Origin of the sequence: Tateyamaria omphalii, from assembly GCF_001969365.1 — a bacterium.
GTDB lineage: Bacteria > Pseudomonadota > Alphaproteobacteria > Rhodobacterales > Rhodobacteraceae > Tateyamaria > Tateyamaria omphalii_A.
Genome location: NZ_CP019312.1, coordinates 3600588 through 3657234, shown reverse-complemented (window position 1 = coordinate 3657234; position 56647 = coordinate 3600588). Strand labels below are relative to the sequence as shown.

Genomic DNA, 56647 nt, shown 5'->3' with positions numbered 1-56647 from the left:
GCACGTGCCACTGAACTCAGCGATCAGGTCCTGCAACATACCGAAGCGCTCAGCACCACCAACCGCCAGCTTGCCGCCACCGTGTCCGCCCTCGAAGAGGCCAAGCGCCAACTGACGGAAACCGAGGCGCGCACACGGTTGACGACCGAAATGATGCCCGCGCACATCGCCCATGTGGACGCCACGGGGCACTATACCTACTCCAACAGACGGCTCAGTACGGTCATCCCCAACCGCCCGTCAGAGATTGTGGGGGAACATATCTCCGATGCGCTTGGCCCCTTTGCCTATGGCCGCATCGCCTCCAACCTCGCCCGCGCCTATCAGGGAGAGGCGTCGGTGTTCGAGTTCACGGACGAGGCGAGCGCCAGACGCATCCGTGTGTCCTTTACCCCCGAGGCTTCGGGCGGCGTCTACATCCTGTCCATGGACATCACCGAAGAAACCCAGGCCCGTGTCGCCCTGCAACAAAATCGCCGCCGCACGCTTGCGGCACAGATGACATCGGGCATGGCGCACGACTTTTCAAACCTGCTGACCATTATCCTCGGCCTTCAGTCCAAACTGTCTCGTATGGACTCTCTCCCGCAGGGGGCCGCCGACTTGATCGACGGTACGGTCTCAGCCGCGCGGCGCGGCGGCGAGCTTCTGAACGCCATCGCGGACATGACCGCAGGCCGCGCGATGCGCCCCGCCGCAACGGACATCGAAACGCTACTGAGCGACGTAACGACCATGGCGCAATCGACCCTGCCGCCGGGCCTGTCGCTCTCCACCTACACCACGGTCACAGGCCCTCATATGCTGGATCCCGGCCTGGTCAAGGACAGCCTCCTGAACCTCATCCTCAACGCCCGCGACGCCTGCGGCACAACCGGCCAGATCACCCTGACCGCCCGCCCTGTCCACGACACATGGCTCGAATTCACGGTGACGGACACCGGCCCCGGCTTCTCGACCGAGGCGCTGGAACACGCATTCGACCCCTTCTTCACCACCAAGGGCTCCGAGGGGTCCGGCATGGGCCTGCCCATGGTTTACGACATGACCAAACGGGCGGGCGGCGACCTGAAACTCGGCAACGGAAACACGGGGGCGCAGGTGCGCCTCCGCCTGCCCCTGCGCCCTGCCCTGCAGCTTGCCGGTGCCCTCGTGCTGCTGGTCGAGGATGATCCCGACCTGCGTCAACACTACCGCGACATGCTCATGGGCATGGGCCACGCGGTGATCGAAGCCGCAGGCGTGGACGAGGCGGTCGCCCTGACCGCCGACCTGCCCGACATCGGCCTTGTCCTGTCGGACATCAACCTCGGCTCCGTCACGCGCACAGGCATCGACCTTGCAATCCAATTGAACGGCACCCTGCCCGTGATCCTGATGACATCGCTCCTGCCCAGCGACCCGACCTTCCTGACGGCCACACGCACCGCCCCTGTCTTGCGCAAACCGTTCGAAGTCGCAGACCTCGCCGCCCTCCTCCAGGCAGACGCCGCATGACCGGGGCTCTTGTCACCATCCTGGACGATGAACCGGCGATCCGCACAATCCTTGCGGATGCGCTGGAAGAGGCCGGGTTTCGCACCCTCTCCTTTTCCCGCGCCTCCGCCTTCGAGGCGGCGCTCAAAACCCACAAACCCGACGTGTGCCTCGTCGATCTCGGCCTCCCCGACACCGACGGCCTGACGCTTGTGCACAAACTCGCGCTGGAACAAGGGGCGGCCGTCATCATCATCTCGGGCCGCGCGCAGGTACAGGACCGGGTGACCGGGCTCGAGCTTGGCGCAGACGATTACATCATCAAGCCTTTCGACCCGGCCGAGGTCGTGGCCCGCATCCGCGTCCGCCTGCGCACGCCGAAAACCGCCACCCAGACCGGCCAGATCGCGCAGTTCAACGGCTGGACCGCGTCCTTCGACAGCTACACGCTCACCGACGATCAGGGCAGCGAAACCCCCTTCTCCCACGCCGAAGGCGAAGTGCTGCGCCTCTTCCTCGACGCGCCCAAGCGCCTGATTTCACGCGCACAAATGCAAGAAATGCTGGGCGGCGGTGCAGGGGACAGTTTCGACCGCGCCATGGATGTCCGCATCAGCCGCCTGCGCACCAAACTGCGCGAAGACCCCAAAAACCCCCGCCTAATCAAAACGATCTATGGTGCCGGATACATCTTTCTTGGCGATGTGCAGTGGACATGAGGATTCAACCCGTGGCAGAATCCGAACATGGTCGAAGCGCTCCTCTACCGATCTGACGACGCCCGGTTCTACCGGGTCGAAATCACGCTGAACCTCTTTGCCGAGGCATCAGTGGTGATCGAATGGGGGTTCAAGGGCGGAAAACCCTGCCGCCACATCACCTGCCACAGCGACCTCCGCGCCGCCTCCACTGCTGCCGACCGCTACCGGCAACGCGCGCTCAACCGGGGCTATGCCAGGGCCTGAAGCCCCGCAGCATGGGCCAGCACCCGCAGACCCGCCACCAGATCAGCCTCATCCGTGTCTTCCTCAAACGCATGGCTGATGCCGCCAATGGACGGTACAAAAAGCATCGCGACAGGCATGACCCGCGCCACATTCGTGGCATCATGCAGCGCGCCAGATGGCATGCGCCGCCACTTGCCCGGCGCCACAGCCTCCGCTCCGGCCTCCAGGCATGCCCGCAGATGGCCATCCATCGCCACAGGCTCCAACCCCAAAAGCGGCCCCTGTTCGACACCCAAATTCATCTCGGCCGCGACCTCGGCCAGGGTTTCCTCGATCACCGCTTCCATCCGCGCCAACCGGTCTGCGTCCCCATCACGCCATTGCATCGAAAACCGCACCTGTCCCGGCACGATGGACGACGCATTCGGCGCGACAGCGACATGTCCAATGGTCCAGACGGACGAGGGCGTCACCACATTCCGCAGCCGCTCATTCAATCGGCCGGAAAAGGCCACAAGCCCCTGAAACGCATCCCGGCGCAGCGCCATGGCCGTCGTCCCCGCGTGGTTCTGCTGCCCTGTCAGGGTGATCACCCGATCCCGAATGCCGACAATGTCCGTCACAACCCCGATCTGCGCGCCGGCAGTATCCAAAGTCGCCCCCTGCTCGATATGCAGTTCGACAAAAGCGGTAAACTGCGCGGGATCAACCGGCGCGCCAACCCGGTCCCCGACAACCCGCCGGGCCTCACCCAAAGCGACCCCATCATGGTCCACCAACGCATCCGCGTCGGCCAAGGACAGCCCACCGGTCCAGACGTTCGATCCGGTGGTCACGCCATAGCGCCCCTCTTCATCCTGAAAGGACACCACCGAAATCGCAGGCCCACCCGCCTCGACACTCGCCCGCGCCACTTCCAAGGCAGCGACAACGCCCAGCGCCCCATCCAGCCACCCGCCCTGCGGCTGACTGTCCGAATGCGACCCAAGCAGCAGCGACGGCCCCTCGGCAACGCCAAACAGGTTCCCCATCACATCAAAGCGCGGTTCCAACCCCGCCTCTGCCATACGCGATGCCAACCAGTCCCGCGCCGCCATATCCGCCTCGGAATAGGCGGGGCGCACGACACCCTTGCCCACCCCCGACGCACCAAAGGTGCGCAGGATATGCAAATCTGCCACGAACCGCTCAGAATTCAGCGCCACCGCACTCCCCTTCTTCTGGCCAGAAATACTTCGGGGGTTTGGGGGCAGAGCCCCCATTCACAAAAATGAATCGCGCGCGCCGCCAGGCGCACATCCGGATCACTCCGCCGCAACAGCCCCGGCCACGGCCTCAACGCGGACAGCCGAAAACTTGAACTCCGGAATCTTGCCATAGGGATCAACGGCCGGGTTCGTCAGAATGTTCGCCGCCGCCTCGACATAGGCAAAGGGCAGGAACACCATGTCGGGTGATACCGCACGATCTTCCCGCGCCATGATCTCGATGGACCCGCGCTTGGTCGTCAACCGCACCATATCGCCCGGCACGGCCCCCAGCTTGCGCAAGGTCGAAGGGTGCAAGGAACAATTCGCCTCCGGTTCCACCGCATCCAGAACGGTCGCACGGCGCGTCATCGACCCGGTATGCCAATGCTCGAGCTGCCGCCCCGTGGTCAGGATCATCGGGTACTCGGCATCCGGCACATCGTCCGGCGCAATCACCGACGCGGGCGTAAACCGCGCACGGCCCTCCGGGCGCGGAAACCCATCGCCAAACACAATCGCCTGCCCCGGATCCTCCGGGCTCAAGGACGGATAGGTGACAGCATTCTGCCCCTCCAGCCGCGCCCACGTGATGTTGTCGAGCGACTTCATGTTCAACTTCATCTCGGCAAACACATCCGCCGGGCTCTGATACTCCCAGCCCAGGCCCAGCCGCTTGGCCAGTTCCACCTCGATCCACCAATCTTCCTTGGCCTCGCCGGGCGGCGGCACCGCGGGGCGCCCCATCTGCACCTGACGGTTCGTGTTGGTCACGGTCCCCGTCTTCTCGGCAAAGGCCGAGGCAGGCAGGATCACATCGGCATAATTCGCCGTCTCGGTGATGAAAATGTCCTGCACCACCAGATGATCCAGCTTGGCAAGCGCATCGCGCGCATGCTCCACATCCGGGTCCGACATGGCCGGGTTCTCACCCAGAATATACATCGCCTTGATGTTCCCGGCATGCACGTCATCCATGATTTCAGTGACGGTCAGCCCCTTCTCGTTCGAGAAATCGCCAGACCCCCAGACATCGGTAAAGGCCGAGCGCACGCCATCATCCGTCACCGTCTGGTAGTCAGGCAGGAACATCGGAATCAGGCCGGCATCAGACGCGCCTTGCACATTGTTCTGGCCCCTGAGCGGATGCAGGCCAGCCCCTGGCCGCCCCACCTGCCCGGTCATCAGCGCAAGCGAAATCAGACAGCGCGAATTGTCGGTCCCATGAATGTGCTGGCTGACACCCATACCCCAGAAGATCATCGCCGACTTGGCCCCGGCAAAGGTGCGCGCCACATCGCGCAGCACCTCCGCCTCGATCCCACAGATCTCCGCCATCTTCTCGGGCGCAAAGCCTTCCAGATGCGCCTTCTCTGCGTCCCAATTCTCGGTATAGGCGTCGATATACTGCTGGTCGTACAGACCCTCTTCGACGATCACATGCATGATCGCGTTAAGCATGCTCACATCCGCGCCGGGCCGGAACTGCAACATGTGGCTGGCAAAACGTTTCAACGCCTGCCCTCGCGGGTCCATCACGATCAGCTTGCCACCGCGCTTGGTGAACTGCTTGAAATAGGTCGCCGCCACCGGGTGGTTCTCGATCGGGTTACACCCAATCGCAATCGCCACATCCGCATTCTCGATCTCGTTGAAGGTCGCCGTCACAGCACCCGACCCCACATTCTCCATCAGCGCCGCCACGGATGACGCATGACACAACCGCGTGCAGTGATCGACATTGTTGTGGCCAAAGCCCTGCCGGATCATCTTCTGAAACAGATAGGCTTCCTCGTTCGTACACTTCGCCGACCCAAAGCCAGCCACTTCACGCCCGCGCCCCTTCAGACCGTTGGCAGCAAAATCCAAAGCCTCCTCCCAGGACGCTTCCCGGAAATGCGTCGACCAATCGCCGGGGTCCACATTCAGCCCCTTCGCAGGCGCGTCCTCGCGCCGGATCAGCGGTTTGGTCAGACGGTGATCGTGATGGATGTAGTCAAAGCCAAAGCGCCCCTTCACACAGAGCCGCCCCTCGTTTGCGGGCCCATTGATGCCCTCGACATATTTGACGCGGCCATCCTTCACCTTCAGCGACACCTGACACCCAACACCGCAGAACGGACAAATGCTCTCGACCTCGCTGTCGTAGTCCTTGCTGTCCCCAACCTGCGCGTCGTCCACAACAGTCGACGGCATCAACGCCCCCGTCGGGCAGGCCTGCACACATTCACCGCAGGCCACACAGGTGCTCTCGCCCATCGGGTCGGCCATATCAAAGGTCGGATAGCTGTCATGCCCCCGCCCCGCCATGCCGATCACGTCATTGACCTGCACCTCGCGACAGGCGCGCACGCACAGCCCGCACTGAATGCAGGCATCGAGGTTCACCGACATCGCCACGTGGCTGTCATCCAGCAGCGGAATGCGCCCCTCTTCCAGCTTGGGAAACCGGCTCTCGGACACACCGTTCATCTCGGCCATGTCCCAAAGGTGGGCGGACTTGTCATGCGCCACGTCGCGCTCGGGCTGATCGGCCATCAGCATCTCGACGACCATCTTCCGTGCACTCTCTGCACGGGCAGAATTGGTGGTCACAACCATGCCGTCGCTGGGCTCGCGAATGCACGACGCGGCCAGCACCCGCTCGCCCTCGATCTCGACCATACAGGCGCGACAGTTCCCGTCAGGGCGATAGCCGGGCGCAGGCTTGTGACACAGATGCGGGATCACCAGACCGCGGCCATGGGCCACGTCCCAGATGGTCATGCCCGCCTCGGCCACAACCTCTTGCCCGTCCAGCGTGAACGTCACCTTGTCCGACATGCGCCAAATCTCCCTGTGCTCCATCCGATATAGGGGAGCATTGGGGGCCAGGTGACTCCCAATCCCGACACCGCACCCCGGTTTTGCGCCATAGAGGTTTCCGATCCGCAACCATTGCTCACCCCCGGCAACACGGATAGCCAAAGGGGATGCTTACACGCCCCACCGCCCACAGCCTGCGCATCACAGGCCAAACCCTGATCATGGGCGCCATCGGCGCAGGGATCGCGGAAGCCATCGGCGCCCCCATCGCCGTCCTCACCGGCCCGGCACTGTTCGTCAGCCTCGCCGCCCTCGCGGGGCTGCGCACCGGCATCGACGACACGGTGCGCAACCTCGTCTTCCTCCTGGTAGGGGTCAGCATCGGCAGTGGCGTAGACAGCAGCGCAACCCAGGCCATGCTGCGCTGGCCATTGGCTTTCGCGGCACTTGGCGTGATGCTCTGGGCCACGCTCTGGCTCTGCGGGCGGCTCCTGCACCATGGCTTCGGCCTCGACAAACGCAGCGCCTATCTCGCCGCCGCCCCCGGTCACCTCAGCTTTGTGGTGGGTCTTTCCACAGGCCTCAACCTCGACACAACGCGCATCGTGGTCATCCAGTCCGTCCGCCTGCTCGCCCTCACACTCACGGTCCCCGCCATCGCCCTCGCGTTCGGGTTCGAACTGACAGGCCAGATCCTGCCCCCCGGCCCGGCCATGGCCTGGACCCATCTGGGCCTTCTCCTGCTAGCAGGGCTCGCCCTCGGCTACGCCCTCGACAAGATCGGGCTGCCCGCCCCGCTCCTGATCGGCGGCATGGTCGCCTCCGCCCTCGGCCACACAACGGAAGTGACACCGGGGGTCATGCACCCTTGGCTCAGCTACGCAGGGCTGATGACGGTCGGCACCCTCATCGGCGCCCGGTTCAACGGGATCACACGCCAGGCCCTCGCCACCTCGCTTCTCGCTGGTCTCACCGTCACAACACTTACCGTCCTCATGGCCCTCGCCGCAGCGCTGCCCATCGCCTACACACTCGGCTTCGACCCCACCCACGTCCTCATCGCCTTCGCGCCGGGCGGCCTGGAAACCATGATCGCCATGGGCGTCGTCCTCGGCGCCAACCCAGGCTTTGTCGCCGCTGCCCACGTCTCCCGCCTCCTCTTCCTGACAGTCCTCCTCCCAGCCTTCGTCGGGCGCATCCGCAAACACTGACGCACCACAGTCCGCCTTCTCTGGTTCAAAAAAATCCCCGCCGGAGGCTCCCGCACTTTCCACACGCACGTCACCGGCCTAGAACAAGAGCAACAAACCAACAGGCACCCATGTCCCACATCACCCTCATCCGCCACGGCCAAGCCAACACGCATGCCAAGGACGAAGCCAGCTACGACCAGCTCTCCGACCTCGGCCACCAGCAATCGGCCTGGCTCGGCGCCCACATGCAGGCGACGCACCAACACCACACGCGGCTCTACACCGGCACGCTCAGGCGCCACCGCGAGACGGCCAACGGCATGGAAACCGGGATGAGGGCCACCGAAGATGCGCGCCTGAACGAACTTGAATACTTCACCATGGCCCAGGCGCTGGAGGACGAACATGGCATCCCGGTCCCCACCGCGCCATCGGAGTTCGTGCACCACTTCCCCAAGGTGCTTGCCCACTGGCAGGACGATAAGCTGAAAAACGTGCCCGAACGGTTCTCGGAGTTTGAGACACGGATCAAGGACGCACTGACCGAAATCGGCCAGGGCGACGGCCCCGCCCTCGTCGTGACCTCGGGCGGCCTCATCGCGATGACCATGCGGCTGCACCTGGGGCTCGAGGTCGGTGCGATGGCCAATGTCGCGCTTGCGATCATGAACACCTCGATGCACCGGCTGCACCCCATCGGTGGCACGTGGTCGCCGGTGATGTTCAACGCTGTGCCGCATCTCGAACACCCGGATCGGCACCACGCTCAGACCCATGTCTAAGGAACGCGCATGAAACTCTACTACGCCACCAGCACCATCTCGATCGCCGTCGCCATCGCGCTCGAGGAAGCGGGCCTGCCCTACGACACCCACCAACTCAACTTCGCCGCAGGCGACCAGCAATCCCCCGGCTACGCGAAAGTGAACCCCAAGGGCCGCGTCCCCGCACTCGAGGTGGACGGCACGATCCTCACCGAAACCGGCGCGCTCCTCGACTACATCGCCACCCAAGCGCCGCACCTCATGCCCACTGACCCGATCCAGGCGGCCAGGGCGCGCAGCGTCATGTACTACCTCGCCTCCACCATGCACGTGAACCACGCGCACAAGATGCGCGGCCACCGTTGGGCCGATCAGGACAGCAGCAAGCAGGACATGAAAGCCAAGGTGCCGGAAACCATGACCGCCTCCGCCCAGTATATTGAAACCGACTGCCTCACCGGTCCCTTCATCCTCGGCGACCAGATCACCATCGCCGACACCTACCTCTTCATGGTCTGCACATGGCTGCCCGGCGACGGTGTCGACCTCGCCCCCTTCCCCAAACTCCGCAGCTTCATGGACGCGATGGAGGCGCGCGACAGCGTCAAAACCATCCGCGCCAAGGGCATGCTCGGATGACACATCTGTGGGTCCGCGCCGAACAACGCCAGAACGAAGACCGCGTGGGCCTCACCCCCGAAGGGACCTCGAAACTGATCGCAAACGGGATCACGGTCACGGTCGAAGACAGCCGAACCCGCTGCATCCCCACCGACCGCTACGCGCAGGCAGGCGCCACCATCGCCCCCGAAAACACCTGGCCCACGGCACCAACAGACGCCATCATCTTCGGGCTCAAGGAACTGCCCGACGACGGCACGCCCCTGCCGCACAAGCACATCATGTTCGGCCACGCCTACAAGGGACAGCCAGCGGGCCAAGTCCTGCTCGACCGGTTCAAAGCGGGCGGTGGCGCGCTCTACGACCTCGAATATCTGGTGGACGAGACAGGCAAACGGGTCGCGGCCTTCGGCTACTGGGCCGGCTACGCAGGGGCGGCCGTCGCGCTCAAATGCTGGATCGCCCAGCAACAGGGCAGGATCGTGGGCCCGGTCACCGCCTACCCCAGCTCCAACCACCTGCTGGCAGAGTTGCAATCCGACCTGGTGGCGACCGGCACGCAGCGCCCGACGGCACTCATCATCGGTGCCCTCGGCCGCGTCGGCTCAGGCGCCGCAGACCTCTGCACCGTCATGGGCGTGCCCACCACTCGCTGGGACATGACGGAAACCGCCCATGGCGGCCCCTTCCCCGAAATCATGCAACACGACCTCTTCTTCAACTGCATCCTGGCGCGCCCCGGCACGCCGGTCTTTGTCCCCGCGGGGACACCACACCAAGCGCGCAAACTGACTGTCATCGGCGACATCGCCTGCGATCCCGACAGCGACTTTTCCCCGATCAAGGTCTACGACCGGACCACCACATGGGATGCGCCCGCGCTTCGCGTTCACGTCAACCCACCGCTCGATGTGACCGCAATCGACAACCTGCCCTCAATGCTGCCAGTGGAAAGCAGCGAAGACTACGCCGACCAACTCCTGCCCAGCCTGCTCATGCTGTCCGACCTGACATCAGGCGTCTGGGGCCGCGCCAAACAGACATTCGACGGCGCCATAGAGGCGATGCCGTCTGACTGAGAACACTCAAACCGCACTGGGACCGGAGGCCATCTGGCGCGCACGGCAAAGACAGTTACCGCAGCAGCGCATCCTCATCATCGCCCAGCGGCAGACCCAGCGCTTCCATCCCCGCCTCCAGATGGTCCGGGAAATGCGGCGTGCCCAGCAGGTAGTCAGCGCACGGGGTGGTCGCCTCTGCCTCTGCTGTGTGCAGCGCTTCCTCCCAATCATCCGGTTCGAACGCACCGCGCCCGATCCACATGATCGCGACCAGCTCGGCCTGTTCGTCCGTGTCCAGCCGGTCAATCAGACCGCGCAACTCGGCCTCGGCCCGCTCCAACTCGTGGCCCATCAACACCACTTGCGCAACAACGGCGCGCTCAATCTCAAGATCCATGGATCAACCCTCCTGACCTGACCTTGAAACACTCCGCACGCCGCGGCTTTGATCGGGATCAAATCGAGACGACGGGTATGCGCGGTATTCGGATCAAAAAAGAGGGGTCAGGGTCAGACTGTTGCAACTGGCGCTTACAACCAGTCAAAGGCAGCAACCCTCACGACCCAGACATGCGCAATGACCGATGCTTTGGTGACCCACGGCGATCACGCTCGCGCTGCGCTTAGGCAAAGATCCGGTAATACAGCCAGTCGGGCAGGAATTGCGACCCGCGGAACAACAGCGAAAAAAACGTTGGAAAGCTCTTTTTGAAATTGTCGGTCAGCATGAATTCGAACATCACCCGCGCCGCCTTGTCCGGCTCCATGATGAAGGGCATGTTGAAATCATTCTTGTCGGTCAATTGCGTCTTGATAAAGCCGGGGTTGGCCACCTGCACCCGCACGCCGGTGTCGCGCAAATCGGCGTGCATACACTCCGCCAACGACATCGTCGCGGCCTTCGACGCGGTATACCCGATCGACCCCGGCAGCCCCCGAAACCCAGTGAGCGAAGAGGTCAGGACAATGTGCCCCGCATCCCTTTCGACAAAGTGTGGCACCACCTGCCCCAGCACCCGCATGAAGCCGGTAAAATTGACATCGGCCATCGCCGTCGCTTGCTCGGCATTCCATTCCTTGGCGGAAAAAGGCCAATACACTCCGGCCAGTAGCACCAGACCGTCAATCTCTCCGACGGCCTCTGCTGCCGCTTTGACGCTCTCGTCATCCGCGATGTCGATGGTCTGATACGACGCCTTGCCGGGTAGGGCTTCAACCAGCTCTTGCAGCTTGTCCTCGCTGCGTGACGACACGATCACCTCGATCCCCGCGCGGCTCATGCAATGCGCAAGCGCACGGCCCAAACCGTCGCCTGCGCCCACCAGCCAATATCGTTTGCCGCTCAGGGAAATGTCCGTCATGCTGCTTCTTTAAACTCTTCATTTGCCGGGCGCATTGTTGCCACCAATTCGGCCACCTTGATCCCGTATTTGCGAAACTGCGACCGGTTCACGATGGTTCCATTCGGCGCCAGATACATCCAGTCGACCGTGTCCAGTACATGCCCGCCCGACGCTTCGGGCAAGCGAAACTTGTATTTCAATTGAACGGTATTGCCGCTCTGCTGGCCCGATCCATCGCCCACGACGTCATCAGCACGCGCGACGATTTTCCCATCGTTCCCGATCGTCAACCGCCAAGCCCGCGTCTGCTGCGATCCGTCATCATAGGTAAACACCTCGTCCATGACGCCAGTGTTGCCTTCCCATTTGCAATCGAACTCGCCCACAAAGCGCGACGAGACGCGCCCCGTCGGGCCAAAGATCACGCCTTCGCAAATGATCGGACCATTCAGATGCGTCCGCACATCAAATTGCGGTCCGTTTCCTTGGGCGTATTCCTCCGGGCTCTGCGCCAGAAAGTCAGCATAGCGCGACTTGGTCCAGCCAATGAACAAAACGAACGCAGCCCCCAAGAGGGTAAAAATCAAGCCGTCCATATCACGTCTCCTTCAAATCTGTGGTGGCAAGCAGCGCGATGGCCACGACCTTGAGGCCACAAGGCACAGCTGCATAAAGCAGCGTGAGAAGCGCGAGCGCTTCGGGCGGATGGGTGGCGGCACCGCTGTCAAACCCGGCCCGTTCAAGCGCGGGCAGAAGGGTGACAGCAGCAAAAGCCAAGGTGAATTTCGAAACAAAGGACCACAGCCCGAACCCCTCGGCGGCCGAGGGGCTGATGCGGGCCATGCGGGTCGCAAACACGGCCGGAAGCACGGTCAGATCGGCACCCAACGTGGCGCCCGACAAGACACAGATGATGGCGAACGCCAACCAGTCGCCCGGCCCCAGCGTAACTGCCCAGCCAAAGGCCAGAATGGCCAGAACCATGGCACTCAGCAGCACCGGTTTTGGGCCGTAGCGTTCTGCCAAACGCCCCCAGACGGGGGCGGCCAGCGCGGCGCTCAGAAAGAACAACAGCAGCAAGGGCCCTTCGAACCCCGGTGCCTCCAGCCTGCTCTCGACAAAGAACAAAAACAGGGTAGAGCTGACGGCGACAGGTGCCGCATTCACCAAGGCGATCAAAAGCAGCTTCCGCGCCAGCGCATCGCCCAGAACGGCCTTGAACCCCACCGACGGGGGCAAGCCATCACTGACCCATTCGCCGCGCATCATCACGACGGCGGCCAGCGCCAGCACCAAAAACCCGACGGCGAACCCGGCAAAGGGGGCGCCCATGAAACCGCCCAACATCACCGGGGCGATGGCCGCCACGCACACACCCAACAGCGCCCCGGTTTCCCGCCAGCGCGCCAGCATCAGGTGCCCCTGCCCCGGCAGCCGGTCTGCCTTGACCACCCCTTGAGCATAGAAGTTGATCGTGAGGAAACTGAACGCCGAAAACACACCCGTCAGCATCAGCGCAAACCAGATCAGCGGCGGCAAAAGCGGCGGCACGGCAAACAGGCCCAGCATCGACAGCGCCATGACGCTGCACCCGATCAGCACGGCCAGACCGCGCCGCGACCGCAACGCCTCGGACAAGCGACCAAACAGCGGGTCTTGCACCACGTCCAGCAGACGCAGACCAAACAGAACAGCGCCAAGGGCCGCAAGCGACACGCCATATTCATCGACGTAAAACTTGGGCGCATGGATATAAATCGGCAGCCCGGCCGCGCTCAGCAACGCGGCAAAAACCGCGTAGGCTGGCAAACGTTGGGGTGCCGCGTTGCTCACCGCGAGACCTCTTCCGACGGGGGCACGGGGCGGGCACGATAGATCGCGCGCTTCCACCACAGCTTCACCGCTTGCCAATGGATCAGGGCCAGAACCCGGCGCGATCCAAAGGGGCGGCGCAGGGCGGCGCTCACAATCGCACGATTGGTAAGAGCACAGCGACGTCCTGTGAGCGTGGCAATCAGCCCGCCCTCACCACCTCGGGAATAGTCGATCCACACGCCGATCCGGTCGTCCCGGATATCGAAGCGAAATTCATACCCACCTTCAATAGGTTGGAACGGGGATACGTGGAAAATCTTGGTCGCACGCAGCCGATCCGCGGGCGCGATGGGCCTCATGTCGGGGTGGTTCACGAGATAACTGTGGCGATCGCCAAACGTGTTCGTCACCTCGGCGATCACCGCAATCATCTGATCGTCATCGCGGCGGCACAGCCAAAAGCTGACCGGATTGAACACATGGCCCAGCACCTTGGGTTGGGCCAACAGCTCAATCCGCACGACACCGCTGATCTGGTGCGCCTGAAGCACATCACGCACCCACGCAGCGCCACGCCCGGCCTTGGGCGCCCCGCCATGATCAGTGTCGTCCAGCGCCATCACGCCGCGCGCGTTCCGCCCGAACAGGCGCGGCAGGCGCAGCTCGGCCTCCGCATCCAGCAGCATGTAATCCACGGTGTAGCGGAACGCATTATCAATGCCGCCCTTACGCCCGTGAAAGGTGACCCCCGCGATATGATCGACGGTTGCCGTCATTCCGCCGCGACCTGCATCTGCGGCGCGCGCAGCAACGCGCGGGCCACGTCAAGGCCCGAGGACAGCCCGTCCTCGTGGAACCCATGGCGCATCCAGGCGCCGCAATACCACGTGTTGTTGGATCCGTTCATGGCGCGCACCTTGTCCTGTGCGGCCAGCGCGGCAAGGTCATAGACCGGGTGGCGCAGCACCGTCTGGTCGTAGATCATTTCCTCACGGATCGTCCGCTTGGTGTTTAGGGTGACAAAGTGCATGTCATCCATCGGGATCGGCTGCAGCGAGTTGATCCAGTAGGTCAGGTCGATCCGGTCCGACTGCACGCCTTTGTCCTCGGTATAAACCCAGCTGGACCAGACCTGGCGATGCGCCGGCATGATGGCGGCATCGCGGTGCAGGACGACATCGTTGGGCTGGTACTTGACCGCACCCAATGCCGCCGTTTCATCGCCCGTTGGATCGGCCAGCAGCGACAGGCTGTCATCGGAATGGGTGGCAAAGATGACCTCGTCGAACGTCTCCCATTCACCGCCCCACGCCTTGACCTGCGCCCCCCCGGCGGAGCGACGCACCGACTGCACAGGGGCGCCCAGCCGGATATCAACGCCGTTGCCCAGCATCGCCGCCTCGATCCGACGGACATATTCCACCGACCCGCCGTTCACGGTGTACCATTGGTGCTGGCCGGTGTGGTTCAGCAGCGCATGGTTCTCGAAAAACTGGATCAGGGCGTGCGCCGGGAAATCCATGATCTTTTCGGTGGGCGTCGACCAGATCGCACCGCTGAGGGGCAACAGATAGTAGTCGCGAAACCAATCACCAGTGCCCATCACATCCAGAAATTGCGCAATAGTGCGGATGCGATCTTCGTTCGCGACGCGCAGGGCGTGCTTGTTGAAACGCATCACGTCGCGGACCATGCCAAGAAACTTGGGGTTCAACGCATTGCGCCGCTGGGCGAACAGCGCATCAAGGCTGGCCAGGCCGTATTCCAACCGCCCCCCGTCAATGGACGCTCCAAAGCTCATGTTGGACTTGACGACGGGCACATCCAACTCGGCAAACAAATGGGCCATGTTGGGATAGTTGGCGTAGTTAAAGACCAGGAAACCGGTATCCACGGGCTGGTCACCGCGTTTGCCGGCCATGATGGTCCGGGCGTGCCCACCCAGGCGGGGCTCGGCCTCGAACAAGGTGACACGGTGATCAGACGACAACGCATGGGCCGCGCCCATTCCGGAAATCCCGCCACCGATCACGGCGATGCGCTTCAAGGCGGTCGTAGCAGTTTCAAAAGGCATAAGTGGTGATGTCCCGTCGGTCTCAAGGTTTGCTTTAGTTTACGCAGGGATGGCGCAACCGGATGTACAAAAACCAGACATTTATTTTTGATCCGAAACGCATTGTGTCGCGTAGACTGGATATGTTTGCGGGTTTAGACACGGCTGAAACAGATGCGCTGCCAACCGCCGGGGTCTTTCCGGTGGGGGCGACAGGACCGGCACTCATGCAAGACAGCGACGGAAAGCGGATGTTGTGGGTCGACCACATGATCCGGATCCGCGACGACCAGGACCAGGCGGCCTTCGCCGACTTGTTTGACCATTTTGCCCCACGGGTCAAAGGGTTCCTGATGAAATCCGGCGCAGATGCGTCGCTGGCAGAGGAATGCGCACAGGAGGTCATGGCGACCTGCTGGCACAAGGCGCATATGTTTGACCCCGCGCGGGCATCGGTGGCGACCTGGATCTTCACCATCGCGCGGAACAGGAAGATTGACGTGCTGCGCAAGCAGCGCCGCCCCGAACCCGAAGATCTGGGGTGGGGGCCCGAAGACGAACCTGATCAGGCCGATGTGATGGCCCTGCAACAGGAAAGCGAACAGTTGGGCCGGGCCATTTCCGAATTGCCCCCAGCCCAGCGGGAACTGATACAAAAGGCATATTTCGGGGATCTGTCCCACAGCGAAATTGCCGACCAAACCGGTCTGCCCCTCGGCACGATCAAATCAAGGATCAGGCTGGCGCTGGAACGACTGCGCCACGCGATGAAGTGATGGATATGGAACAGAAGATTAAGCATCACCTGACGGACGAGGTTCTCATGGCCTACGCAGCCGGGACGCTGCCAGAGGCATTTAATCTCATGGTCGCGACCCATGTGTCGCTCTGCGATGAATGTCGCGCTGCGGTCGAAAGCTATGACACGTTGGGGGGCGAGGTGCTGGACCAGACGCCCGGCAACGACGTGTCGCTGACACCCGGCAGCTTTGCCGCCACGATGGCACTGATAGCGGGCGGGGCGCCCGACACGATCCGTACAACACGGGGACGCGACACCGTGCTACCGCAACCGCTGCTCGAATACGTGGGCGGTGGGTTGGACAACGTCAAATGGCGGTCGGTCGGTATGGGCGTGAAACAAGCGATCCTGCCCACGTCCAAGGATGCGTCAGCCCGCTTGCTTTACATCCCCGCAGGCATGGCGATGCCGGATCACGGCCACCACGGCACCGAGATGACCATGGTGCTGCAAGGCGCGTTCCAGGACGACGACGATTACTTTGCGCGCGGCGATGTCGAGGTGGCCAATAGCGACCTGCACCATACGCCCGTGGCGGACATTCACGAAGACTGCATCTGCCTGGCAGTCACCGACGCGCCTTTGCGGTTCGAAGGGTTGTTGCCGAAAATCGCGCAGCGGTTCGCGCGGATCTGATCACACGAGGCGGAGGACACCTCCGCCTCCGAATGACCCTTCTGTCATGCAAATCTAGGCGGGGTCGCTTTCCGCATATCCACGCATCAGGCCCCATGCCGATATCGGTTTTTGGCGGCCTGGCAATACAAGCGTCGGAAAATGCTGCCAATCGCTCTGGCGGACATCAAGCGCCTGCATGACATCTTCCGACACCAGCAAGGATACGCCCTCAACCTTCGTCGCAGCCTCCAGCCGGGCGGCAACGTTCACGGTGTCGCCCAACACGGTGTACTCCAGGCGCCCTTCGCCGCCGACCACCCCGGCGAACACCTCTCCCACATGAATACCAACGCCCAGGCGGACGTCCGATATCCGGTCGAGCACTTCGCGGGCAAAAACCACGGCGCAGCTGGCCGCATCAAGATGTCGATCATCAAAGACCACCATGGCGCCATCGCCCACGAACTTGTCGACAATCCCACCTGTTTCATCCGCCGCCTTCGAGATACTCGCCCGATAGCGTTCCAGGAATGCAGACAGATCAGCAGGCGATAGGGTTTCGGCCCGCGCGGTAAATCCACGGATGTCAACAAACACGACGGCCATACGCTGCTGTTGGCCCTCCCGCATCGCCTCGAGCCCGCGGGCCGCCAATTGATCATCCAACTCGGCGGGCAAGAACCGGGTCAACTGACCGCGCGCTTCAGCCTCGTCAATGGATCGGCGCAAGAGCGCACGGATGCGCATGGACGCGGCGACCAGAACCAGCGACGCCAGCGCAATCATCACCAGCCGAACGATATTGGGGGGCATCCCGAACAGAAATATCAACCCCTGCCGCGCCTCAGCCTCGCTCGCGAGAAAGGGGATCGTCAGGATCGCCGCAAAGCCCGCGATCAGTACAACCGCCATCGACGCAAGCAAGGCCGGATTGAACCGCAGCGCCCCGCACGCCAGAACAACCGGGATCAGCCAGATCGTGGGGAAGGCCGCAATAAACTCACCCGACAGACCCATATTCGACAGGCTCAGCCACGACCCAAGCAAGATAAACACACAGTCGATCAGCGCCGAAGGCCATGCCATCCAAGCGCGAAACCGGCCCGCGCGGATGACCAGAAGAATGGTGATGCCCAGCGCGAAATAGCTGATCATCGTCATCGCGGCATAGATCAGCTGCGATTCCAGCACATCGGACTCGGGCAGGCCCGTGAACCATACGGTTGTGAACAGAACCAGCGCCAAAGTAGACGAAATGACCAGGCGCAGAATGGCAATGAACCATTCGGCCTGCGCCTCGGCTTCGAAAAAGATACGCTGTGCCTGCGGGGTCATTCCGCCGCCGCGGGGCGATTGTTCAGCGGCAAAGCGTCCTGATCCTGCAACTCTTCAAAATCGAAATTGTCGAGCTTGCCCGCCCGCTTGCCCGCGCGTTCAGCGGCGGTCGTGATCCCTTCGACGTCGCGCCGGGCCTGATCGAAATGGGTCTCCAATTTACCTGCCCGCTCGACCACCAATTCAACATCGCGGTGCAGATTGCGCAGCATCTTGCGGATCTCACCCGCCTGCTCGCGCATCCGCGCATCCTTCAAAATCGCGCGCATCGTGTTCAGCGTCGCCATGCAGGTGGTGGGCGACACGATCCACACCCGCTTGTCAAACCCTTCGCGCACAAGGTCGGGGAAGTTGGCGTGCAACTCGGCATAGACCGCCTCGGACGGCAAGAACATCAGGGCGCCGTCGGCGGTCTCCCCCTCGATGATGTATTTCTCGGAAATATCAGAGATGTGCTTTTTCACCGCCGTCTTCATCATGGCGACAGCCTGCTTCAGCTCATGATCCGTCTCGGCCCGGCGCAGCGCCTCATAGGCTTCCAGCGGAAACTTGGAATCGATCACAATCGGCCCCGGCGGATTGGGCAGATGCACCATGCAATCGGCGCGCTTGCCATTCGACAGCGTCGGCTGCCAGGCATAGCTGTCGCTGGGCAGCGCCTTGCCCACGATGTCGCGCAGCTGGATTTCCCCGAACGCACCGCGCGTCTGCTTGTTCGACAGGATGTCCTGCAGTTTCAGCACATCGCCCGACAGATTGGTGATGTTGTCCTGTGCCTTGTCGATGGCGGCGAGGCGTTCCTGAAGCTGCGTCAGGCTGGTGGTCGTCTGCTTGGACGAGCCATGCAGCGTCTCCTTCATCCGCTCCTGCATCTCGGTCAGGGCGCGGTTCTGGCGCATCGCATTGTCGGCCAGCCGGTCCTGCATCTGCTGCTGGACCGCAGACAGGCGCATCTCGACCGTCTGCACCAGTTGCGCCTGACCATTCGTCGCCGTATCCGACACCGTTTGGATCGAGGCGCGCAAACCCTCCTGCCCCTGGGCCAGCCCCTGAACGTGCTGACCAAGATACCCCAATTGCTGCGCCAAAGGCTCCGCCGCCCGCGCCGACCGGCCTGCCGCGCGCAGGGCGAGGATCAGCAGGATCACGATCAGGCACAGGACCGCAGCCCCGGTCAGGGCCGCCATCACCAGCGGGTCGCTGGTGTCGAGTGTCGTTTCACCAATCTGGATCATGTGCGTCCGAACAGCCGCTCAATATCGGCCAGCTTCAACTCTACATAGGTGGGGCGCCCGTGGTTGCACTGCCCGGAATGGGGCGTCGCCTCCATCTCGCGCAGCAGCGCGTTCATCTCTTCCGCGCGCATCCACCGACCGGAACGGATGGAACCGTGACAGGCGACGCGAGACAGGATCGCCTCGACCTGAGCCTGCACCGATTGGCTGGACCCAAGGTCGGCCAACTCATCAAGGATGTCGTGGATCATCGCCTTGGCGTCCACTTCGCCCAGGATGGCAGGGGTTTCACGCACCGCAATGGCGTCCCCGCCAAAGGCCTCGATCCCGAGGCCAAAGCGGGCAAGATCATCGGCAATCTCCAGAAGCCGCGCGCAGTCGCCGGAAGACAGGCTGACAATCTCGGGGATCAGCAGCGCCTGCGCCGCGACACCGTTGTCGGCCATCTGGCGTTTCAGCTTTTCATAGACCAGACGTTCATGCGCTGCGTGCTGGTCCACGATGACCATACCCGTTGCGGTCTGGGCGACGATGTAATTCTCGTGCACCTGCCCGCGCGCCACCCCAAGCGGCAGGTCTACCCGGGCCTCTTCGCCTTCGCTCATCGGCTGGGGTGCTTCGACCACCTGCGCGCTGAAGTCCTGCGCCATCTCGGCAAAACCGGTGTCGACAGACGCCCGCGGCCCAAGGCTGGGCCGGTCCATCTGGTAGACACGCGGCGCGGTCGGCGCGGCCCGCATCGCACCCAGCGTCGCCCCCGCAACGGTGGTCGATGCGCGGTGCCCTGCCTCTGCCAGCGCATGACGCAGGCCCGACACGATCAGCCCCCGCGCGACACCGGGATCACGGAACCGGACTTCGGATTTTGCCGGGTGCACGTTCACATCCACACGCTGCGGATCGCAATCCACGAACAGCGCAGCCGCCGGGTGCCGGTCCCGGCTAAGGAAATCGAAATAGGCAGCACGCAGCGCCCCGGTCAGCAATTTATCCTTCACCGGACGGCCATTCACGTAAAGGAACTGCGCCACCGCGGCACCCCGCGAATAGGTGGGCAAGGCAGCAAAGCCTGTCAGATGCAGCCCATCACGCTCGGCATCAATGGCGATGGCATTGTCGGTGAACTCGGCACCCAGCACGTCGCGCAAACGGCCCTTGAGCGCGGCCACCACGTCGCCACCCTGCGCCTCGGCCTTGAACACAGTGCGCGGGTCATTCGACACGTCGCGCAACTCGAAGCGGACAAAAGGTTCAGCCATGGCCAGCCGCTTGACCACATCCGTGATCGCCTGCGCTTCCGCCCGGTCGGTGCGCAGGAATTTCAAGCGCGCAGGGGTAGCGTAGAACAAATCCCGCAACGTGATGACCGTGCCACTGTTCAAAGCGGCCGGCTTAACGGCGCCAACCGCGCCACCCGCCACGCTGATCTCAGCGGCAGGCTCACCCGGCACACGGCTGGTGATGGTCAGCCGCCCTACCGCACCCAGGCTCGGCAACGCCTCGCCCCGAAAACCAAAGGTGTGGATGTTAAGCAGGTCGCTGCCGTCAATCTTGGACGTCGCATGGCGGGACAGGGCCAGCGGCAGGTCCTCCGCCGCGATCCCGCATCCGTCGTCCGTCACGCGGATCAGGGTCTTGCCCCCGTCGGCCACGTCAACGGAAATGCGCTTGGCCCCCGCATCTATCGCGTTTTCAAGCAGCTCTTTCACGGCAGAGGCCGGGCGCTCCACCACCTCTCCTGCCGCGATGCGATTGATTGCAGCGTCGTCCAACTGCCGGATAACAGGACGTATGTTGGGGGCGTAGGAGTTCATGCCACAAGACTTAGCATGAGCTGGCGCGATTCGACCATGCCGGTTTTGGCGGAGGACACCTCCGCCTTACGAGCCCGTCGCCGCCTTGTACCAGGCCACAATGGCCGCGCGCTCATCGTCCTCCATGTAGCTCAGGTTGGCCGGGGGCATCGCATGGGACACACCCGATTGCAGATACACGGCGCGGGCATGACGGGTCAGGTCCGCCTCCGTTTCCAGCGCGACACCCTTGGGGGCCCAGTGCAATCCGGGCCAGACCGGTTCGGCCGCATGACACATGGAACAGCGGCCCAACACGATATCATGCACGTCCGCGAACCCCGCCGCCTCGGCAAAACGGGTCACCACGAAGGCCTCGCGCTGCGCACCCGGCGCAACGGACAACCATGCGATCAGAATGAACAGGATCACGGTCACGCCCCACGTCCAGTGCGGGTTGCCCTTACGTGCGTGATGCGTGTTGAACCAATGCCGGATCGTCACGCCCATCAGGAAGACAAGGCTCGCGATCACCCAGTTCCACTCGCTGGCAAAGGCCAGCGGGTAGTGGTTGCTGAGCATCAGGAAGATGACCGGCAGCGTCAGGTAGTTGTTGTGGGTCGACCGCTGCTTGGCGATCTTGCCGTAGATCGCGTCCGGCGTGCGGCCCGCCATCAGGTCAGCCACGACAACCTTCTGGTTCGGAATGATGATGAAGAACACGTTGCCCGACATGATCGTGGCGGTGAACGCCCCCAGATGCAGCAGCGCCGCGCGCCCCGTAAACACCTGGGCATAAAACCACGACATCGCGATGAGCACCGCAAAAAGCGCCATCATCAAAACCGTCTGATCCGCGTTCACGAACACCTTGCACAGCGTGTTGTAAATCACCCACCCCAGCCCAAGCGACACCAGCGACAGCCCAACGGCCTGCCATGTCGCAAGATCCATCACGTTCGGATCAATCAGATAGAACTCGGCCCCGAGGTAATAGACCAGCACCAGCAGGATGAACCCACTGATCCAGGTCCAGTAGCTTTGCCATTTGTGCCAGATCAACCCGTCCGGCATGCCTGCAGGCGCCACCAGATACTTCTGGATATGGTAGAAGCCACCGCCATGGACCTGCCATTCCTCACCGTCTGCACCGCTTTTCAGGTCGCGGTCGCGGTGCAGGCCCAGATCCAGCGCGATGAAGTAGAACGACGACCCGATCCACGCGATGGCCGTGATCACGTGCAGCCAGCGCACCGCGAATTCCAGCCACGCACCCATGGCGGCGAAGTCATACATGAGGTCGGATCCCTTGCGTTCTGCGGTGCAGAATAGCAGCCTGCGCGCCAAGGGGAAGCGGGGATGAAGGAGGCCAGCCCCCTCGCGCTGGCGCGCTCACCCCCGTGGTATTTTCAGTCAGAAGAAGACCTAGTCATAGCGCAGTTCTGCCGCCTTGCCCTTGAACACCCAATAGGCCAGCGCCGTGTACCCCCCGATCATCGGGATGACAAATATGGCCCCGACCAGGATGATCATCAGGCTTTCGGGCGCACTTGCCGCCTCGTAGATCGTCAACTGCTCCGGCACCACATAGGGGTAGAAGGAATAGGCCAGACCGCCAAAGGCCAGGATGTAAAGCGCAATGGCGTAAGAAAACGGCGCGCGCGCGCCTGCATCAGTCGGGTTCGGCAAGCGCTGCAGCGACCGCCACAGAAACAGGACCATCACGGCGGACAATATGGGCAGAGGCGCGAGGTAGAAGATCTCAGGCATCGTAAACCACTTGTCGAAGATACGCGGGCTCACCAACGGGGTGGCGAGCGACACGGCGCCCAGACCAAGGACCAGCCCCCAAATGCCCCCCTTCGCCCATGTGACAGCCTTGGCTTGCAGCTGCGTCTCTGTCTTCAGGATCAGCCAGCAGGCCCCGATCATCGAATAGGCGACGGTCAGGAAAACCGCCGTGATCGAGGCAAAGGCCCAGGTGCCCCATGTGCTTTCCAGCCCCATCACGTATTTGCCCAGCATAAAGCCCTGCGCCAGCGACGTCATGAGCGAGCCGGCAAAGAACAGCCAGTTCCACGTGGCCTTGTGCGGTGTCGGCGCCTTGACCCGAAACTCGAACGCGACACCGCGCAGGATCAGACCGATCAGCATGATCGCCACGGGTAGGTACAGTGCCGTCAGGATCGTGCCATGAGCCGTTGGGAAGGCGACCAGCAACAGGCCAATGGCCAGCACCAGCCACGTCTCGTTCGCGTCCCAGAACGGCCCGATGGAGGCAACCATCATGTCCTTCTCATCGTCCGTGGCGAAGGGGAACAGGACCCCCACGCCCAGGTCAAATCCATCAAGGACAACATAGACCAGGATCGACACGCCCATCAGCGCCGCGAAGGTGAAGGGCAGCCAAATGGCCGGATCGCCAAACAGGTTCATTCATGTCACTCCGCAGGGATTTCGCGCGCGATGGCTTGCCCCGACAATGGGGTGCGCGGGCGCGGCACGTCACCATCCACACCCTTGCGCGCAAGAAAGAACAGAACCCCCACATAAGCGGCCAACAGGAGGGCATAGATCGACAGATACGCAGCCAAGGTCGTCCCGACAAAGGGCGCCGGCACATCGGCCACGGCCATCTCGGTGGTCAGCACACCCTGCACCAGCCAGGGCTGGCGGCCAATCTCGGTGGTGTACCAACCCGCCAGCGTGGCCACCCAGCCCGAAAAGGCCATCGGCACCATCGCGTAATACATGAAGGTCGGTATGCCTTCGGGCCCCCGCTTTTTCCGCAGCATGAGGAACGCCGCCGCCCAGCTTAGGAACAGCATGGCAAACCCTGTGCCCACCATGATCCGGAACGACCAGAACACGGGCGCCACGGGCGGGTGCATGACTGTACCGTCCTCGGCCACAAAATCATTCAGACCGGGCACGACACCATCAGCTTTATGCTTGAGGATGATGGAGGCCATGTTGGGAATACCCACCTCCATCCGGTTCTCGCGCGCCTCTTCGTCGGGAATGGCGAACAGCAAGAGGGGCACGTTCGACTGCGTCTCCCAGTTGCCCTCCATCGCGGCAACCTTCTGCGGCTGGTACTCCAGCGTGTTCAGCCCGTGCATGTCACCCATGAAAATCTGCACCGGGATCAGCAGCGCACCCATGTAAACACCGGTCTTCAGGGTCACGCGCACACCATTGCTGCGGTCCCCCAAAAGCCAGCGGAACGCGCTCAGACCGGCCAGCAGGAACGCGACGGTCAGGCCGGATGCCAGCATCATATGGGTAAAGCGGTAAGGCATCGACGGGTTAAAGATGATCTCGAACCAGTTGGTGGCAAAGGCCACGCCTTCGCGCATCTCGAACCCCTGCGGCGTGTGCATCCAGCTGTTCAGCACGATAATCCAGAACGCCGACATGCTCGTGCCGAATGCCACAAGGAACGTTGCCAAAGTATGCAACCACCCCGGCACGCGGGAAAAACCGAACAGCATGATGCCCAGGAACACAGCCTCAAGAAAGAAGGCCGTCATCACCTCATAGGCCAGAAGCGGGCCCGCGATATTACCCACCGTCTCCATGAAACCGGGCCAGTTGGTCCCGAACTGGAACGACATGGTGATGCCCGACACGACACCCATGGCAAAGGACAGCGCAAACACCTTCACCCAGAAGCGATAGGCTTCCATCCAGCGCACATTGCCGGTCGCGTTGTAGCGCAGCTTGAAAAACAGCAGGACCCAGCCCAAGGCGATGGTGATCGTCGGGAACAGAATGTGAAACGAGATATTCGCCCCGAATTGAATGCGGGACAGCATGAGGGTGTCCATAAAGACCTCCGCCCAAAAACGGTTACACGATATGATTTGAGTGGCATATAGAGAGCGCCCGCCGCAGGTCAGCAGGGGTGCGACAGGGTGCACATGCGCGTTTTGTCACAGAGTGTTGCCCAGGGTTCAGGGATGCCGATACATGGGCTTGGCGGTCCAAGGGACAGAATTGAGGGTCACTTTCGCTCAATGCGGACCGTGCTTTCCGTCACAACGGGCACGCCCATGTCAGGCTCAGGTTGCGCGCGCAGCCTGCGTGGCAAGACCGAAGAGTTCGGTCATCACGGGTCTTCGGTCCGTCGTCCGAACGGCCACTGCGGTCTGCAATATCAAGTCGACCGGCGCTTCGGTCCTCCGGGGCGCGTCAGCGACCAAAGGATGTTGGTAGTCCTGCGGCGTGACGGCTTGCCCGTATCCTGCGCGTGACAAGACAATCGCACCAAGGACCGTATCCGCCACACTCGTGAAGTTTTCCGAAGCGGCCACATCGTCCAGCTCTTCCGCCAACGCAGTCATCAGGACCGGCGCGTCCGCATTCGGATAACCGATAACCGACGCGTTCGCGCCTTCGGGGCAAAGCTGCAAACGCACGCCCGACGTCTCGTGAATGATCTTTTGCCTCAGGCCCGTGACATGGGTTGGCGGATGCAGAAACGCGATATCCATGGCGCGTGCCTCCAAACCGCGTTCCAGCTGGGCGCTTGAGGCTTCGGTCAATCGCAAGCGCAGTTTCGGATGACGCATACGAAATGCGGACAGCGCATCAACAAGCACGGTCTGGGCAGAAATCTGCGTAAATCCCACCCTGATGATGTGGCCCCGCCCTTCGGCCGCATCGCGCGCGGCGCGCTCCGCCGTTTCAGCCGACAAAAGCACGTCTTGCGCGGAATCAAACAGCGCGAGACCGACGGCCGTCGGCTCTACGCCCTTGCGATCCCGTTCAAAGAAACGCGCGCCCATCCGGGCTTCCATCCGTTTCAACCGGGACGTCAGTGACGGTTGGCTGACACCCAGGTGCTCTGCCGCCCGGCCAAAATGCCGGTGCGTGAAAATCGCGACGATGGCACGATAATCGGCCAGATCCAGTGCGGGCATTGATAACCCTTTTCTATCAAACTTATCATTCAATAGTCTGGATAATGCACAAAGTCACCCAACATCGAGCACAGGACCAACCCCATACGGATCAATGAAAGGGAATTCTGATGCGCAACTTCATCCCCGCCATCGCGTTGCTTGGCGCGACGACAGGCATGGCCCTGGCAGACACCGACACAACGATCGAAACCACGACGGCGTTTTTCCAAGCACTGGAGCAAGGCGATCTCGACGCCGTTGCGGCCCTGATGGCCGATGACGTTGTAAACACCTTGCCATACGCGGCAAGCGGCGCGACAACGCCCGACGCCTTCCGGATCTACAGCGGCAAGGCCGAGGTCATCGCCTATTTTGAAGGGGCGAGCCAATTCATCCCAACCGTGTCCTTCATCGACGCCAAGGTCACGGTGTCTGGTGATGGAGAAACCGTCTTTGTCGAAAATCGGGGGGACATGATTCTCGCCGACGGTCGCCCCTACAGCAATCTATATGTCTGGCGGCTTGACTTCGAGGACGGTCAAATTGTCGAGATGACGGAGTATTTCAACCCTGTCACGGCGGCCATTGCGTTCAATCGACCGATTGGGCCGGAACAGACCAGCAACTGATCTGCTGCACCTTTCTCAACGGAAACAGCCAGAGCCTGGGATGATCAAACAGCTGACAAACCGGCGTCCAGGGCGCTCAAAACCTGCGCGATCTCATCCTCCGTGATGACCAGCGGCGGCGACATCATGATGTTGTTGCCGCCGATCCGCACCATCGCACCGGCTTCGTAAGTGGCCTTGTGGATCCGCTTGGCCGCCTCGGCATCCAGCGGTGTCTTGGCCGCACGGTCGCTGACCAGCTCGACCCCCGTCATCAACCCATGGCCACCCCGCACATCGCCCACGATGTCGTGCTTTTCCATCAGCGCAACGCATCCCTCATACAGCTGCGCACCACGCGGCCCGGCATTGGCCTTGGTGTCCAGGCGCAGCGTCTCCTCCAGACAGGCCGCCACCGCCGCCGCCCCCACGGGATGCGCGGAATAGGTATAGCCATGGAAGATTGCCCCATCGGCATCGGCCTGCTCAAACACCTCCGCCACGGCCTCGCTCATCAGCGCAGCACCGACCGGGAAATAGCCCGACGTGATCCCCTTCGCGCACGCCATCATGTCGGGCTGCACGCCCCAATGGCGCGAGCCGGACCAATCGCCGGTGCGTCCAAACCCGGTGATCACCTCATCGGCAATCATCAAAATCCCATGCCGTTCACAAATCTCGCGCATCAGCGGCATGAACGTCTCGTGCGGGACAATCACGCCGCCCGCGCCCTGAATGGGCTCCATGATAAAGGCGGCAATGCTGCCGGGCCCCTGAAACTGGATCTCATCCTCCATCGCGGCGGCAATGTGCTGCGCCAGCACCGCCGGATCGGTCTCGTGAAACGGGTTGCGATAGGGATAGGGCGACGGCAGATGAAAACAGCCGGGCATCAGCGGCTCATAGGCGACGCGGAACCGGTTGTTCCCGTTCACCGACGCCCCACCAAAATGCGTCCCATGATACCCTTTCTTCAACGACAGGAACTTGGTCCGCCCCGGCTCTCCCTTGATGCGGTGGTACTGCCGGGCCAGACGCAAACAGGTCTCAACCGAATCCGACCCGCCCGAGGTAAAGAACACCCGCGCCATGCCATCCGCGGCAAAGAACTCGCGCACGGCATAGGACGCCTCGATCGCCGTCGGGTTCGACGTCCCAAAGAACGCGGAATAATACGGCAGATCGTATAACTGCTTCGCAATCGCATCCTTCACCGCAGTGTTGGAATACCCAAGGTTCACACACCACAGGCCCCCCACGGCATCGACGGTCTTGTGCCCGTCAATATCCTCGATCACGGACCCCTCGGCGCCCGTGATGATGGTCGGCGCATGGGCCATCGCCTCGCCCGGGTGGCCCATCGGGTGCCACATGTGGCGGGCGTTGTTGGCGCGCAGGAAATTGTCGTCTTTCATCTCGGGCCTCCATCCGGGTTCCCCACCACAAGGGCATGAACCGCGCGCCCGCACAATGCACATCAAAAGCGTTTGCACATTTTTTCATCACACCGCACAGTCCGGGCGCAAAGAAAACGACGCGGCGGGGGGCCGCCCGTTCCGTCCCGGAACAGCACCCCCTAACGTCGCGCAGTCACCACCTGGGAGAAACCAATGCTCAAACGTACCCTCGCCGCCTTTGCCGCGACCGCCGCACTCGCGGGCGCCGCCATGGCCGAAACCGACGTGCCCTTTGCCCTCGACTGGAAATTCGAAGGGCCCGCCGCCCCCTATTTCGCCGCCATCGACAACGGCCATTTCGGGGCCGCCGATCTGAACGTGGAAATCTCCGCCGGCCAGGGCTCGCTCGACGCGATCCCAAAGGTCGCCTCGGGCGCGTTCCCCATGGGCTTTGCCGACATCAACAGCCTCGTGAAATTCCTCGACCAGAACCCCGGCGCGCCGGTCACGGCCGTCATGATGGTCTATGACAAACCGCCCTTCGCCGTGGTGGGCCGCAAATCACTGGGCGTGTCCGAGCCCAAGGACCTCGAAGGGCGCGTTCTGGGCGCCCCGCCCCCAGATGGCGCATGGGCCCAATTCCCGGCCTTCGCCACCGCCAACAGCCTCGACATGGACAAGATCACCGTCGAACCCGTGGGCTTCCCCACGCGCGAGCCGATGTTGGCCGAAGGCAACGTGGCCGCCGTCACCGGTTTCAGCTTTTCGTCCTTCCTCAACCTCGTGCGTCTGGGCGTGCCGGAGGAGGACATCTCGACCATCCTCATGGCCGACTATGGGCTTGAGCTTTATGGCAACGCCATCATCGTCAACACCGACTTCGCGAGCGCAAACCCCGAAATCGTGACCGGCTTCCTCACCGCCATCGCGGCAGGGTGGAAAGACGCCATCGCCGACCCCGAGGCCGCCATCGCCAGCCTGATCGACCGCAACCCGGCCGCCGACGCCGCCCTTGAACAGCGTCGCCTGCAATTGGCCATCGACGCGAATGTGCTGACGGATGCGGTGGAAGCAAACGGCATGGGCGCAGTGGATGCCGACCGCATGGCAACGGCGCTAGAGCAACTGGCCGAAACCTACGCGTTCCAGAACGCGCCCGACGCCAGCCTCTACTTCACCGACGCATACCTGCCCGCCGCAGATGCGCGGAAACTGCAATAGCGTCACTAGCCGGGGTTGTTCTTAAGGAACATTCCCGGCAATAGTCCACGTTAGAAAGTCAAATGTGCGGTGAGTGAAATTGGAAGAAAATAGACTGGCTGATAGAGTTGCAGCAGACAATGCTGAGATAGAATTGCTAGCAGAACAATTAAACGAAAGCACAGGTTTGTCATGGTTGTGGGCATTTCTTTTTGGTCCAATCTACTTTGCGGTGCATGCTTTCTACGCCCGAGCGTTAATCGTACTTGTTCTCAATTTTTTAATTGTTGGATTTTTGATCGCGCCGTTTCTTGCATATCCGGCGTGGAAAAAAAAAGCGGAGGAGAAGGCCGAAAAAATGATATTGCTAGATCGAGTACGGAGCAAATAAACAAAACTGATATTGATGCCGGAACGCTGGGATGAGCAATCTCATCGACATCAAGGGCGTGCGCCACGCCTACAAGACCCCCTCCGGCCCGCTGCCCGTGCTCGACGGGCTGGAACTCTCCGTGCCCGAAGGCGGGTTCGCCGCCGTCGTCGGCCCCTCCGGCTGCGGCAAATCCACCCTCACACGCCTCGTCGCGGGCCTGATGAAACCGGATGAGGGCGAGGTCTGGCTGCACGGCCAAAAGGTCACCGGCCCCAAATCCACCGTCGGCATGGCCTTCCAGAACCCCGTCCTGCTGGAATGGCGGACCATCCTGCAAAACGTCATGCTCCCCCTCGAAATCGTCAAAACCGGGATGAGCCGCAAGGCGAGCGAAGACCGCGCGCGCCACCTTCTGAACCTCGTGGGCCTCGACGGGTTCGAAGACAAACGCCCCTCGGAACTGTCTGGCGGCATGCGCCAACGCGCCTCGCTCTGCCGGTCCATCGTACACAAGCCCGAAGTTCTGATCCTCGACGAACCCTTTGGTGCGCTCGACGCCTTCACCCGCGAAGACCTCTGGCAGACCATGCACAAGGTCAAGGCAGAGGAGCCGTTCACCGGTGTCCTGATCACCCACGACCTGCGCGAGAGCATCTTCCTCGCCGACCAGGTCATCGTCCTGTCGGGCCGCCCTGCGCGCACTCAATACGTCATGGACGTGCACCTGCGCGGCGAACGCGACATCGAAATGCTCTACACCGCCGAATCCGCCGACGCGCTCAACACCCTGCGCCAGCAAATCCGCATCGCCCAAGGGCGGGACGCCGCATGACCCTGCGCCAGATCACCGTCCCCCTCGCCGCACTCATCCTGTTCGGCCTCTTCTGGGAATGGCTCGTCTGGGTCAACGGCTGGCCCAATTACAAGATGGCCTCGCCCAGCGACATCTGGCCCGCCTTCTGGAAATTCCGTGGGCTCTTCTTTGAATACGGCTGGGACACCCTGTGGCGCACCGTCGTGGGTTTGCTGCTGTCCGTCGTCTTCGGCACCTTCCTCGGCATGATCATGGGCCTTTCGCGCACCATGCGCGATGCGCTCTACCCCCTGCTGGTGGGCTTCAACGCCATCCCCAAGGCAACCGTGGTGCCCATCATCGCGCTGATGTTCGTGGGCCAGCACGACATGAACACGATCCTGATCGCCTTCCTGATCTCCTTCTTTCCCATCGCGGTCTCCGTCTCCATCGGCCTGTCCACGCTGGAGCCCGAGTACCGCGACATCCTCGCCTCCCTCGGCGCGTCGAAATTCACCATCTTCTGGAAAATCGCCCTGCCCAAAACCCTGCCCGAGTTCTTCGGCGCCCTGAAGGTCGCCGTCACCCTCGCCTTCATCGGCACCAACCTGATGGAAATCGTCGAACCCCACGGCCGCGGCCTCGGCCATCTCTTCGACAGCGGCAAGATCAGCGCGGATTACCCGCTGATGTTCGCCGTCCTGATCGCCTTGGCACTGATGGGCATCGTGCTCTACTACGTGGTGGTGGCACTTGAAAAGGTCTTCGCCGGCTGGGCAGAACGCAACCCCACCTAACCGGGGCCCTGTCTTCTCTGGTTCAAGAAAATCCTCCCCGAAGGGCCGGTGCGCCACACGTCGCGCGGTAAAACGTTACGCGCGCACCGTCCAAACCGGATCAAGTCGCACCTCTTCAAGATTCGCGCCATCACCGATGCGGTCAATCACTGCAAACAGGCCGGGATCATGCAGCGGCGTCAGCACCCCATGCCATGTCCCCCGGTGCAGGTTGATCGCCTGGCCCGGTGCCGACACAAAGGCAAGGGGCTGGCCCGGCGTGCCACCGTCATCAGGTGCCACCGTCACCAGAAACCCATGCTCCGACATCGGCACAAAGCATTGCGACCCGTCCGGATGCCGCTCCAGCAGATCCAGCGTGTAGGGCAGGCTGCGCGGCTCGGCCTTGAACAGACTGACGCCCGCACGCCCGTCACCAAAGTCCAGCCGCGCCCGGTCGTGATAGCGCCCGCATAGCCCCGCATTGATCATCTTGTCCGGCGCGCCCGCGCAGTCCAGCACATCGCCGAACGGCGCAAACGCCTCCGCCGTCAGCGGCTGCGCTGTGATCTCAAAGCGGGACATGCCGGTTCACATCCTTGTAAAGCAGATAGCGAAACGGCCCGTCCCCCGTCGCGATACAGGCCTGCGGGCAGAAGGCGCGCAACCACATGAAATCGCCCGGCCCCACGCTCACCCAATCGCGGTTCAGCAGATACTCCGCCGTCCCCTCCAGCACATAAAGCCCGTGTTCCATCACATGCGTCTCGGCAAAGGGGATGCGCCCGCCGGGCTGAAAATTCACGATGTTCACATGGCAGTCATAGCGCAGGTCCAGCGGGTCCAGAAACCGCTGCGTCGCCCACAGGTTGCCGCAATCCGGCATCGGCGCGGCAGGCACATCCAGTTCGTGCGTCACCACCGCATCCGGCAGGCTCAGGCCCAGCCCCGGCACGAACTTCTTGCGCACCCAGTGCACACCGCAGGGCGCCTCCGACCGGTTCCACAACGTCCACCGCGCGCCCGGCGGGATATAGGCAAAGCTGCCCGCGCGCAGCTCGTGCAGATCAGCGCCCAAAGTCAGATGCGCCGTGCCATGGGCGACAAACAGCACTGCCTGCGCATCCACATCCGGCTCCGGATCGTTGCTGCCCCCCTCGGGGGTCAACTCGATGGCATATTGCGCAAAGGTTTCCGCAAACCCGCTCATGGGCCGGGCCAATATCCACGCCCGCGTCCCGTCCCAGCCGGGCAGGAACGAGGTCACGATATCCCGCTGCACAGACGCAGGAATGACGGCATAGCTTTCGGTGAACACCGCCGTGCTTTCGGGATGCTCGTTCTGGCTGGGCAACCCGCCGGGGGGAAAGGCGTAACTCATTCCATCGCCTCCAGCCGCAACCGCGCGATACGTTCCACCTGACGGCACGCCTCTGCCATCTCGGTCGCGCTGTCATGGCCGACGCGCCGCTCGAACGCGCGCAGGATGCCCGCCTTGTCGTGATCCTTCACCGCGATGATGAACGGAAATCCGTGCTTGGCCGTATAGTCCGCATTCAACCGCTCGAACGCCGCCCGCTCGTCATCGGTCAGCGCGTCCAATCCCGCGCTCGCCTGCTCTTCCGTACTCTCCACCGTCAACCGCCTGGCCGCCGCCAGCTTGCCCGCCAGATCCGGGTGCGCCCTCAAGACACCCAGCCGCGCCTCTTCGGAGGCCGCGCGAAACACCCGACACAAGGCGCTATGCAGGCCCAAAGCCGTATCATGCGCAGGCCCCAACTCCAGCGCCCACGCCCCTTCCGCAATCCACGGCGAATGCTCGAACACACCGCCAAACCGCTCCACAAACGCCTCACGGCCCAGCACATGCCAGCCGCGCGCCGCCACCGGCGGATGGGCCGCGGCCCAATGCGCCGCAATATCCTGCCGCCGCGCGCACCAAACGCCCTCGAACCCCTGCACATATTCCACAAACCGCTTCAACGCCTGCACCCGACCGGGCCGTCCGATCAACCGACAGTGCAGGCCCACCGACATCATCGCAGGGCGTCCCGCCGCCCCCTCGGCATAAAGCGCATCGAACGTGTCACGCAGATGTGCAAAGAACTGGTCGCCCGCATTGAACCCCTGCGGCGTGGCAAAGCGCATGTCGTTGCAATCAAGGGTATAGGGGATGATCAACTGGTCCCGGTCCCCGATGCGCGCCCAATAGGGCAGGTCGTCATCATAGGTGTCGCTGATCCAGTCCATCCCCCGCTCGGACGCAAGCCGCACGGTGTTCACGGAACACCGCCCCGTATACCACCCACGCGGCGCCTCCCCCGTCACCTCCCGGTGCAGGGCGATGGCCGCATCCATATCGGCCGCCTCATCCGCCGCCGCATGGTCCTTGTAATCAATCCATTTCAAACCGTGGGACGCGATCTCCCACCCGGCGCCCTGCATTGCCTCAACCTGCGCAGGCGACCGGGCGAGGGCCGTTGCCACGCCGTAAACCGTAACCGGGACATGCGCCTCGGTAAACAACCGGTGCAACCGCCAGAACCCGGCACGCGCCCCATAGTCGTAGATGCTTTCCATGTTCCAATGCCGCTGGCCGGGCCAGGGTGCTGCCCCGACAATCTCGGACAGAAACGCCTCTGACGCTGCATCGCCATGCAGCAGGCAATTCTCACCCCCCTCTTCATAATTCAACACGAAGGACAGGGCGATACGCGCCCCACCGGGCCAGGCCGCATCGGGCCGACAGGCCCCATGGCCATGAAAATCGCGCGGATACCGCGGTGGCAACTCGGCCATGGACTTCCCCAGACAATCAAGGTGAGATGCCGACAATCTGCGACCAAACAAGGCGATATGCAATGGCAGCCGGATACCTCACCACCCATGTCCTCGACACCGCACGCGGGGTGCCCGCACCGGGGATCAGGATCGCGCTCTACCGGGTCAGCGGCAACAGCCACAAAAAAATCGCCGAGGCCGAAACCAACGCCGATGGCCGCACCGACAGCCCGATCCTGCCCCAGGGCAAGATGAAACAAGGCCAATACGAGCTGATCTTCTTCTGCGGCGATTACATCGACCAGCACGGGCTCAACGGGGACGCGGTCAAATTCCTCGACCAGATCCCGATCCGCTTCGGCATCACGGATGCCGAGGCACATTACCACGTGCCCCTGCTCCTGTCGCCCTACGGCTACTCGACCTATCGCGGCAGTTGACGCCGTACGCCCCGGACTTACCTGCCCGGAATGACACAAATACGCCCACCCGTTGACCCGACCATGACCGCCACGGAGTTCGACCGCTGGTACTGGCCGGTCGACGCGCTCAAGGCGTTCTGCGAGGCTCTCGACATCCCCGCGACGGGCACCAAGGCGACCCTACGGGATCGTGTGGCCGCGGCCCTGTCTGGCGCGCCGCTCCCCAAGGCGCCGAAACGCAGCGGCACCAGCACGTTCAACTGGGCCAAGGCCGACCTGACCCCCGACACGGTTATCACCGACACCGTGTCCTTCGGCCCGAATGTCCGGGGGTACTTCAAATCACGTATCGGCCCCAAATTCTCCTGCCACGGCGACTTCATGGACTGGATGCGCAGCAATACGGGCGCCACGCTGGCCGACGCCGAACAGGCATGGCACATGCTCGAGGCGCGCAAGGACGACCCGACCTTCCGGCGCGAGATCGCGACCTGCAACAACTACCTGCAATACCTGCGCGACGCCCGCGATGCGCACCCGGACCTCACCTTGGAACAGGCCAAAGCCTGTTGGGACGCGAAAAAGATCCAACCCGCCCCGGGCGGCTACGTCCGTTTCGAAACCGTCGACCTCACAGCCCTCAGCCGCGAAAACAGCTAAAACGGCGGATGAGCCCGCGCGTTAACTTCTCACTCACCTTTGGCACCGGACGGTCCGTTAACCACTGCGTTTCCGCCAAATCGTGTGCCGCGCGGTGCACAGGGTGTGCACAGATCGTGTACGGGGTGTGCATCGGCCCAAAGCCAGTAAAACAAGGGGTTAACGCGGGGATCAGTGACGTTGCGGCAGACCAGCCCGTTAACCGTTGCGCGTACGGTGGGGTCCCGCCACCGCGGCGAGGGCCAAAATGATCCCCGACACCGTCGCGATCATCCCCGCCGCACTGACCGACGCAGACGCCCCGATCCACAACGGTCCATAGCCTGCCAGCACATATCCCAGCACCGCCGCCAGTGCCGCAAACAGCACCGACCACGCCACCTGATGGCCCAGCCGGTTGGTCATCATCCGCGCTGCCGCAGGCGGGCAGATGAACATCGCAATCACGATGATCGACCCCACCGCATCAAAGGCGGCAACAGCGGCAATCGCCGACATGATGACCAGCGCCAGACCCAGCGCCCCGGTGCGAATGCCCAGGCCGCGTGCGAACCCCTCGTCAAATGTGGACAGCGCCAAGGGGCGCCAAAACAGACATAAAAACAAAGCGATAACAACCAGTGCCAGCGCCATCCGCGGCAGCTCCACCGGCAATCCAGCCAGCGCAACAGGATCGAAAAGGGACGCCCAGCCGACCGCATCCAACCAGATCAGACTCTCCAGATTTCCATACAGCGCATGCTCCACATCCAGATGCACGTTCGACGTATCCGACTGCTCCAACAGCAGCACGCCCCCGGCAAACATGGCGGTAAAAATGACCCCCATCGCCGCCCCGGATTCAATGCGCCCCAGTCGCCGCACAGCCTCAATCGCGACCACGGCAATCACCGCCGCACCCGCCGCGCCCAGCAGCATGGGCCCCGTCGCGACAAGCCCCGTCAGCAGAAAGGCCACAACGATGCCCGGCAGCACCACATGGCTGATCGCATCCCCGATCAGCGCCTGCCCCCGGAGCAGCAAAAAGTTCCCCGGCAACGCGCACGCGACCGCCACCAGCACCCCGATCAAAATGGGGGGGAAGGACAGCGCGACAAACTCCGCCCCCATCACACAAGCCCTCTCGGAGCGGTAATTTTCCCATCAACTTCAAGCAGTTGATCCCGGGTCAAAACAGTCTCAATCGGGGTCAAACCGTCATACCGTGTCGCCGCCAGCGCATAGGCCTGATCCCCCCGCACAATCGCCCACCGCGTCTCGTCCAGCAGCGCCTTCGAGGCCGCCGCCTGCCCCTCAGACGTGGGCACTCCGTCCGGCAGGATAAGCCCCGACCGGGCCAACAGGCGCCGCGTCAGCGCCTCGTAAATGGGTTGCCCCTGCGCCAGCGCCAGCAGCCCTTGCCGCACATGCACCCGGCGCTGATACCGCAGATGCGTCAGCACCGATGCCAGGACCCCCCGTCGGGGTGAAAAGAGCAAAGAAAACAGAAAGATGCCAAAGCCCACCAACACGACAATCGGCCCCGTGGGCAGTGCGGGCGCCGTGGCTGACACAGCCGCGCCGACATAGCCCGACAGCCCGCCCACACCGCCGGCAATGATCACCACATGATCCGCCCGCTCTGTCCAGAACCGCGCCGTCACCGCCGGGATGATCAGCAGCGCCACGATCAGGATCAGCCCGACGACCTTCAGCCCTACAACCGTGACCACCAACACGATCCCCATCATCGCCAGATCTATGCGCGGCAACGACCAACCCGTCGCCTCGGCATAACCGGGGTCAAACGCCGCCAGCGCCAGCGGACGCCGCAAGATCATCACAAGTGCCAGGACGGCCGCAGCCGAGACGGCCAGCAGGATCGCATCGCCCCTCAGCATCCCGGCGGTCGATCCCAAAAGGAACCCCTCCAACCCCGCCTGACGGCCCGCATTCATGGTCTGGATCACGGTCAGCATGACGACGCCGAACCCGAAAAACACCGATAAAACAGCGCCTATGGCCGCGTCTTCGCCCAGCCGGGTCCGGCGTGACAGCCACTGCACGCATAGCAGGCCAAGCGCAGCAGACACACCCGCGCCCAGCAGCAAACCAAACAGCGAACGCCCCTCACCTCCCATCGCCACCATGACGACAAAGGCAAGGCCAACCCCCGGCAATGTGGCATGGGAAATCGCGTCACTGACCAGCGCGCGCTTGCGCAAAAACAGGAAGGTGCCCGCCACACCGGACGCAATGCCCAGCAGGCCCGCACCAAGTGCAACCAGCGTCGCGTTGTAGCCCAGCTGCAACAGCAGCGCATCGGCCAGCATCGTCTAGCCCGCCACGCTTTCCGGGTCCGCCCGTGCCGTGGTCAGACGACCGCCATAGGCGGCTTGCAGATTGTCTTCGGTAAAGGCCTGTGCAACCGGCCCGGCGGCGACGACCTGCGTGTTCAGCAGCACGACATCGTCAAAGTAATCCGGCACGGTTGCCAGGTCGTGATGCACGGCCAAAACCGTCTTGCCCGCATCGCGAAGCCCTTGAAGAACCGCGATAATCGCCTTTTCCGTAGCGGCATCGACACCCGCAAACGGTTCGTCCAGCACGTAGATATCGGCCTCTTGCGCCAACGCCCGCGCGAGGAACACCCGCTGCTGCTGACCACCGGACAATTGCCCGATCTGACGATGGGCAAAATCCGCCATCCCGACCCGGTCAAGGCAGTCACGGGCCAGCGCCCTGTGCGCTCCACGGACCCGGCCAAGCAGACCAAGCTGCCGGTACATCCCCATCATCACAACGTCGATCACGCGCACCGGGAAATCCCAGTCCACGCTGGCGCGCTGCGGCACGTAGGCGATCCGCGCGCGCATGTCTGCCATCGTACCGCCAAAGACAGTCACCGATCCCGCCAGCGGCGTGATCACCCCGAGCGCGGCCTTGAGCAAGGTGGACTTGCCCGCGCCATTCGGCCCGACGATGGCGGTCATTGCGCCCGCACGCAGGGTCATATCAACCGAAAAGATCGCGGGCGTCTGACCGTAGGACACGGTCATGCCGCGCACGGCCAGCGGGCTTGCCGCGCGCACGGCCTGATCGGTATCGCGGTCGGTGACGAGCGCCAGGTTCATGCCGCGGCCTTCAACTTGCCAAGACGCCCGCCCGCAGGCGCATCCACGCCCAGCGCGCGCGCGATGGTGGTCACGTTGTGGTCAATCATACCCAGCCATGTTCCTTCATAGGTGCCGTCCGGGCCCATCGCGTCGCTGAAGAGCGACCCGCCAATGCGCACCTCGTGCCCTTGCGATGCCGCCCCTTCGACAAGCGCGCGGATGTTGCGGTCGGACACCGAGGTTTCGACAAATACAGCAGGCAATTGACGCTCAACAAGGAAATCGACCAGCGTGCGGATGCGGTTCAATCCAGCCTCACTTTCAGTCGAAATGCCCTGAATACCCATCACCTCGAACCCGTAGGCCGTGCCGAAATAGCCAAAGGCATCATGCGCGGTCAGCAGCACCCGACGCTCAGCCGGGACGTTCGTGAGCAGGTCACGCGCATAAACAGACAGGGCCTGCGCCTCTTCCTGGAACCCGGCGCCATTTGCCTCGAAACCCGCGCGCGCGTCAGGGCGCAGGTCAGCCAACGCGTCAATCACAGCGGGCACGCATTGCACCCACAGGTCGGGATCCATCCAGATGTGGGGATCAAAACGGCCCTCGTAATCCTCATGCGCGATCAACAGGTCTGGGTTTACGGTTTCTGCAATGGCATGGACCGGTTGCTTGCGCCCAAGGTCGAGCAGAAAATCCTCCATCTGCGCCTCAAGATACAGGCCATGCCACATGACTGCATCGGCGCGGGTCATCGCCACAATGTCGCTGCGCGTCTGACGGTAGGCATGCGGGTCCACGCCAGCGCCCATGAGGCCCCTCACCGTCACCGCGTCACCACCGATGAACCGCACCAGATCGGCGATCATACCCGTGGTGGACACAATGTTGAGCGGAGAGGATGCAGCATAGGCAGGTGCGGCGACCAAAGCACCAAGACCAGCCAGAACGGCGCGACGAGACGGGGCAAATGCGGTTGTCTGTGTCATGAGATTGAATATGAGAACCATTCGCAAGAAGTCAATGGAATGAGAATGACTCGCAATAACATTTTCGCAGATATCCCCGCGATCAGCCCATTGTGATCAGAAATCGGGCACCGGGGCCGGATTCAGCCAGTTCGATCTGCCCGCCCCGCGCCTGCACCAGACTGCGCACAATGCTCAAACCCATGCCGGTGCCACCTTGTTCCCGTCGCGTTGTGAAAAACGGATCAAAGATGCGGTCACGGTTGCCCGCGCTGATGCCAGAGCCGTTGTCAGCGACCTCAAGCGTGCCGTCGACCAGTGTCAGCGTCAGTTCCGTGGCCCCGTGCGCGGCGGCATTCCCCGCAAGTTGGACCAGAACCGTCCGCAGATCATCGGCGCTCAGCCGCAGAGGTCCGTCGGCGCGCACGCGCACCTGCAAGGGCACGTTCATAGCGCCCGCCACATCGGACAGACGCGATTGGCCCGGCCCGGACGACGTGGCCGCTTGCGCATGGCGCGTCAGATCATCCAACAGGGTCTGCATTCTGGCTGACGCGCCGGTGATTGTCGCGCTCAACGCCTTCGCATCTTCGGCACTCACACCGCTTTCCAGCAGTTCGGCAGCACCGCGGATTGCCGTCAGCGGCGATTTCAACTCATGCGTGACGTGGTTGGCATAGGCCTGCACCGTGTCCGCGCGGCTTTGCAGGCTGTTGCTCATCCCCATGACGCTGGCGGCAAGGCCGGTGAATTCGGGCGTGCCGAAATGCGCGGGTGCCTGGGGCCGCGCGCCCGACCGCACCGCTTGTGCGTACCGGTCCAGCATCCAGACCGGCCGCAGCACCAGCCGCCAGAGCAGAAAGGCCAGAGCGGCTGTCGCCACCACGGCAATGCCTATGACCAAGGCCGCAACCTCCCCCCATCCCAGCACGTTGCCAAACAGGCGCAGGTTCACGATGCCGATAAGGGGCAATGCCAGCACCGCAGCGAGCGTCCCACCCAGTACAAAGGCGAGCGGCGGGCGCCATTTCCTGACTATCCCGCGCATGGCCCCATCCGAATGCCGACACCGTGCACCGTCTCAATCGCGTCCGCACAGCCCGCCGCCGCCAGCTTGGCCCGCAGATTGCGCAGGTGGCTGTCCAGCGTGCGATCATTGATCTGCCCCCCGCCATAGACGGCATCAACCAGCGCGGGCCGCGCCGCGACGTGATCGGGGCGCGCCATCAGATGGGCCAGAATCTCCATCTCGCGCGCGGTCAGGGTCAGCGGCACCCCCGCCACCTCGCACAGATGCCGCGCGGGATCGAGGCGCAGAATACCCCGTGCCAAACCGGGCCGCGCCACAGGACGCGCCCGCTTCAGGATTGCACCGATCCGCGCCACCAGTTCGCGCGGGGAAAACGGCTTGGTCACGTAATCATCGCCCCCCAACTCAAACCCCAGAACGCGGTCAATCTCGTCCTGTCGCGCCGTGAGGAACAGGACGGGCGTGTCGTCACTCTGCCGCAATGCGCGGCACAGGGCGAGGCCATCCATTTCCGGCAATCCGATGTCCAGAACGATCAGGTCATAGCGGCCCGTGCGGGCCTTGGCCAAACCCTCAGCGCCGTCGCCCGCCTCGTCCACCGCATGGCCCACCTGCTGAAGGGCGACGCGCAGGACAGACCGGATATGCGGGTCATCGTCGATCACCAGCAGGTGCGTCTGCGTCATGGAACGGCGGGCTCGATCGTCATGGCGTGCAGGCTATTGCGGGTGCGCCAGTTGCGAAAGCCCCATTCGCGCCAGCCCGCGGGCTCGAACAGCTTCGGCGCATCGTAGTAGGGGACGCAAACCGCGCGCCAGTTCGACCCGTGGGTGGCCGTGAGGGCAGGAATGGCATCCTCCGACAGACCGCAAAGCAGGGCGAAATCCGGGCGCTCCTGCGTCTGCAGATTGTGCGCCGCCACCCGCGCGTCAAAGCTGTAAAACGCGCAGGCATACAGCACGGCAGCGCCCAACGCTCCGCTGCGCAGCATCATCCAGCTGGCCGATTTGTTGCGCCAGATTTGCCAGACCACCAGACCCAGCCCAACCGCAACAAGCCACATCCAGATATACGCGGCCACGCGCAGCCGGGTGAGGCCAAAGGCATCCACATAAAGGTCCAGCCGCCACAGCGACGCGACCACAAGAGCGACGGTTTGCGCCAGCCACAGCAGCATCAACCAGCGCAGCACGGGCCGACCGGCCAGAAAGGGTTGCGCGAGGACGGCAAACAGACCGGCCAGCAAGGCCGTCACCAAAAGCGGATAGGCCCCGCGATGGGCATAGGTCGCCGGGCTGATGCCATCGGGCAGGGCAGCGTCGCCATACAGGAACAGGATATCCATGCCTGTCTGGACCGCGAAAAGCATGTTGAAGGCCACAAGGGACCGCGCCACGGACCCGGCATTGACAAGGCCGGGACGGCGCACCGTGATTTTCTCTGGCTTCCGGGCGCGCAAGCGTTCCCGCATCTTGGACGTGACAAGGGCGGGCCAGATCAGCGCCGACAGGCACAGCCAGAACCACACACGCCCCCAACCGGGACCGGACCAGTCAAGGGACAGCACCTCTTGAACCCACCTGTCCAAAATCGGATTGGCCGCCAGGATGAGACACGTGAACAGCAATGTCGCCCCCGCAGGGACCGCCCAGGCCAGCGCCACGCTGCGCAGATCAGAGCGGGCAAGGCTCACGTCACCGACGCGGCGCGCGGCGCGCGCACCGTCCGACAGGCCTTGCACCGGCGCGACCCACCACAAGCGGGCAGCACCGCGCAAGACATCGGCCCGCGACACACCCGCAAGGACCGCCATGCAGACCGAACTCCCCGCCAGGGCGATGATGACGGACAAAGGCTGCACCAACTCGACCAGCGGCAGCAGGCTGAGAACACCGCCCGCGGCAACGGCACATCGGGTTCGGACCGACAAGCGTGGCCAGGCCAGGCCCAGCCCCGCCAGCAGAACGACACCCGCAAACACGGCCACGTTGATCCCCGGTGCGACACCCCAGACCAGAACATCCCCCAACGCGATCAGGGCGAGCAAAAGCAGTGCCTTGCCGCCGTCCCGCCTGCGCGCGCGATTGCGCTGCGCCACAGGATCAACGGGATCGTCCAACCACCACCCGTCTTGCTGCATCTTGACCGGCACACCCGGTATCACATTGGCCTGCATCGCTCTGTCCCTTTTCTCTGCTCTGCTTAGCGACCAATCTGGCAGGCGCACGTGCATATCATCCGGCGCATTCGTGCAGGGTTTGTGCAGACCCGTTTCACCCCCTGACGGTTGCCAAACCGTGCGGCGCATGCCACTTCGAAGGTTAGTCTCTGTCCGCGAGGATCCCGAACATGCAGACCACGACCACCGCCGCCACGACGACCAAAACGCAATTGCCGCAGGTCACCGAACCGCGCAATCCGGGCACCAAGCTTGATCTGGATTGGGTCGCGCGGGTGCAGGCCAACACCTCCGCCATCGAACGGCGCTGTGCGACCCTGCCGGGGCGCCGGTCGATCAAGAAGGATCACCAGGCGGCGTGGCTGCTCAAGGCGATCAGCTGTATCGACCTGACCACGCTGTCGGGCGACGACACCGAACGACGAGTCCACCGGCTCTGTGCCAAAGCGCGTCAACCGGTCCGGGCCGAGATGCTCGAAGCACTTGGCATGCCCGGCCTGACGACGGGGGCTGTCTGCGTGTATCACGAGATGATCCCCGCCGCCGTCTCCGCCCTTGAGGGCACCGGCATTCCCGTCGCCGCCGTCTCCACCGGCTTTCCGGCGGGCCTGTCCCCGTTCCATCTGCGCATCCAGGAAATCCGCGAAAGCGTCGCGGCAGGCGCCGAAGAGATCGACATCGTCATCTCGCGTCGCCACGTGCTCAGCGGCGACTGGCAAGCGCTCTATGACGAGATGGCGGAAAAGCGCGAGGCCTGCGGCGAGGCGCATATCAAAGCGATCCTCGCCACCGGCGAGCTGGGCAGCCTGCGCAACGTGGCCCGCGCGTCGCTGGTTTGCATGATGGCGGGTGCGGATTTCATCAAAACGTCAACGGGCAAGGAAAGCGTCAACGCCACGCTGCCCGTCACGCTGGTGATGATCCGCGCGATCCGCGACTATTTTGAACACACCGGCTACAGGGTCGGTTACAAGCCTGCAGGCGGGATTTCCAAGGCCAAGGATGCGCTGGTCTACCTGTCGCTGATCAAAGAGGAACTGGGGGACCGCTGGCTGCAACCGGACCTGTTCCGCTTTGGCGCGTCGTCGCTTTTGGGTGACATCGAACGTCAGTTGGAACACCACCTGACCGGCGCCTATTCCGCCGGATACCGCCACGCCATCGGCTGAGGTTACCCACGGGTAACTCACTGATAAAAAACATTAAAATATGGTTAACAAGAGGGCGAAGCCAATGACCGTCAAAGAGATCTTCGAAACCATGGACTACGGCCCCGCCCCGAAGCTGCCGGAGATGCGCTGGCCTGGATCGTCGACCAGGGCGCACGGTTCGGCCACTTCATCAACGGGCAGTTTACCGACCACACGGATGGCTTCGACAGCAAGAACCCCGCCACGGGCGAGGTGCTGGCCACCTTGTCCCAAGCAACGCGTGCAGACGTCGATGCGGCGGTCAAAGCCGCCCGCGCCGCCCAGCCCAAATGGGCGAAATCCGGCGGCCACGCCCGCGCCCGCGTCCTCTATGCCCTTGCCCGGCTTCTGCAGAAGCACAGCCGCCTCTTTGCCGTGCTCGAAACGCTCGACAACGGCAAGCCCATCCGCGAAAGCCGCGACATCGACGTGCCGCTGGCCCAACGCCACTTCTACTACCACGCCGGCATGGCGCAGCTCATGGACGCCGAACTGCCCGACCGTGAGGCATTGGGTGTGTGCGGCCAGATCATCCCATGGAACTTCCCGCTGCTGATGCTGGCATGGAAAATCGCCCCGGCGCTGGCCATGGGCAACACCGTGGTGCTGAAGCCCGCGGAATACACGTCGCTCACCGCCCTTCTGTTTGCCGACATCTGTCGTCAGGCAGGCGTGCCCAAGGGCGTCGTGAACATCGTCACAGGCGATGGTGCCGTGGGCGAAATGATCGTGAACGCGGACGTGGACAAGATTGCCTTCACCGGCTCCACCGCCGTGGGTCGTCGCATCCGCGAAGCGACGGCGGGCACGGGCAAGGCGCTGACGCTCGAACTGGGCGGCAAATCACCTTACATCGTCTTCGACGATGCCGATCTGGACTCGGCGGTCGAGGGTCTGGTCGACGCCATCTGGTTCAACCAGGGGCAGGTCTGCTGTGCAGGCTCGCGGCTGCTTGTCCACGAACCCGTGGCCGACAGCTTCTATGCCAAGCTGCGCGCGCGCATGGACAAGCTGCGCATCGGTGATCCGCTCGACAAATCCATCGACGTCGGCGCAGTGGTCGATCCCGTCCAACTCGACACGATCACCAAACTGGTCAGCGACAACACGGCAGGCGACACCTACCAGGCGCAAACCGCTCTGCCCGCACAAGGCTGCTACTACCCCCCGACCCTCATCACCGGCCTCAACACCGCCGACCCGCTGATGCAGGAAGAAATCTTCGGCCCCGTCCTCGTCTCGACCACCTTCCGCACCCCGGCAGAGGCGGTCGAGCTTGCCAACAACACCCGCTACGGGCTGGCGGCGACGCTCTGGACCGAGAACGTGAACCTTGCTCTCGACGTCGCACCAAAGCTGGCGGCAGGGGTCGTCTGGGTCAACGCCACGAACCTATTCGATGCCGCAGCCGGGTTCGGCGGGGTGCGCGAAAGCGGGTTCGGTCGCGAAGGCGGCTGGGAAGGGCTGCAAGCCTACACGAGGCCCAAGGGGACGGCCAAGGCGCTGAAACCCATCCCCGCTTACACGGGTGACGACACACCAACCGACCCGCTGGACCGTACGGCAAAACTTTACATCGGCGGCAAACAAGCCCGCCCCGACAGCGGATATTCCCGCAATGTCTATGGCAAGAGCGGCACCCTTTTGGGCCAAACCAGCCTCGCCAACCGCAAGGACGTGCGCAACGCGGTCGAAGCCGCGGCGGCGGCGACAGGATGGGCCAAGACCACTGGCCACCTGCGGGCACAGATCCTCTACTACATCGCCGAAAACCTCGCAGCGCGGGCGGACGAGTTCGCAAACCGCCTCGACGCGCTCCAGGGCGGACGCACAGGCGACAAAGAGGTCGAGACGACACTCCAGCGCCTCTTTACCTATGCCGCCTGGGCCGACAAATTCGACGGCGCGGTCAAGGGCGTGCCCATCCGCGGTGTTGCACTTGCCATGAACGAACCCACAGGCATCATCGCCGGGCTCTGCCCTGACGAGGCACCGCTCCTGGGCCTCGTCTCCGTCATGGCGCCCGCCATCGCAATGGGCAACCGGGTGGTCCTGGCGGCCTCGCAGCCCTTCCCACTGGCCGCGACGGATTTCTACCAGATACTCGAAACCTCCGACGTGCCCGCCGGGGTCGTGAATATCCTCACGGGCGACCACAAGGACCTCGCACCACATATGGCGAAACACCTCAACGTGGACGCGGTCTGGTCCTTCTCAGGCAGCGATTTCTCGGCCAGCATCGAACGCGAGGCCGCAGGCAACCTCAAACGGACCTGGGTCAATCACGGCAAGGCGCGCGACTGGATGGGAGCGGAGGGCGAGGGCAAGGCCTTCCTGCAAGCCGCAACCGAAACGAAAACCATCTGGGTCCCCTACGGCGAATAACCCTTCTTCTGGCCAAAAATACTTTCGGGGGAGCGCGAGGGGGCAGACAGCCCCCTCGTCAGAAAAAATAGATCACGCGTGCGCACGCACTCAATTGGCGACAGTGCTTTCCAAGCCTTCCGGCTGCCCCACCACGACAAAGTGCAGCCCCTCAGGATCCAGCAATTCACCGGCCACGCGACGCACATCGTCCATGGTCACCGCCTCGACCTTCGCGTTGCGGGTGGCGATGTAGTCGATGGGCAGGCCCAGCATCTGCATCCCCACCATGATGCGCGCAATCTGTGCGTTTCCGTCAAAGCGCAGCGGGTAGGCGCCGGTGACATATCGCTTCGCCGCCTCCAGTTCCTCTTCGGTCACGCCTTCGGCTGCGGCGCGGGCCCACTCGTCACGAATGACGGAAACAGCCTCTGCAACAGTCTCATTGGATGACGCGACCTGCCCCTGAAGGGTGGCAGCATGATCCATCGGCACAAGGAAGGAATAGACCCCGTAGGTCAGACCGCGCTTTTCGCGCACCTCTGTCATCAGACGGCTTTCAAACCCACCGGCACCGATCACCTGGTTCAACACACGGGCCGCAAAGAAATCCGGATCGTCCTGCTCGATGCCCGCCTGGCCGAAAATGGCAACGGACTGGGGCGTGTCAAAGGGCACGACAGTCGTGCCACCGTCGATCAGGATCTCTGCCGGGCCCGGTTGCGGCGCACCTTCATCCGGCAAGGCGCCCAGAAGCTCATCCAGCAGCGGCCCCAACTCCTCAGGCGTGATGTCACCGACAGCACCCACATACAGGCGATCTTTGGCGAAAACGGCCGCGTGGGCATCCAGCATATCTTCGCGGGTCAACGCCTCGACACTCTCGATCGTCCCGCGGTAGTTCGTGGCATAGGGGTGATCACCGTAAGCCATCTTGTTAAAGGCCGCCCGCGCAATCTCGTCCGGGTCGGTGCTGTCCGACCGCAACCCGGTCAGCACCTGGCCGCGCACGCGGTCCAAGGCGACCTGATCGAATGTCGGCTCAAGGATGGACATGCGCAACAGCTCCACGGCGTCATCGCGGTTTTCGGTCAGAAAACGGGCCGACACAGCCAGGGAATCGTCGCTCACATCATAGTCAAACGACGCCGCAAGCGCTTCCAACTCGCGGGCAAACCCGCGTGCATCCAGATCGGCGGCCCCTTCCTCGAGCAAGCCGGACATCAGGTTGATGGCCCCACGCTTGCCGGGCGCATCCAGCGACGCGCCCCCGCGAAAGCGCAACTCAAGCGCCATGAAGGGGATCGACGGTTCCTCGACCAGCCAGGCGGTGATGCCGCCGGGGCTGGTGACTTCGGTAATCTCCACCTCGGCCCGGGCGGGCAGGCTGGCAAAAAGGGCAATGGTCAGGGCGGCAATCACGCGCAGCATCAGTTCACCTCCTCGGTCAGCGGGCGGGTCAGCCAGCCGGTGACAGAGGCGTTGCGGTCCAGAACCATGCGCGCCGCCTCCATGATATCCTCTTCGGTCACGGCTTGCAGGATGTCCGGCCACGCCTGCACATCTTCCACAGTCAGGCCCACGGACAGGGCGGCACCATATCGCCGCGCGATACCGTCGACATTGTCCCGCGCATAGATCTGGCTGGCGCGGTATTGATACTTGATGCGCTCAAGCAGTTCGGCGTCCACCCCGTCCTGCAAAAACTGCGCCAGCGTCTCGTCCATGGCAGCCTCGGCCTCTTCGAGGCTGACACCGGGCACAGGCACGATCACGACGTCAAAGGTCGTGTCATCGAGCGACGTGCCCCGATAGAACGCGCCAGAGAACACGGCCTTCTGCTGTTCGAACTGCAACTTCTCGGTCATATAGCTCGTCTGCCCGCCGCCCAGCACCTCGGCCAGCAGGGTCAGGGCTGCCGCGGTTTCCTGATCGCCAGGGTCACGCTCGGGCGCCAGATAGGACCGGCTGACATATTCCTGCGCCACCCGCGCGTCGCGGAACACCAGGCGGCGTTCGACATTCTGCGGCGGCTCTTCAACCCGGTCGCGTTCAGCAACGTCCGGGTTTTCGGGAATGACGCCATAATACGTCCCGGCCAGCGCACGGACCTCGTCCGGGGTCACATCACCCGAAACGACAAGGATCGCATTGTTGGGGTGGTAATGCGCATCATAGAAGCCGCGCAGATCCTCCATGCTCAACTCCTCCATCTCGTGCCGCCACCCGATAATCGGAATGCCGTAGCGATGGTTTATGTACTGCGCCGCATTCATCTGCTCGGACAGCAAGGCACGCGGATTGCTGTCGGTGCGCTGGCTGCGCTCTTCCAGGATCACACCGCGTTCGGCGCGCACGTTTTCGTCGGTAAAGTTGATGTTGCGCATCCGGTCGGCTTCCATGCGCATCATCAGCTCCAGCCGGTCCGCCGCCACGCGCTGGAAATACGCCGTGTAATCGTAGCTGGTGAATGCGTTGTCGCGCCCGCCATTCGCCGCAACGGTCGCGGAAAACTCGCCCTCGGCCATTGTGTCGGTCGCCTTGAACATCAGGTGCTCAAGGAAATGCGCCACGCCGGACGCGCCAGCGGGCTCGTCAGCCGAACCTGCCTTGTACCAGATCATATGCTGCAACACCGGTGCGCGGTGATCCTCGACCACCACAACCTGCATCCCGTTGTCGAGCGTGAAACTGGTCACCGCCTCGTCCGCTGCCTGTAGGGCGAGCGGTGATACGGTCAGGGCAAGACCGGCAAGTGCGGCACGCAATCGGGACATGGAACGATAACCTCGGGCAATTTTCATTACGCAAGACATACGGCCACCGCACCGCGGATCAAGCACAACTGGCAGTTTTGTGAGCGGCGCGGCGCTTAGCGGCGCCCGCGGCGTACATTGCGCGGTGGCGCCAAGGGGGTCGGTATCCCGGCCCGCTGAAACTGTCGTGCGGTCTGCACCGGGTCGAGCGCCTGACGGCGATACGCCTGATTGTAGATATCCTCGCGCACGATGCGGATCTGCGTCAGGCGCGACTGGCGACGGCGAAACTCTTCGTCAGCCGCGGCCAAAGTGGCACGGATACTGGCATCCCGGCCAAATCGGCTGGCATGATTGACCAGCGCGCCGTCCGAACCGGGCACGGCCGCGTTGGGCGACGACCGCTGCCCCCCCAGCGCCGCCACGCTGTCTTCCAGCGGGCGCTGATCGGTGCGGTTGAACCCGCCGGGCGTCGGTTGCGGCAAGGCCGCAAAGCTCTCGGGCTGTTCCAGCGGCTTGGCAGGCACCACAATAAACTCGTCCGGCCCGTCGCCCCGCGACGTGATCTGGCGCAGGCCCTGGTTCTCGCACGCGGCAAGAAAGGTCACAGCAATCATGGCACATGCGATCAGACGCATCCGAAATCTCCCTTGTTGGCTTGCATTATCGCAGCTTCGCCCCCCATGTCACGCGCCCTTTTTGCGCGCCCTGCCGTCCTGTCCAAAGAAGACAAGACCGATGGCACCGGCAAAGATAAAGATATCCGCCACGTTGAAAACAAAGGGATTGTTGATCCCGCAGCACGACATGTTCAAAAAATCCAGCACAAAACCATAGAGCAAGCGGTCAAACACGTTGGCCAGCGCCCCACCGATCAGCAACCCCGCACTGGCATAGGCCAACCGCCCCTGCGGGTGCCGCCACACCCACCACAGCACACCGATGCAAATCACCAGCGCCACCGCGATCAGCGCCCAAACGCTCACCCCGTCGCCGAACAGGCCAAAGTTGATGCCCCTGTTCTCACCATAACGGAAATTCAAAAGCGGTGGAAAAACATCAATGGGATTGAATTGCGACACACCCAGCACGTGGATCACCCAGTACTTCGACGCCTGGTCAAGCACAAAGGCGATAGCCGCAGAGATCCAGAGAAGTTTCATTCAGCGCTTAATGCCGGAAATGTCGCATGCCCGTAAAGACCATGGCAAGCCCGGCCTCGTCGGCGGCGGCAATCACCTCATTGTCGCGCATGGACCCGCCGGGCTGAATGACGGCCGTTGCCCCCGCCTCGGCTGCCGCCAGCAGGCCGTCGGCAAAGGGGAAAAACGCATCCGACGCCACAACCGATCCTTTGGCGGTCGTCTCGGACAGACCCAGATCCTCCGCCATCCGGCCCGCCTTGGTCGCGGCAATGGTCGAACTGTCCAGGCGGCTCATCTGCCCCGCGCCCACACCCACGGTCGCACCATCCTTGACGTAAATGATCGCGTTGGACTTCACATGCTTGGCCACGGTCCAGGCAAAGAGCATATCGCTCATCTCCTGCTCCGACGGCTGGCGCTTTGTCACGACCTTAAGGTCATCACGGGCAATCCGGCCGACATCCTTGTCCTGCACCAGAAACCCGCCCGACACCTGTTTCACCGCCAGACCGTCCGCTGACGCATCCGCCAGACCGTCCGTGGTGAGCAGCCTCAGGTTCTTCTTCTCTTTGAAAATACGGACAGCACCATCGCTGGCCCCGGGCGCAATGACCACTTCGGTAAAGATCCCGGTGATTTCGCGCGCCGTGTCCTCGTCCAATTCGTGGTTCAGCGCGATGATCCCACCAAAGGCCGATGTGCGGTCACAATCGAATGCACGGGAATACGCCTCTTTCAACGTGGCCCCGGTCGCGACACCGCAGGGGTTGGCGTGCTTGATGATGGCGCAGGCCGGTCCTTGCCCCGCAAACTCGCTGACCAACTCGAACGCCGCGTCGGTGTCGTTGATGTTGTTATAGGACAGCGCCTTGCCCTGATGCTGCGTCGCCGTCGCCACACCGGGCCGCGCGGACCCGTCGGTGTAAAAAGCAGCCGCCTGATGCGGGTTCTCGCCATAGCGCAGCGTCTGCGCCAACTGCCCGCCGAAGGTGCGGCGGCGCGGCGTGTCACTGACCTGCGCGGCCATCCACGTGCTGACGGCGGTGTCATAGGCGGCGGTGCGGGCATAGGCTGTCTGGGCCAGCCGTTGACGCAAGGCATAGGTGGTCTGCCCGCCATGCGCGCCCATCTCGGCCAACACAACGTCGTAGTCCTCGACATCCACCACGATATTCACGAACCCATGGTTCTTTGCCGCCGACCGGATCATGGCCGGCCCGCCGATGTCGATATTCTCGATCACCTCGGCATAGTCCGCGCCCTTGGCGACGGTTTCCTCGAACGGATACAGGTTCACCACGACCAGGTCGATAGCACCGATCCCATGCTCCTCCATCGACGCCACGTGATCGTCATTGTCGCGCAGCGCCAGCAGACCGCCATGGACCACAGGGTGCAGCGTCTTGACCCGACCATCCATCATCTCGGGAAAGCCGGTGACGTCGCTCACATCTGTCACGTCCAGCCCGGCCTCGCGCAGCGCCCGCGCCGTGCCGCCCGTGCTCAGCAACGCGACCCCGTGACCCGCCAAAGCTGTCGCGAAATCGACCAGCCCGGTCTTGTCGGAAACGGAAATCAGCGCGCGGCGGACGGGGTAGAGCTCGGTCATAGGGGCAGCAATCCTTCAGTCATAGACCTCGCCCGGCTCATCCCGATTGAGGTCGCGGATGCCCATGGCAGTTTCCTGCGCCTTGGACAAGGACCAGCGCACGCGGGTGGCGAAAGTCATCGCACGCCCCGACAGCACGATCTGCTGGCTCGCGCGGGGTTTCAGGCGCCCCTTCTCCAGGTACACGCTTGGCTCAAGCGACAGGTTTTGCGTCCCGTCATGGCGAAACACCCAGATCTCTCCACTTTTCAGCGCCATCGACACGGCAGAACCGCCCATGTCCAACTCGGCATTGACCTCCGGGTGCAGGTGAAACCGGATGTCAAAAGGGATACCGGCCAGTTTCTTGGTGTCCATCACCTTGTCAAACAAGCGCTTTTCTGTGTCTTCCAGCGCCAGCAACATGTCCTCGCCCGCCATGCCGCGCCCGTCGAACGTCAGCTCAAGCTGCCGCGCGTGGGTCAGGCCATGGGTGCGGACGTAGCCGTTGTGCCCACCCTGAAACCGCAGGCCGTCAGGGGCATGATTGATCTCGATCGGCACGTGCGTGGGGGCGTCGATCAGCGTCTCACGTGCCGTTGCGCGGTCGGCATCGCCAAGGCGCGCGCTTGAATAGCCATCGACCGTCAGCGCCGAATGCGACGGTGTGGCGCGGCCCGCACGGCGCCAGTCGGCCCCGAAACTCGCGCCCGAGCCGCAATTCACGATCAGCGGACGGCGGCCCGATGTAACTTCGAACGCCAGGGTCGAGGCATGGGCGTTGTAGCCCGCCTCTGGCTTCGGCGGGATCGAGGCGTCGATGACGATGCTCGTGCGCCCCGAACTCAGCCGCGCATAGCCCATCGACAGCCCGTCCGGCTGCCGCGTCTTGACCTCGCACGCGGCCAGCGCGTGATCCAGCCACCCCTCCTGCCCGCGCCCGCCGCCGTGAAACCGGGCCAGGCCGCCATCGGAATGGCGCAAGGTGCGCAAGGTCGGCGCGATACGCGCGATGGCCGCGGTATGCGCCTCCGGCACCGGCTTCTCCGCCTCCTCCAGCGCCGCCGCGGCCCATGTGAGCAGGGTAAAGACGTCCAGCAGCTCTTCGGGGTTGCGCGTCGGCAATCCGCCCTGCCGGTCAATCTGGTCCTCGCATTCCCTGGCCAAAGCAGCCACAGCAGGCGGGGCAAGATCCTCCATCCCCTCCAGCGACGCCCCGGCATAGATCAGGCCGGTCAGCGCCTCGAACCGGGGCAGGCCGGGGGCGGCTGCGTGCCAGCGCTTTGACAGGAACCGGGTCTGCTGCGCAAGGCTCCGGTAAAACGCGTCAGAGGCGGACGCCTCCTGCCCGCGCAACATGAAAATCGCGTGGTTGATCCAGCGGATCAGCCGCCGACCGGTCAGATCCGGCGTCCAGCCGGGGCCACCGCCACGGCCATACCGCTTGATCCAGGTCCACAGCCACTCCTGTGCCAGCGCGCGGGTCGACGCATCACCGACAGCGGCCAGATCATCCAGCCAGGCAAAGCCATGGATTTCGTTCAGATAGGCACGGTCGGGCGCATCGACCTGCCAGATGGGCGTGTCCTTCGCCTCGATCAGCGCACCGGCGAACAGGTAATTCCCGGCCACAAGCTGCCGCCCCTTGGCAAAGCTGCCGATGGTCCGCGGCTCGGGCGAGGAGACAAAGGCCGTAACGGCCTTGGCCTGTGTTGCACGGCGCGCGTGCCAACGGTTCAGGAACCGTGCTTTTCGTGCGGTGAACCCAGCAAGGGTGGACATGCTCTCTGCCTCGACGCGTCTACGGCGCTTTGCGCAGCAGTCTAGCGGGTGCCGCGCCGCAAGTCACGCAATGTCAGCCGGTCTTGCGCAGGCAAATGAGGTAAAAACCGTCCATGCCACCCCTGTCCGCCCAATGATCGGGGCGCAGGCGCAACCCACCCTCTTCGGTGATCCATCCGGGATCAATGCCGGGCCGGTCAAGCGCTGCGCGATCCACGGTCAGCGACGGATGGCGCACCAACGCCTCCTCGGCCTGCACTTCGCCCTCATCCGGCAACAGCGAACATGTGCAAAACACCATGCGCCCGCCGGGCTTCAACAAGGATACGGCATGGTCAATCATGCGTGCCTGCATTTCGATCAGCGCGCCAAACTCCGACCCGTCCTTGGCAAAGGGCAGATCCGGGTGCCGCCGGATCGTGCCTGTCGCGGAACAGGGCGCATCCAGCAGGATCGCATCATATTGCCCGGTCACATCAAAGGCGTCCGAGACCAGCGTCTCGGCCTTCAACGCGGTGCGGATCAGGTTCTGCCTTACCCGCTCCATGCGTCCTTCGGAGATATCAACGGCCGTCACATCCGCACCGCTCGCGGCCAGCTGCAACGTCTTGCCGCCCGGCGCGGCACACAGGTCCAGCACCGCCTCGCCGGGTTGCGCGTCCAGCACGCGGGCAGGCATGGCCGCCGCCGCATCCTGCACCCACCAGTCGCCCGCCGTGTAGCCGGGCAAGGCAGACACCTGCCCCGCATCCGCCAACCGGACAGAGCCCGTGGGCAATGCCGTCCCGCCAGTGGCCTGCGCCACGGCATCAACATCCGCCTTGCAGCTCAAATCCAGCGGCGCGCCTGCAAACTGGACGGCCTCCATAGCCAGAACAGTCTCTCCGCCCCACGCCTCGACCAGCGGCCCGCGCAACCACTTGGGCAGGCGCGGGGTGCGCAAGGCGGGCCATTGCTCCGGCCCCTTGTCGGCGACCTTGCGCAAAACCGCATTCACCAACCCTTTCAAGTGCCCATAGCGCTTGTGCCGCGACACGATGCCGACCATCGAATTGACGACGCCATGCGCCGCCTCACCCGCGCACAATTCAACAGTGCCGACACGCAACGCGTTGCGGACCGTCAGCGGCGGATATTTCTGCAAATGCTTCTGCAGGATGCGGTCGGCCCGCTCCATCCCGCGCAGGGTTTCGGTCGCCAGACGCTGGGCGCGGGCGCGGTCGGCAGGCTCCAACCGGTCGAGCACACCCGCACCGATCAATTCGGGCAACAGCTTGCCCTCGCCGATGATCTGATCCAGCAGGTAGATCGCGCTGCGCCGCGCGGGCAGTCCCGTATCGCTCATATCTCGTCCCGGTCGTTCCTGTCGCACCCGCTTGCCGGGGCCAAGGCCGGGCGTATATCAAGGGACAAGCGCAAGAGGAACCCACGATGTCCGACGACACAGCCCCCGAGCAACCCAAGGACCTGCCCCCTGCCGCCCAGCGCGCACTGGCCGAGGCAGAGGAACGGCGCAAGGCGGCCAAGGCCCTCGAACTGCCCACGGAATTGGGCGGACGCGACGGACCGGAGCCCGTGCGCTACGGTGATTGGGAGAAAAAGGGAATCGCGATCGACTTCTAGGCGTTACCGCAGTCGAAACATCGCGCTGTCACCGGCACCCCTGTCCGACGTGAATTTGATGCGCCCGTCGGCCGTGGCCTGCACTTCCTGACAATTGTATCCCAGCGGATCACCACCCCAAAACAGATCACGGCAGAAATAACCGTTCTGCCACGACCATGTGCCCTCGACATCCCACCGGGCACCGCGTCCCTCGATGCGACCATCTGGGGTCACGTTCAGTTTGACAAAGGGGCGGGTCAACGTCTTGCCGTTGACCAACTGAACAAAGCGGTTCTGGTTGTCCACCTTGACCAGATCGGCCATGGCAGAGGTTGCGGACAACGCGGCGGCAGCCACCAAACAGATCAAACGCATATCACAAGTCCCCTCACGCGGTATCAGGAATACCAACGATACGGCGGAGACTGGCGATTGGTTCACTCAGGCTTTGATTTCGATCAATCGAGCGGCGCTTATCCGCGCAAGCCCAGCACATCCAGCATGTCGTACTGCCCCGGCGCCTTGTCCTGCGCCCAAAGCGCCGCCCTGAGCGCGCCCTTGGCGAACAGGGCGCGGTCGGTTGCCATATGCTTGAGGGTAATCCGCTCGCCCGCCCCGGCAAAGAGCACCTCATGCTCGCCCACGATATCGCCACCGCGAATGACGGAGAACCCGATGTCGCCCCGCTTGCGCGCACCCGTGATCCCATCACGCGCCGCATCGCGCACCTGCGCCAGATCAACACCGCGCCCTTCGGCGGCAGCCTCGCCCAGCATCAGGGCGGTGCCCGACGGCGCATCGACCTTGTGATGGTGATGCGCCTCAACCACCTCGATATCGAAATCCTCGTCCAGCGCCGCGGCGACCTGTTTGACCAGCTGGGTCAGCAGGTTCACACCCAGGCTCATGTTCCCCGCCCGCACAATGGGGCTGTGACGGGAGGCAGGCTCCAGCCGCGCGATCTGGTCGTCGCTCATGCCGGTGGTGCCAATGATGTGCGCTGCCCGCGCCTGGGCGGCGATCCCGGACAGGGCGATGGTGGCCTCCGGCGCGGTAAAGTCGATCACGGCCTGCGCCTTGGCCATCGGCTCCAACGGGTCGTCGAACACATGCACGCCCAGCGCAACGCCGCCCATGGCCTCACCCACGTCACGGCCCACCCAGTCGTGGCCCTCTCGTTCGAGCGCACCGACCAGACGCATCCTGTCGCTCTCCAGCACGGACCGGATCAGCATCTGACCCATCCGGCCCGACGCGCCCGCAATCACGATCCCCGGCAATTCTGACATGTCCCTCACCCCTTCTGGCGACTTCCCGCTTCCCTAGCGCGCCGCGCGCCGCTTGGCAAAGGGCACTGGCTGGCTTAGATGAGGGCCATGGCAAAGAACAAGTTTCACGATGGCCCCGGCCCCTCGCAACGACAGTTGCGCGTGGGCGAGCTGATCCGCCGGACCCTGTCCGAGGTGCTGGCGCGCGGCGACATACATGACCCCGAGCTGAACCGCATGTCGATCACGGTGGGCGAGGTGCGGACCTCGCCTGACCTCAAGGTAGCAACCGCCTATGTCCTGCCGCTGGGCGGTCAGGGGCAGGAGGACGTGCTCAAGCTGCTCGCGCGCAACAAGGGCGAGTTGCGGCGCGCCGTGTCCAAGAAACTGACCCTGAAATTCGCGCCCGACCTGCGCTTCCAACTGGACGAGACCTTCGACCGGATGGACGACACGCGGCGGATGCTGAACCAGGATGCCGTACGGAGAGACACGCAAGGATGATGCGGCTCCTCGCGCTGCTCCTCGCCCTGTCCACGCTGCCGGCGTGGGCGGTCACATGCGAAGACATCCGGTACGAAAGCAACCGTTACACGATCTGCACGGTTGACCCGACCTCGGAAGAGTTGCGCCTGTTTCTCTATGACGACGA

55 protein-coding genes and 1 pseudogene (2 of these 56 only partly in view) are annotated in these 56647 nt (G+C 63.3%); 21 read left to right on the top strand and 35 right to left on the bottom strand.

What is annotated here, in order from left to right; all coding sequences use genetic code 11:
• The 3 genes in view from BWR18_RS18310 to BWR18_RS18300 are tightly spaced (at most 27 nt apart) and all read left to right on the top strand, a layout consistent with a single transcriptional unit that may run on beyond the window.
• On the top strand, positions 1-1497 hold the 3' portion of the coding sequence (locus BWR18_RS18310; protein ID WP_076629847.1) for a hybrid sensor histidine kinase/response regulator. 396 nt of this gene lie to the left of the window's left edge; 1497 of the gene's 1893 nt are visible here — the last part of the coding sequence; the start codon falls outside the window, past its left edge; its stop codon occupies positions 1495-1497.
• Complete coding sequence (locus BWR18_RS18305; RefSeq protein WP_076629846.1) at positions 1494-2195, top strand: response regulator transcription factor; 702 nt, start codon at positions 1494-1496, stop codon at positions 2193-2195. The genes BWR18_RS18310 and BWR18_RS18305 overlap by 4 nt, the downstream gene beginning before the upstream one ends.
• A gap of 27 nt (positions 2196-2222) precedes the next feature.
• Positions 2223-2441, top strand: coding sequence for a WGR domain-containing protein (locus BWR18_RS18300; RefSeq protein WP_076629845.1), 219 nt, complete (start codon positions 2223-2225; stop codon positions 2439-2441).
• Here the strand turns inward: BWR18_RS18300 and BWR18_RS18295 are convergent.
• Together BWR18_RS18295 and fdhF are read right to left on the bottom strand one after the other, a co-directional pair.
• The gene (locus tag BWR18_RS18295; protein ID WP_172839402.1) at positions 2426-3628 is read right to left on the bottom strand and encodes a hydantoinase/carbamoylase family amidase; all 1203 of its coding nucleotides are present in this window, start codon (positions 3626-3628) and stop codon (positions 2426-2428) included. The two genes, BWR18_RS18300 and BWR18_RS18295, sit on opposite strands and share 16 nt — an antisense overlap.
• 99 nt (positions 3629-3727) lie before the next feature.
• On the bottom strand, positions 3728-6493 hold the full coding sequence (gene fdhF, locus BWR18_RS18290; protein ID WP_076630417.1) for a formate dehydrogenase subunit alpha: 2766 nt from the start codon (positions 6491-6493) through the stop codon (positions 3728-3730).
• Between the two features lie 149 nt (positions 6494-6642).
• On the opposite strand from fdhF, the gene BWR18_RS18285 reads away from it, so the two are divergent.
• The 4 genes from BWR18_RS18285 to BWR18_RS18270 all read left to right on the top strand — a co-directional run bounded on the left by BWR18_RS18285 (position 6643) and on the right by BWR18_RS18270 (position 10132).
• Positions 6643-7686: an AbrB family transcriptional regulator gene (locus BWR18_RS18285; RefSeq protein ID WP_076629843.1), complete on the top strand. Its 1044-nt coding sequence runs from the start codon at positions 6643-6645 to the stop codon at positions 7684-7686.
• Between the two features lie 110 nt (positions 7687-7796).
• Entirely contained in the window at positions 7797-8450 is a 654-nt protein-coding gene (locus tag BWR18_RS18280) for a histidine phosphatase family protein (protein ID WP_076629842.1), read from the top strand.
• Positions 8451-8459: 9 nt separating this feature from the next.
• Positions 8460-9071, top strand: a complete 612-nt coding sequence (locus BWR18_RS18275; RefSeq protein WP_076629841.1) for a glutathione S-transferase family protein — start codon at positions 8460-8462, stop codon at positions 9069-9071.
• Positions 9068-10132 (top strand): saccharopine dehydrogenase, encoded by a 1065-nt coding sequence (locus tag BWR18_RS18270; RefSeq protein WP_076629840.1) that lies wholly within the window; start codon positions 9068-9070, stop codon positions 10130-10132. Before BWR18_RS18275 ends, BWR18_RS18270 begins: the two co-directional genes overlap by 4 nt.
• Positions 10133-10187: 55 nt before the next feature.
• Here BWR18_RS18270 and BWR18_RS18265 read toward each other — a convergent pair whose 3' ends face one another.
• From BWR18_RS18265 to BWR18_RS18240, 6 genes are all read right to left on the bottom strand, one after another.
• On the bottom strand, positions 10188-10511 hold the full coding sequence (locus BWR18_RS18265; protein WP_076629839.1) for a DUF3775 domain-containing protein: 324 nt from the start codon (positions 10509-10511) through the stop codon (positions 10188-10190).
• 226 nt (positions 10512-10737) lie between these two features.
• On the bottom strand, positions 10738-11475 hold the full coding sequence (locus BWR18_RS18260) for an SDR family NAD(P)-dependent oxidoreductase (protein WP_076629838.1): 738 nt from the start codon (positions 11473-11475) through the stop codon (positions 10738-10740).
• Complete coding sequence (locus BWR18_RS18255) at positions 11472-12053, bottom strand: DUF3833 family protein (protein ID WP_076629837.1); 582 nt, start codon at positions 12051-12053, stop codon at positions 11472-11474. Before BWR18_RS18255 ends, BWR18_RS18260 begins: the two co-directional genes overlap by 4 nt.
• A 1-nt stretch (position 12054) precedes the next feature.
• Positions 12055-13290 carry an MFS transporter gene (locus BWR18_RS18250; RefSeq protein ID WP_076629836.1) on the bottom strand — a complete coding sequence of 412 codons (1236 nt, stop codon included), beginning with the start codon at positions 13288-13290 and terminating at the stop codon, positions 12055-12057.
• Positions 13287-14048 carry a DUF1365 domain-containing protein gene (locus BWR18_RS18245; protein WP_076629835.1) on the bottom strand — a complete coding sequence of 254 codons (762 nt, stop codon included), beginning with the start codon at positions 14046-14048 and terminating at the stop codon, positions 13287-13289. The genes BWR18_RS18250 and BWR18_RS18245 overlap by 4 nt, the downstream gene beginning before the upstream one ends.
• Entirely contained in the window at positions 14045-15346 is a 1302-nt protein-coding gene (locus BWR18_RS18240) for an NAD(P)/FAD-dependent oxidoreductase (RefSeq protein WP_076629834.1), read from the bottom strand. The genes BWR18_RS18245 and BWR18_RS18240 overlap by 4 nt, the downstream gene beginning before the upstream one ends.
• Before the next feature lie 230 nt (positions 15347-15576).
• Here BWR18_RS18240 and BWR18_RS18235 point away from each other — a divergent pair, with 230 nt between their 5' ends.
• Both BWR18_RS18235 and BWR18_RS18230 read left to right on the top strand, forming a co-directional pair.
• Positions 15577-16101, top strand: a complete 525-nt coding sequence (locus BWR18_RS18235; protein WP_216637331.1) for a sigma-70 family RNA polymerase sigma factor — start codon at positions 15577-15579, stop codon at positions 16099-16101.
• A gap of 5 nt (positions 16102-16106) precedes the next feature.
• Positions 16107-16763 carry a ChrR family anti-sigma-E factor gene (locus BWR18_RS18230; RefSeq protein ID WP_076630416.1) on the top strand — a complete coding sequence of 219 codons (657 nt, stop codon included), beginning with the start codon at positions 16107-16109 and terminating at the stop codon, positions 16761-16763.
• Between the two features lie 54 nt (positions 16764-16817).
• Here BWR18_RS18230 and BWR18_RS18225 read toward each other — a convergent pair whose 3' ends face one another.
• The 7 genes from BWR18_RS18225 to BWR18_RS18195 form a co-directional block, all read right to left on the bottom strand.
• Entirely contained in the window at positions 16818-18080 is a 1263-nt protein-coding gene (locus BWR18_RS18225; protein ID WP_076629833.1) for an adenylate/guanylate cyclase domain-containing protein, read from the bottom strand.
• A complete protein-coding gene (locus tag BWR18_RS18220; protein WP_076629832.1) occupies positions 18077-19315 on the bottom strand; it encodes a DNA recombination protein RmuC in 1239 nt (412 codons plus the stop codon). The genes BWR18_RS18225 and BWR18_RS18220 overlap by 4 nt, the downstream gene beginning before the upstream one ends.
• Positions 19312-21129: a DNA mismatch repair endonuclease MutL gene (gene mutL, locus BWR18_RS18215; protein ID WP_076629831.1), complete on the bottom strand. Its 1818-nt coding sequence runs from the start codon at positions 21127-21129 to the stop codon at positions 19312-19314. The genes BWR18_RS18220 and mutL overlap by 4 nt, the downstream gene beginning before the upstream one ends.
• Before the next feature lie 66 nt (positions 21130-21195).
• Positions 21196-22404 (bottom strand): urate hydroxylase PuuD, encoded by a 1209-nt coding sequence (locus BWR18_RS18210; RefSeq protein ID WP_076629830.1) that lies wholly within the window; start codon positions 22402-22404, stop codon positions 21196-21198.
• 129 nt (positions 22405-22533) lie between these two features.
• Complete coding sequence (locus BWR18_RS18205; RefSeq protein ID WP_076629829.1) at positions 22534-23544, bottom strand: cytochrome d ubiquinol oxidase subunit II; 1011 nt, start codon at positions 23542-23544, stop codon at positions 22534-22536.
• Positions 23545-23549: 5 nt separating this feature from the next.
• Positions 23550-24938 carry a cytochrome ubiquinol oxidase subunit I gene (locus BWR18_RS18200; protein WP_076629828.1) on the bottom strand — a complete coding sequence of 463 codons (1389 nt, stop codon included), beginning with the start codon at positions 24936-24938 and terminating at the stop codon, positions 23550-23552.
• A gap of 234 nt (positions 24939-25172) precedes the next feature.
• Positions 25173-26033 carry a LysR family transcriptional regulator gene (locus BWR18_RS18195; RefSeq protein ID WP_076629827.1) on the bottom strand — a complete coding sequence of 287 codons (861 nt, stop codon included), beginning with the start codon at positions 26031-26033 and terminating at the stop codon, positions 25173-25175.
• Positions 26034-26143: 110 nt separating this feature from the next.
• Between BWR18_RS18195 and BWR18_RS18190 the strand changes: the two genes are divergently transcribed.
• Positions 26144-26644, top strand: a complete 501-nt coding sequence (locus tag BWR18_RS18190; RefSeq protein WP_076629826.1) for a nuclear transport factor 2 family protein — start codon at positions 26144-26146, stop codon at positions 26642-26644.
• A gap of 44 nt (positions 26645-26688) precedes the next feature.
• On the opposite strand, the gene BWR18_RS18185 is transcribed toward BWR18_RS18190, so the two are convergent.
• Positions 26689-28038, bottom strand: a complete 1350-nt coding sequence (locus BWR18_RS18185; RefSeq protein WP_076629825.1) for an aminotransferase class III-fold pyridoxal phosphate-dependent enzyme — start codon at positions 28036-28038, stop codon at positions 26689-26691.
• Positions 28039-28233: 195 nt separating this feature from the next.
• Here BWR18_RS18185 and BWR18_RS18180 point away from each other — a divergent pair, with 195 nt between their 5' ends.
• From BWR18_RS18180 to BWR18_RS18165, 4 genes are all read left to right on the top strand, one after another.
• Entirely contained in the window at positions 28234-29241 is a 1008-nt protein-coding gene (locus BWR18_RS18180) for an ABC transporter substrate-binding protein (RefSeq protein WP_076629824.1), read from the top strand.
• A 73-nt stretch (positions 29242-29314) separates the two neighbouring features.
• On the top strand, positions 29315-29611 hold the full coding sequence (locus tag BWR18_RS18175) for a DUF2628 domain-containing protein (RefSeq protein ID WP_083957765.1): 297 nt from the start codon (positions 29315-29317) through the stop codon (positions 29609-29611).
• Positions 29612-29642: 31 nt separating this feature from the next.
• Positions 29643-30425: an ABC transporter ATP-binding protein gene (locus BWR18_RS18170; RefSeq protein WP_076629822.1), complete on the top strand. Its 783-nt coding sequence runs from the start codon at positions 29643-29645 to the stop codon at positions 30423-30425.
• A complete protein-coding gene (locus tag BWR18_RS18165) occupies positions 30422-31183 on the top strand; it encodes an ABC transporter permease (protein ID WP_076629821.1) in 762 nt (253 codons plus the stop codon). The genes BWR18_RS18170 and BWR18_RS18165 overlap by 4 nt, the downstream gene beginning before the upstream one ends.
• A 75-nt stretch (positions 31184-31258) precedes the next feature.
• Here BWR18_RS18165 and BWR18_RS18160 read toward each other — a convergent pair whose 3' ends face one another.
• Genes BWR18_RS18160 through puuE form a run of 3 tightly spaced genes read right to left on the bottom strand, consistent with a single transcriptional unit; the run spans position 31259 to position 33961 of the window.
• Complete coding sequence (locus BWR18_RS18160; RefSeq protein ID WP_076629820.1) at positions 31259-31747, bottom strand: ureidoglycolate lyase; 489 nt, start codon at positions 31745-31747, stop codon at positions 31259-31261.
• The gene (locus BWR18_RS18155; protein ID WP_076629819.1) at positions 31734-32543 is read right to left on the bottom strand and encodes a bifunctional allantoicase/(S)-ureidoglycine aminohydrolase; all 810 of its coding nucleotides are present in this window, start codon (positions 32541-32543) and stop codon (positions 31734-31736) included. Before BWR18_RS18155 ends, BWR18_RS18160 begins: the two co-directional genes overlap by 14 nt.
• Entirely contained in the window at positions 32540-33961 is a 1422-nt protein-coding gene (gene puuE / locus BWR18_RS18150; RefSeq protein WP_076629818.1) for an allantoinase PuuE, read from the bottom strand. Before puuE ends, BWR18_RS18155 begins: the two co-directional genes overlap by 4 nt.
• A 62-nt stretch (positions 33962-34023) precedes the next feature.
• Between puuE and uraH the strand changes: the two genes are divergently transcribed.
• Positions 34024-34383: a hydroxyisourate hydrolase gene (gene uraH, locus BWR18_RS18145; protein ID WP_076629817.1), complete on the top strand. Its 360-nt coding sequence runs from the start codon at positions 34024-34026 to the stop codon at positions 34381-34383.
• 63 nt (positions 34384-34446) lie between these two features.
• The gene (locus BWR18_RS18140) at positions 34447-35025 is read left to right on the top strand and encodes a DUF6434 domain-containing protein (RefSeq protein ID WP_076629816.1); all 579 of its coding nucleotides are present in this window, start codon (positions 34447-34449) and stop codon (positions 35023-35025) included.
• Positions 35026-35223: 198 nt separating this feature from the next.
• Here the strand turns inward: BWR18_RS18140 and BWR18_RS18135 are convergent, their stop codons facing one another.
• The 7 genes from BWR18_RS18135 to BWR18_RS18105 form a co-directional block, all read right to left on the bottom strand.
• Entirely contained in the window at positions 35224-36138 is a 915-nt protein-coding gene (locus BWR18_RS18135) for a metal ABC transporter permease (protein WP_076629815.1), read from the bottom strand.
• Positions 36135-37337, bottom strand: coding sequence for a metal ABC transporter permease (locus BWR18_RS18130; protein ID WP_076629814.1), 1203 nt, complete (start codon positions 37335-37337; stop codon positions 36135-36137). The genes BWR18_RS18135 and BWR18_RS18130 overlap by 4 nt, the downstream gene beginning before the upstream one ends.
• A 3-nt stretch (positions 37338-37340) precedes the next feature.
• Positions 37341-38138, bottom strand: a complete 798-nt coding sequence (locus BWR18_RS18125; RefSeq protein ID WP_076629813.1) for a metal ABC transporter ATP-binding protein — start codon at positions 38136-38138, stop codon at positions 37341-37343.
• Positions 38135-39109: a metal ABC transporter solute-binding protein, Zn/Mn family gene (locus tag BWR18_RS18120; RefSeq protein WP_076630414.1), complete on the bottom strand. Its 975-nt coding sequence runs from the start codon at positions 39107-39109 to the stop codon at positions 38135-38137. The genes BWR18_RS18125 and BWR18_RS18120 overlap by 4 nt, the downstream gene beginning before the upstream one ends.
• Before the next feature lie 82 nt (positions 39110-39191).
• On the bottom strand, positions 39192-40136 hold the full coding sequence (locus tag BWR18_RS18115; RefSeq protein WP_076629812.1) for a sensor histidine kinase: 945 nt from the start codon (positions 40134-40136) through the stop codon (positions 39192-39194).
• On the bottom strand, positions 40124-40804 hold the full coding sequence (locus BWR18_RS18110) for a response regulator transcription factor (protein ID WP_076629811.1): 681 nt from the start codon (positions 40802-40804) through the stop codon (positions 40124-40126). The genes BWR18_RS18115 and BWR18_RS18110 overlap by 13 nt, the downstream gene beginning before the upstream one ends.
• Positions 40801-42294 (bottom strand): DUF4153 domain-containing protein, encoded by a 1494-nt coding sequence (locus BWR18_RS18105; protein ID WP_076629810.1) that lies wholly within the window; start codon positions 42292-42294, stop codon positions 40801-40803. Before BWR18_RS18105 ends, BWR18_RS18110 begins: the two co-directional genes overlap by 4 nt.
• A gap of 173 nt (positions 42295-42467) precedes the next feature.
• Here BWR18_RS18105 and deoC point away from each other — a divergent pair, with 173 nt between their 5' ends.
• Positions 42468-43466 (top strand): deoxyribose-phosphate aldolase, encoded by a 999-nt coding sequence (gene deoC / locus BWR18_RS18100; protein WP_076629809.1) that lies wholly within the window; start codon positions 42468-42470, stop codon positions 43464-43466.
• A 64-nt stretch (positions 43467-43530) separates the two neighbouring features.
• Positions 43531-45872, top strand: a pseudogene (locus BWR18_RS18095) (aldehyde dehydrogenase family protein).
• A 90-nt stretch (positions 45873-45962) separates the two neighbouring features.
• Here BWR18_RS18095 and BWR18_RS18090 read toward each other — a convergent pair.
• From BWR18_RS18090 to BWR18_RS18060, 7 genes are all read right to left on the bottom strand, one after another.
• Entirely contained in the window at positions 45963-47282 is a 1320-nt protein-coding gene (locus BWR18_RS18090) for a M16 family metallopeptidase (protein ID WP_076629808.1), read from the bottom strand.
• On the bottom strand, positions 47282-48628 hold the full coding sequence (locus BWR18_RS18085) for a M16 family metallopeptidase (RefSeq protein WP_076629807.1): 1347 nt from the start codon (positions 48626-48628) through the stop codon (positions 47282-47284). Before BWR18_RS18085 ends, BWR18_RS18090 begins: the two co-directional genes overlap by 1 nt.
• 95 nt (positions 48629-48723) lie before the next feature.
• Entirely contained in the window at positions 48724-49245 is a 522-nt protein-coding gene (locus BWR18_RS18080; RefSeq protein ID WP_076629806.1) for a DUF3035 domain-containing protein, read from the bottom strand.
• A 48-nt stretch (positions 49246-49293) separates the two neighbouring features.
• A complete protein-coding gene (lspA, locus tag BWR18_RS18075) occupies positions 49294-49770 on the bottom strand; it encodes a signal peptidase II (RefSeq protein WP_076629805.1) in 477 nt (158 codons plus the stop codon).
• A 7-nt stretch (positions 49771-49777) separates the two neighbouring features.
• Positions 49778-51361 carry a bifunctional phosphoribosylaminoimidazolecarboxamide formyltransferase/IMP cyclohydrolase gene (gene purH, locus BWR18_RS18070; protein WP_076629804.1) on the bottom strand — a complete coding sequence of 528 codons (1584 nt, stop codon included), beginning with the start codon at positions 51359-51361 and terminating at the stop codon, positions 49778-49780.
• 15 nt (positions 51362-51376) lie between these two features.
• Positions 51377-53122 carry a heparinase II/III family protein gene (locus BWR18_RS18065; RefSeq protein WP_076629803.1) on the bottom strand — a complete coding sequence of 582 codons (1746 nt, stop codon included), beginning with the start codon at positions 53120-53122 and terminating at the stop codon, positions 51377-51379.
• A gap of 73 nt (positions 53123-53195) precedes the next feature.
• A complete protein-coding gene (locus BWR18_RS18060) occupies positions 53196-54467 on the bottom strand; it encodes an RsmB/NOP family class I SAM-dependent RNA methyltransferase (RefSeq protein ID WP_076629802.1) in 1272 nt (423 codons plus the stop codon).
• 86 nt (positions 54468-54553) lie between these two features.
• On the opposite strand from BWR18_RS18060, the gene BWR18_RS18055 reads away from it, so the two are divergent.
• Entirely contained in the window at positions 54554-54745 is a 192-nt protein-coding gene (locus BWR18_RS18055) for a DUF1674 domain-containing protein (protein WP_083957761.1), read from the top strand.
• Between the two features lie 3 nt (positions 54746-54748).
• Here the strand turns inward: BWR18_RS18055 and BWR18_RS18050 are convergent, their stop codons facing one another.
• On the bottom strand, positions 54749-55102 hold the full coding sequence (locus BWR18_RS18050; RefSeq protein ID WP_076629800.1) for a dihydrodipicolinate reductase: 354 nt from the start codon (positions 55100-55102) through the stop codon (positions 54749-54751).
• A 98-nt stretch (positions 55103-55200) separates the two neighbouring features.
• Positions 55201-56016, bottom strand: coding sequence for a 4-hydroxy-tetrahydrodipicolinate reductase (gene dapB / locus BWR18_RS18045; RefSeq protein ID WP_076629799.1), 816 nt, complete (start codon positions 56014-56016; stop codon positions 55201-55203).
• A gap of 87 nt (positions 56017-56103) precedes the next feature.
• Between dapB and rbfA the strand changes: the two genes are divergently transcribed.
• Together rbfA and BWR18_RS18035 are read left to right on the top strand one after the other, a co-directional pair.
• Positions 56104-56499 carry a 30S ribosome-binding factor RbfA gene (gene rbfA / locus BWR18_RS18040; protein WP_076629798.1) on the top strand — a complete coding sequence of 132 codons (396 nt, stop codon included), beginning with the start codon at positions 56104-56106 and terminating at the stop codon, positions 56497-56499.
• Positions 56496-56647, top strand: the 5' portion of a protein-coding gene (locus BWR18_RS18035; protein ID WP_076629797.1) for a phosphodiester glycosidase family protein. 586 nt of this gene lie beyond the right edge of the window; 152 of the gene's 738 nt are visible here — the first part of the coding sequence; the start codon lies at positions 56496-56498; its stop codon lies beyond the right edge, outside the window. Before rbfA ends, BWR18_RS18035 begins: the two co-directional genes overlap by 4 nt.

Excerpts from the sequence above, each read along its gene's own strand:
- BWR18_RS18305 (WP_076629846.1), top strand. The coding sequence starts at position 1,494 with ATGACCGGGGCTCTTGTCACCATCCTGGACGATGAACCGGCGATCCGC.
- BWR18_RS18300 (WP_076629845.1), top strand. The coding sequence starts at position 2,223 with ATGGTCGAAGCGCTCCTCTACCGATCTGACGACGCCCGGTTCTACCGG.
- fdhF (WP_076630417.1), bottom strand. The coding sequence starts at position 6,493 with ATGTCGGACAAGGTGACGTTCACGCTGGACGGGCAAGAGGTTGTGGCC.
- BWR18_RS18285 (WP_076629843.1), top strand. The coding sequence starts at position 6,643 with ATGCTTACACGCCCCACCGCCCACAGCCTGCGCATCACAGGCCAAACC.
- BWR18_RS18280 (WP_076629842.1), top strand. The coding sequence starts at position 7,797 with ATGTCCCACATCACCCTCATCCGCCACGGCCAAGCCAACACGCATGCC.
- BWR18_RS18275 (WP_076629841.1), top strand. The coding sequence starts at position 8,460 with ATGAAACTCTACTACGCCACCAGCACCATCTCGATCGCCGTCGCCATC.
- BWR18_RS18270 (WP_076629840.1), top strand. The coding sequence starts at position 9,068 with ATGACACATCTGTGGGTCCGCGCCGAACAACGCCAGAACGAAGACCGC.
- BWR18_RS18265 (WP_076629839.1), bottom strand. The coding sequence starts at position 10,511 with ATGGATCTTGAGATTGAGCGCGCCGTTGTTGCGCAAGTGGTGTTGATG.
- BWR18_RS18260 (WP_076629838.1), bottom strand. The coding sequence starts at position 11,475 with ATGACGGACATTTCCCTGAGCGGCAAACGATATTGGCTGGTGGGCGCA.
- BWR18_RS18255 (WP_076629837.1), bottom strand. The coding sequence starts at position 12,053 with ATGGACGGCTTGATTTTTACCCTCTTGGGGGCTGCGTTCGTTTTGTTC.
- BWR18_RS18245 (WP_076629835.1), bottom strand. The coding sequence starts at position 14,048 with ATGACGGCAACCGTCGATCATATCGCGGGGGTCACCTTTCACGGGCGT.
- BWR18_RS18240 (WP_076629834.1), bottom strand. The coding sequence starts at position 15,346 with ATGCCTTTTGAAACTGCTACGACCGCCTTGAAGCGCATCGCCGTGATC.
- BWR18_RS18235 (WP_216637331.1), top strand. The coding sequence starts at position 15,577 with ATGTTGTGGGTCGACCACATGATCCGGATCCGCGACGACCAGGACCAG.
- BWR18_RS18230 (WP_076630416.1), top strand. The coding sequence starts at position 16,107 with ATGGAACAGAAGATTAAGCATCACCTGACGGACGAGGTTCTCATGGCC.
- BWR18_RS18225 (WP_076629833.1), bottom strand. The coding sequence starts at position 18,080 with ATGACCCCGCAGGCACAGCGTATCTTTTTCGAAGCCGAGGCGCAGGCC.
- BWR18_RS18220 (WP_076629832.1), bottom strand. The coding sequence starts at position 19,315 with ATGATCCAGATTGGTGAAACGACACTCGACACCAGCGACCCGCTGGTG.
- mutL (WP_076629831.1), bottom strand. The coding sequence starts at position 21,129 with ATGAACTCCTACGCCCCCAACATACGTCCTGTTATCCGGCAGTTGGAC.
- BWR18_RS18210 (WP_076629830.1), bottom strand. The coding sequence starts at position 22,404 with ATGTATGACTTCGCCGCCATGGGTGCGTGGCTGGAATTCGCGGTGCGC.
- BWR18_RS18205 (WP_076629829.1), bottom strand. The coding sequence starts at position 23,544 with ATGAACCTGTTTGGCGATCCGGCCATTTGGCTGCCCTTCACCTTCGCG.
- BWR18_RS18200 (WP_076629828.1), bottom strand. The coding sequence starts at position 24,938 with ATGGACACCCTCATGCTGTCCCGCATTCAATTCGGGGCGAATATCTCG.
- BWR18_RS18195 (WP_076629827.1), bottom strand. The coding sequence starts at position 26,033 with ATGCCCGCACTGGATCTGGCCGATTATCGTGCCATCGTCGCGATTTTC.
- BWR18_RS18190 (WP_076629826.1), top strand. The coding sequence starts at position 26,144 with ATGCGCAACTTCATCCCCGCCATCGCGTTGCTTGGCGCGACGACAGGC.
- BWR18_RS18185 (WP_076629825.1), bottom strand. The coding sequence starts at position 28,038 with ATGAAAGACGACAATTTCCTGCGCGCCAACAACGCCCGCCACATGTGG.
- BWR18_RS18180 (WP_076629824.1), top strand. The coding sequence starts at position 28,234 with ATGCTCAAACGTACCCTCGCCGCCTTTGCCGCGACCGCCGCACTCGCG.
- BWR18_RS18170 (WP_076629822.1), top strand. The coding sequence starts at position 29,643 with ATGAGCAATCTCATCGACATCAAGGGCGTGCGCCACGCCTACAAGACC.
- BWR18_RS18165 (WP_076629821.1), top strand. The coding sequence starts at position 30,422 with ATGACCCTGCGCCAGATCACCGTCCCCCTCGCCGCACTCATCCTGTTC.
- BWR18_RS18160 (WP_076629820.1), bottom strand. The coding sequence starts at position 31,747 with ATGTCCCGCTTTGAGATCACAGCGCAGCCGCTGACGGCGGAGGCGTTT.
- BWR18_RS18155 (WP_076629819.1), bottom strand. The coding sequence starts at position 32,543 with ATGAGTTACGCCTTTCCCCCCGGCGGGTTGCCCAGCCAGAACGAGCAT.
- puuE (WP_076629818.1), bottom strand. The coding sequence starts at position 33,961 with ATGGCCGAGTTGCCACCGCGGTATCCGCGCGATTTTCATGGCCATGGG.
- uraH (WP_076629817.1), top strand. The coding sequence starts at position 34,024 with ATGGCAGCCGGATACCTCACCACCCATGTCCTCGACACCGCACGCGGG.
- BWR18_RS18140 (WP_076629816.1), top strand. The coding sequence starts at position 34,447 with ATGACCGCCACGGAGTTCGACCGCTGGTACTGGCCGGTCGACGCGCTC.
- BWR18_RS18130 (WP_076629814.1), bottom strand. The coding sequence starts at position 37,337 with ATGCTGGCCGATGCGCTGCTGTTGCAGCTGGGCTACAACGCGACGCTG.
- BWR18_RS18125 (WP_076629813.1), bottom strand. The coding sequence starts at position 38,138 with ATGAACCTGGCGCTCGTCACCGACCGCGATACCGATCAGGCCGTGCGC.
- BWR18_RS18120 (WP_076630414.1), bottom strand. The coding sequence starts at position 39,109 with ATGACACAGACAACCGCATTTGCCCCGTCTCGTCGCGCCGTTCTGGCT.
- BWR18_RS18115 (WP_076629812.1), bottom strand. The coding sequence starts at position 40,136 with ATGCGCGGGATAGTCAGGAAATGGCGCCCGCCGCTCGCCTTTGTACTG.
- BWR18_RS18110 (WP_076629811.1), bottom strand. The coding sequence starts at position 40,804 with ATGACGCAGACGCACCTGCTGGTGATCGACGATGACCCGCATATCCGG.
- BWR18_RS18105 (WP_076629810.1), bottom strand. The coding sequence starts at position 42,294 with ATGCAGGCCAATGTGATACCGGGTGTGCCGGTCAAGATGCAGCAAGAC.
- deoC (WP_076629809.1), top strand. The coding sequence starts at position 42,468 with ATGCAGACCACGACCACCGCCGCCACGACGACCAAAACGCAATTGCCG.
- BWR18_RS18090 (WP_076629808.1), bottom strand. The coding sequence starts at position 47,282 with ATGCTGCGCGTGATTGCCGCCCTGACCATTGCCCTTTTTGCCAGCCTG.
- BWR18_RS18085 (WP_076629807.1), bottom strand. The coding sequence starts at position 48,628 with ATGTCCCGATTGCGTGCCGCACTTGCCGGTCTTGCCCTGACCGTATCA.
- BWR18_RS18080 (WP_076629806.1), bottom strand. The coding sequence starts at position 49,245 with ATGCGTCTGATCGCATGTGCCATGATTGCTGTGACCTTTCTTGCCGCG.
- lspA (WP_076629805.1), bottom strand. The coding sequence starts at position 49,770 with ATGAAACTTCTCTGGATCTCTGCGGCTATCGCCTTTGTGCTTGACCAG.
- purH (WP_076629804.1), bottom strand. The coding sequence starts at position 51,361 with ATGACCGAGCTCTACCCCGTCCGCCGCGCGCTGATTTCCGTTTCCGAC.
- BWR18_RS18065 (WP_076629803.1), bottom strand. The coding sequence starts at position 53,122 with ATGTCCACCCTTGCTGGGTTCACCGCACGAAAAGCACGGTTCCTGAAC.
- BWR18_RS18060 (WP_076629802.1), bottom strand. The coding sequence starts at position 54,467 with ATGAGCGATACGGGACTGCCCGCGCGGCGCAGCGCGATCTACCTGCTG.
- BWR18_RS18055 (WP_083957761.1), top strand. The coding sequence starts at position 54,554 with ATGTCCGACGACACAGCCCCCGAGCAACCCAAGGACCTGCCCCCTGCC.
- BWR18_RS18050 (WP_076629800.1), bottom strand. The coding sequence starts at position 55,102 with ATGCGTTTGATCTGTTTGGTGGCTGCCGCCGCGTTGTCCGCAACCTCT.
- dapB (WP_076629799.1), bottom strand. The coding sequence starts at position 56,016 with ATGTCAGAATTGCCGGGGATCGTGATTGCGGGCGCGTCGGGCCGGATG.
- rbfA (WP_076629798.1), top strand. The coding sequence starts at position 56,104 with ATGGCAAAGAACAAGTTTCACGATGGCCCCGGCCCCTCGCAACGACAG.